Annotated in this window: 56 protein-coding genes and 1 other RNA gene (1 of these 57 only partly in view); 44 read left to right on the top strand and 13 right to left on the bottom strand. The window is 60.0% G+C overall.

From position 1 onward, the window contains the following. Nucleotides 1–77 precede the first annotated feature (77 nt). The 12 genes from Q668_RS05720 (at nt 78) to Q668_RS05775 (ending at nt 10448) form a co-directional block, all read left to right on the top strand. A complete protein-coding gene (locus Q668_RS05720) occupies nt 78–1628 on the top strand; it encodes a 2-isopropylmalate synthase (protein ID WP_022988659.1) in 1551 nt (516 codons plus the stop codon). Nucleotides 1629–1669: 41 nt separating this feature from the next. Beyond that, nucleotides 1670–2446 (top strand): hypothetical protein, encoded by a 777-nt coding sequence (locus tag Q668_RS05725; protein ID WP_022988660.1) that lies wholly within the window; start codon nt 1670–1672, stop codon nt 2444–2446. A 47-nt stretch (nt 2447–2493) separates the two neighbouring features. After that, on the top strand, nt 2494–2931 hold the full coding sequence (gene rimI / locus Q668_RS05730) for a ribosomal protein S18-alanine N-acetyltransferase (protein ID WP_227498300.1): 438 nt from the start codon (nt 2494–2496) through the stop codon (nt 2929–2931). Between the two features lie 61 nt (nt 2932–2992). After that, entirely contained in the window at nt 2993–4573 is a 1581-nt protein-coding gene (prfC, locus tag Q668_RS05735) for a peptide chain release factor 3 (protein WP_022988662.1), read from the top strand. 28 nt (nt 4574–4601) lie between these two features. Continuing rightward, nucleotides 4602–5393 carry a TatD family hydrolase gene (locus Q668_RS05740; RefSeq protein WP_022988663.1) on the top strand — a complete coding sequence of 264 codons (792 nt, stop codon included), beginning with the start codon at nt 4602–4604 and terminating at the stop codon, nt 5391–5393. A gap of 203 nt (nt 5394–5596) precedes the next feature. Continuing rightward, the gene (rplM, locus tag Q668_RS05745; RefSeq protein ID WP_022988664.1) at nt 5597–6025 is read left to right on the top strand and encodes a 50S ribosomal protein L13; all 429 of its coding nucleotides are present in this window, start codon (nt 5597–5599) and stop codon (nt 6023–6025) included. 12 nt (nt 6026–6037) lie between these two features. Then, entirely contained in the window at nt 6038–6430 is a 393-nt protein-coding gene (gene rpsI, locus Q668_RS05750; RefSeq protein ID WP_022988665.1) for a 30S ribosomal protein S9, read from the top strand. Between the two features lie 237 nt (nt 6431–6667). After that, nucleotides 6668–7264: a ubiquinol-cytochrome c reductase iron-sulfur subunit gene (gene petA / locus Q668_RS05755; protein ID WP_022988666.1), complete on the top strand. Its 597-nt coding sequence runs from the start codon at nt 6668–6670 to the stop codon at nt 7262–7264. Beyond that, complete coding sequence (locus Q668_RS05760; RefSeq protein ID WP_022988667.1) at nt 7264–8496, top strand: cytochrome b; 1233 nt, start codon at nt 7264–7266, stop codon at nt 8494–8496. Before petA ends, Q668_RS05760 begins: the two co-directional genes overlap by 1 nt. Next, on the top strand, nt 8496–9251 hold the full coding sequence (locus Q668_RS05765) for a cytochrome c1 (RefSeq protein ID WP_036219344.1): 756 nt from the start codon (nt 8496–8498) through the stop codon (nt 9249–9251). Before Q668_RS05760 ends, Q668_RS05765 begins: the two co-directional genes overlap by 1 nt. A gap of 106 nt (nt 9252–9357) precedes the next feature. Beyond that, nucleotides 9358–9987 carry a glutathione S-transferase N-terminal domain-containing protein gene (locus tag Q668_RS05770; protein ID WP_022988669.1) on the top strand — a complete coding sequence of 210 codons (630 nt, stop codon included), beginning with the start codon at nt 9358–9360 and terminating at the stop codon, nt 9985–9987. A gap of 56 nt (nt 9988–10043) precedes the next feature. Continuing rightward, nucleotides 10044–10448 (top strand): ClpXP protease specificity-enhancing factor, encoded by a 405-nt coding sequence (locus Q668_RS05775; protein ID WP_227498303.1) that lies wholly within the window; start codon nt 10044–10046, stop codon nt 10446–10448. Nucleotides 10449–10506: 58 nt separating this feature from the next. Here Q668_RS05775 and Q668_RS05780 read toward each other — a convergent pair whose 3' ends face one another. Genes Q668_RS05780 through Q668_RS05790 form a run of 3 tightly spaced genes read right to left on the bottom strand, consistent with a single transcriptional unit; the run spans nt 10507 to nt 13337 of the window. Continuing rightward, entirely contained in the window at nt 10507–11097 is a 591-nt protein-coding gene (locus tag Q668_RS05780; protein ID WP_022988671.1) for an SIS domain-containing protein, read from the bottom strand. Between the two features lie 9 nt (nt 11098–11106). Next, complete coding sequence (locus tag Q668_RS05785) at nt 11107–11472, bottom strand: YraN family protein (protein WP_022988672.1); 366 nt, start codon at nt 11470–11472, stop codon at nt 11107–11109. Between the two features lie 11 nt (nt 11473–11483). Continuing rightward, entirely contained in the window at nt 11484–13337 is a 1854-nt protein-coding gene (locus Q668_RS05790) for a penicillin-binding protein activator (RefSeq protein ID WP_022988673.1), read from the bottom strand. A gap of 144 nt (nt 13338–13481) precedes the next feature. Here Q668_RS05790 and rsmI point away from each other — a divergent pair, with 144 nt between their 5' ends. From rsmI to lpxC, 18 genes are all read left to right on the top strand, one after another. Next, nucleotides 13482–14354, top strand: a complete 873-nt coding sequence (rsmI, locus tag Q668_RS05795) for a 16S rRNA (cytidine(1402)-2'-O)-methyltransferase (protein ID WP_022988674.1) — start codon at nt 13482–13484, stop codon at nt 14352–14354. Between the two features lie 39 nt (nt 14355–14393). After that, nucleotides 14394–14744: RNase P RNA component class A (rnpB, locus tag Q668_RS16600), an RNA gene on the top strand. A 305-nt stretch (nt 14745–15049) separates the two neighbouring features. Continuing rightward, entirely contained in the window at nt 15050–15502 is a 453-nt protein-coding gene (gene mraZ / locus Q668_RS05800; protein ID WP_022988675.1) for a division/cell wall cluster transcriptional repressor MraZ, read from the top strand. Beyond that, complete coding sequence (rsmH, locus tag Q668_RS05805; RefSeq protein ID WP_022988676.1) at nt 15499–16455, top strand: 16S rRNA (cytosine(1402)-N(4))-methyltransferase RsmH; 957 nt, start codon at nt 15499–15501, stop codon at nt 16453–16455. The genes mraZ and rsmH overlap by 4 nt, the downstream gene beginning before the upstream one ends. A 26-nt stretch (nt 16456–16481) precedes the next feature. Further along, nucleotides 16482–16886 (top strand): cell division protein FtsL, encoded by a 405-nt coding sequence (gene ftsL, locus Q668_RS05810; protein WP_022988677.1) that lies wholly within the window; start codon nt 16482–16484, stop codon nt 16884–16886. A gap of 30 nt (nt 16887–16916) precedes the next feature. Next, a complete protein-coding gene (locus Q668_RS05815) occupies nt 16917–18653 on the top strand; it encodes a peptidoglycan D,D-transpeptidase FtsI family protein (protein WP_036219346.1) in 1737 nt (578 codons plus the stop codon). A 4-nt stretch (nt 18654–18657) separates the two neighbouring features. Further along, nucleotides 18658–20142, top strand: coding sequence for a UDP-N-acetylmuramoyl-L-alanyl-D-glutamate--2,6-diaminopimelate ligase (locus Q668_RS05820; RefSeq protein ID WP_022988679.1), 1485 nt, complete (start codon nt 18658–18660; stop codon nt 20140–20142). Beyond that, nucleotides 20139–21536 carry a UDP-N-acetylmuramoyl-tripeptide--D-alanyl-D-alanine ligase gene (locus tag Q668_RS05825; RefSeq protein ID WP_022988680.1) on the top strand — a complete coding sequence of 466 codons (1398 nt, stop codon included), beginning with the start codon at nt 20139–20141 and terminating at the stop codon, nt 21534–21536. The genes Q668_RS05820 and Q668_RS05825 overlap by 4 nt, the downstream gene beginning before the upstream one ends. Then, the gene (gene mraY / locus Q668_RS05830) at nt 21521–22606 is read left to right on the top strand and encodes a phospho-N-acetylmuramoyl-pentapeptide-transferase (RefSeq protein WP_022988681.1); all 1086 of its coding nucleotides are present in this window, start codon (nt 21521–21523) and stop codon (nt 22604–22606) included. Before Q668_RS05825 ends, mraY begins: the two co-directional genes overlap by 16 nt. Before the next feature lie 15 nt (nt 22607–22621). Beyond that, nucleotides 22622–23962 carry a UDP-N-acetylmuramoyl-L-alanine--D-glutamate ligase gene (gene murD, locus Q668_RS05835; RefSeq protein ID WP_036219337.1) on the top strand — a complete coding sequence of 447 codons (1341 nt, stop codon included), beginning with the start codon at nt 22622–22624 and terminating at the stop codon, nt 23960–23962. Nucleotides 23963–23973: 11 nt separating this feature from the next. Beyond that, entirely contained in the window at nt 23974–25161 is a 1188-nt protein-coding gene (gene ftsW / locus Q668_RS05840; RefSeq protein WP_227498301.1) for a putative lipid II flippase FtsW, read from the top strand. Further along, nucleotides 25154–26239, top strand: a complete 1086-nt coding sequence (murG, locus tag Q668_RS05845; RefSeq protein WP_022988684.1) for an undecaprenyldiphospho-muramoylpentapeptide beta-N-acetylglucosaminyltransferase — start codon at nt 25154–25156, stop codon at nt 26237–26239. Before ftsW ends, murG begins: the two co-directional genes overlap by 8 nt. Further along, a complete protein-coding gene (gene murC, locus Q668_RS05850; protein ID WP_022988685.1) occupies nt 26232–27677 on the top strand; it encodes a UDP-N-acetylmuramate--L-alanine ligase in 1446 nt (481 codons plus the stop codon). The genes murG and murC overlap by 8 nt, the downstream gene beginning before the upstream one ends. Next, entirely contained in the window at nt 27670–28647 is a 978-nt protein-coding gene (locus tag Q668_RS05855; RefSeq protein ID WP_022988686.1) for a D-alanine--D-alanine ligase, read from the top strand. The genes murC and Q668_RS05855 overlap by 8 nt, the downstream gene beginning before the upstream one ends. Further along, a complete protein-coding gene (locus Q668_RS05860; protein ID WP_022988687.1) occupies nt 28640–29479 on the top strand; it encodes a cell division protein FtsQ/DivIB in 840 nt (279 codons plus the stop codon). Before Q668_RS05855 ends, Q668_RS05860 begins: the two co-directional genes overlap by 8 nt. A 36-nt stretch (nt 29480–29515) precedes the next feature. Next, entirely contained in the window at nt 29516–30751 is a 1236-nt protein-coding gene (gene ftsA, locus Q668_RS05865) for a cell division protein FtsA (RefSeq protein WP_022988688.1), read from the top strand. A 100-nt stretch (nt 30752–30851) separates the two neighbouring features. After that, on the top strand, nt 30852–32009 hold the full coding sequence (gene ftsZ / locus Q668_RS05870; RefSeq protein ID WP_022988689.1) for a cell division protein FtsZ: 1158 nt from the start codon (nt 30852–30854) through the stop codon (nt 32007–32009). 215 nt (nt 32010–32224) lie between these two features. Continuing rightward, a complete protein-coding gene (lpxC, locus tag Q668_RS05875; protein ID WP_022988690.1) occupies nt 32225–33139 on the top strand; it encodes a UDP-3-O-acyl-N-acetylglucosamine deacetylase in 915 nt (304 codons plus the stop codon). Nucleotides 33140–33150: 11 nt separating this feature from the next. Here lpxC and Q668_RS05880 read toward each other — a convergent pair whose 3' ends face one another. Next, nucleotides 33151–33606: a DUF721 domain-containing protein gene (locus Q668_RS05880; RefSeq protein ID WP_022988691.1), complete on the bottom strand. Its 456-nt coding sequence runs from the start codon at nt 33604–33606 to the stop codon at nt 33151–33153. Nucleotides 33607–33837: 231 nt separating this feature from the next. On the opposite strand from Q668_RS05880, the gene Q668_RS05885 reads away from it, so the two are divergent. The 6 genes from Q668_RS05885 (at nt 33838) to ribA (ending at nt 41096) form a co-directional block, all read left to right on the top strand. Further along, nucleotides 33838–34776, top strand: coding sequence for a M23 family metallopeptidase (locus tag Q668_RS05885; RefSeq protein ID WP_022988692.1), 939 nt, complete (start codon nt 33838–33840; stop codon nt 34774–34776). Nucleotides 34777–34865: 89 nt separating this feature from the next. Then, nucleotides 34866–37613 carry a preprotein translocase subunit SecA gene (secA, locus tag Q668_RS05890; RefSeq protein ID WP_022988693.1) on the top strand — a complete coding sequence of 916 codons (2748 nt, stop codon included), beginning with the start codon at nt 34866–34868 and terminating at the stop codon, nt 37611–37613. Nucleotides 37614–37716: 103 nt separating this feature from the next. Further along, a complete protein-coding gene (gene argJ, locus Q668_RS05895) occupies nt 37717–38934 on the top strand; it encodes a bifunctional glutamate N-acetyltransferase/amino-acid acetyltransferase ArgJ (RefSeq protein WP_022988694.1) in 1218 nt (405 codons plus the stop codon). A 10-nt stretch (nt 38935–38944) separates the two neighbouring features. Continuing rightward, nucleotides 38945–39895 (top strand): Nudix family hydrolase, encoded by a 951-nt coding sequence (locus Q668_RS05900; protein ID WP_022988695.1) that lies wholly within the window; start codon nt 38945–38947, stop codon nt 39893–39895. 48 nt (nt 39896–39943) lie between these two features. After that, on the top strand, nt 39944–40432 hold the full coding sequence (moaC, locus tag Q668_RS05905) for a cyclic pyranopterin monophosphate synthase MoaC (RefSeq protein ID WP_022988696.1): 489 nt from the start codon (nt 39944–39946) through the stop codon (nt 40430–40432). 52 nt (nt 40433–40484) lie between these two features. Next, a complete protein-coding gene (gene ribA / locus Q668_RS05910; protein ID WP_022988697.1) occupies nt 40485–41096 on the top strand; it encodes a GTP cyclohydrolase II in 612 nt (203 codons plus the stop codon). A gap of 42 nt (nt 41097–41138) precedes the next feature. Here ribA and dxs read toward each other — a convergent pair whose 3' ends face one another. The 4 genes from dxs to Q668_RS05930 all read right to left on the bottom strand — a co-directional run bounded on the left by dxs (nt 41139) and on the right by Q668_RS05930 (nt 45175). Continuing rightward, on the bottom strand, nt 41139–43070 hold the full coding sequence (dxs, locus tag Q668_RS05915) for a 1-deoxy-D-xylulose-5-phosphate synthase (RefSeq protein WP_022988698.1): 1932 nt from the start codon (nt 43068–43070) through the stop codon (nt 41139–41141). Nucleotides 43071–43190: 120 nt separating this feature from the next. Further along, entirely contained in the window at nt 43191–44087 is an 897-nt protein-coding gene (gene ispA, locus Q668_RS05920; protein WP_022988699.1) for a (2E,6E)-farnesyl diphosphate synthase, read from the bottom strand. Next, the gene (locus Q668_RS05925; protein ID WP_022988700.1) at nt 44087–44344 is read right to left on the bottom strand and encodes an exodeoxyribonuclease VII small subunit; all 258 of its coding nucleotides are present in this window, start codon (nt 44342–44344) and stop codon (nt 44087–44089) included. The genes ispA and Q668_RS05925 overlap by 1 nt, the downstream gene beginning before the upstream one ends. Nucleotides 44345–44401: 57 nt before the next feature. Continuing rightward, complete coding sequence (locus Q668_RS05930; RefSeq protein ID WP_022988701.1) at nt 44402–45175, bottom strand: NRDE family protein; 774 nt, start codon at nt 45173–45175, stop codon at nt 44402–44404. 93 nt (nt 45176–45268) lie between these two features. Here Q668_RS05930 and Q668_RS05935 point away from each other — a divergent pair, with 93 nt between their 5' ends. The 4 genes from Q668_RS05935 (at nt 45269) to Q668_RS05950 (ending at nt 48420) form a co-directional block, all read left to right on the top strand. Beyond that, nucleotides 45269–46066, top strand: coding sequence for a sulfite exporter TauE/SafE family protein (locus Q668_RS05935; protein ID WP_022988702.1), 798 nt, complete (start codon nt 45269–45271; stop codon nt 46064–46066). 10 nt (nt 46067–46076) lie between these two features. After that, a complete protein-coding gene (lgt, locus tag Q668_RS05940) occupies nt 46077–46865 on the top strand; it encodes a prolipoprotein diacylglyceryl transferase (protein ID WP_022988703.1) in 789 nt (262 codons plus the stop codon). Further along, nucleotides 46862–47701, top strand: coding sequence for a thymidylate synthase (locus Q668_RS05945; protein ID WP_022988704.1), 840 nt, complete (start codon nt 46862–46864; stop codon nt 47699–47701). Before lgt ends, Q668_RS05945 begins: the two co-directional genes overlap by 4 nt. A 203-nt stretch (nt 47702–47904) precedes the next feature. After that, nucleotides 47905–48420 (top strand): dihydrofolate reductase, encoded by a 516-nt coding sequence (locus Q668_RS05950; RefSeq protein WP_036219340.1) that lies wholly within the window; start codon nt 47905–47907, stop codon nt 48418–48420. Nucleotides 48421–48439: 19 nt separating this feature from the next. Here the strand turns inward: Q668_RS05950 and Q668_RS05955 are convergent, their stop codons facing one another. Continuing rightward, nucleotides 48440–49966, bottom strand: a complete 1527-nt coding sequence (locus Q668_RS05955) for a DEAD/DEAH box helicase (RefSeq protein WP_022988706.1) — start codon at nt 49964–49966, stop codon at nt 48440–48442. Nucleotides 49967–50163: 197 nt separating this feature from the next. Here Q668_RS05955 and Q668_RS05960 point away from each other — a divergent pair, with 197 nt between their 5' ends. Then, nucleotides 50164–50952 (top strand): acyl-CoA thioesterase, encoded by a 789-nt coding sequence (locus Q668_RS05960; RefSeq protein ID WP_022988707.1) that lies wholly within the window; start codon nt 50164–50166, stop codon nt 50950–50952. Between the two features lie 14 nt (nt 50953–50966). Here the strand turns inward: Q668_RS05960 and Q668_RS05965 are convergent, their stop codons facing one another. The 3 genes from Q668_RS05965 to Q668_RS05975 form a co-directional block, all read right to left on the bottom strand. Next, a complete protein-coding gene (locus Q668_RS05965) occupies nt 50967–51866 on the bottom strand; it encodes a haloalkane dehalogenase (protein ID WP_022988708.1) in 900 nt (299 codons plus the stop codon). A 122-nt stretch (nt 51867–51988) separates the two neighbouring features. Then, a complete protein-coding gene (locus Q668_RS05970; RefSeq protein ID WP_022988709.1) occupies nt 51989–52237 on the bottom strand; it encodes a hypothetical protein in 249 nt (82 codons plus the stop codon). A gap of 97 nt (nt 52238–52334) precedes the next feature. Further along, on the bottom strand, nt 52335–52685 hold the full coding sequence (locus Q668_RS05975) for a hypothetical protein (RefSeq protein WP_022988710.1): 351 nt from the start codon (nt 52683–52685) through the stop codon (nt 52335–52337). Nucleotides 52686–52817: 132 nt separating this feature from the next. Here Q668_RS05975 and Q668_RS05980 point away from each other — a divergent pair, with 132 nt between their 5' ends. Continuing rightward, on the top strand, nt 52818–53909 hold the full coding sequence (locus Q668_RS05980) for an AI-2E family transporter (protein ID WP_022988711.1): 1092 nt from the start codon (nt 52818–52820) through the stop codon (nt 53907–53909). Nucleotides 53910–54003: 94 nt separating this feature from the next. Beyond that, nucleotides 54004–54408, top strand: a complete 405-nt coding sequence (locus tag Q668_RS05985) for a peptidoglycan-binding domain-containing protein (RefSeq protein ID WP_022988712.1) — start codon at nt 54004–54006, stop codon at nt 54406–54408. An 85-nt stretch (nt 54409–54493) separates the two neighbouring features. Here the strand turns inward: Q668_RS05985 and ilvD are convergent, their stop codons facing one another. Then, a complete protein-coding gene (gene ilvD, locus Q668_RS05990; protein ID WP_022988713.1) occupies nt 54494–56329 on the bottom strand; it encodes a dihydroxy-acid dehydratase in 1836 nt (611 codons plus the stop codon). A gap of 159 nt (nt 56330–56488) precedes the next feature. Between ilvD and Q668_RS05995 the strand changes: the two genes are divergently transcribed. Beyond that, a protein-coding gene (locus Q668_RS05995; protein ID WP_081697559.1) for an LON peptidase substrate-binding domain-containing protein crosses the window boundary here: on the top strand, nt 56489–57069 show its 5' portion. Its footprint extends 16 nt past the window's final position; only the first 581 of its 597 coding nucleotides appear in the window; it begins with the start codon at nt 56489–56491; its stop codon lies beyond the right edge, outside the window.

Genomic DNA, 57069 nt, shown 5'->3' on the forward strand with positions numbered 1-57069 from the left:
TTTTTCATTTCAGGCCCGGGAGAAGTGATATACTGCCTCCCATCAACCACATCCAAGTTTCTGACGGGAGCCCTTCGATGGCGGCAAGCGATCATCTGGTCATTTTCGATACCACTCTCCGGGATGGCGAGCAAAGCCCCGGCGCCACCATGAACAAGAACGAAAAGCTTCGTATTGCCAAAGTGCTGGAAAAGCTCCGGGTGGATGTGATCGAAGCGGGTTTCGCGATTGCCAGCCAGGGTGACTTCGAGGCGGTCAAGGCCATTGCCGAATCCATCAAGGATTCCACCGTTTGCAGCCTTGCCCGTGCCCTCGATAAAGACATTGATCGGGCAGCAGAGGCTATCCGCCCTGCGGCCAGTGGCCGTATCCACACCTTTATCGCAACCTCGCCTATCCACATGCAGCACAAACTGCAAATGCAGCCAGACGAAGTGGTAGAGCAGGCGGTAAGGGCAGTAAAGCGTGCCCGTAGCCATGTGGATGATGTGGAGTTCTCCTGCGAGGACGCTGGGCGTTCCGAGCTGGACTTCCTGTGTCGTATTATTGAAGCGGCCATCGATGCCGGTGCAACCACGATCAACATTCCGGACACCGTGGGCTATGCCATTCCGGAACAGTTTGGTGAAACCATTCGCCAGTTGCTCAACCGTATTCCTAACGCCGATAAAGCCATTTTCTCGGTGCACTGCCATAACGACCTGGGGCTTGCCGTAGCCAACTCCCTGGCAGCGGTCAGCAGCGGTGCACGCCAGGTTGAGTGCACCATCAACGGCCTGGGCGAGCGTGCCGGTAACGCCTCGCTCGAAGAAATCGTGATGGCGGTACGTACCCGGCAGGATCTGTTCCATATCGACACCCGGATCGATACCCAGCACATTGTTCCGGCGTCCCGCCTGGTATCCACCATTACCGGTTTCCCAGTTCAGCCGAACAAGGCAATTGTGGGTGCCAATGCCTTTGCCCATGAGTCCGGTATTCACCAGGACGGCGTGCTCAAGCATCGCGAGACCTACGAGATCATGCGTGCCCAGGACGTAGGCTGGCACACCAACAGCCTGGTGCTGGGAAAGCATTCGGGACGTAATGCTTTCCGTACCCGCTTGCTTGAGCTGGGTATCCAGTTCGAGACCGAAACCGAACTGAACGAAGCGTTCACCCGCTTCAAGGCGCTGGCCGACCTCAAGCACGAAATCTTCGATGAAGATCTTCAGGCAATTGCCAGCGACACCAAGCAGAAAGAAGAGATCGGTCGCTACGGACTGGTATGCATGCAGGTTTGCTCCGAGACCGGCGTGGTGCCCAAGGCAAAGCTTACCCTTACCGTAGATGGCGATGAACACACGGTCGAGGCGGAAGGTAGCGGTCCCGTGGATGCCACCTTCAAGGCGATCGAGTCCCTGGTGGATTCTGGCTGTAACCTGCAGCTGTATTCGGTCAACAACATTACCAGCGGTACCGATGCCCAGGGGGAGGTCACCGTGCGCCTTGAGCGGGGTGGTCGAATCGTTAATGGTGTGGGTTCCGATACCGATATCATCATCGCCTCTGCCAAGGCCTACATCGAAGCCCTGAACCTCATTGCCGCAGGCGGTATCCGGCAGCATCCCCAGGTGGCGGATGTCTGAATCGGGTATGAGTGCGCTATTCAGGTCCATCGGAGACTGATGTGATTCAGACCGAAGCCGAGCGCCAGTTCTATCTGGGCATGTCGGGCATACGAATGTGGTATGCCCGCGATACCCTTCCCGGTGCTGCGCCAAGTCCGGATTACGATTTCGGGGTGCAGGAGCCGGAAGCGGTTGCTGTGCCTGAAGTCCCGGTTATGCCGGCTGCTCCGCGTGCACGACGTGCTGACCCGGAGCAGGCTTCCCGTAACCGGGACAAGATTGCCCGCCTGCAGAGCTTGATGGAGCCGTCAGCGAAGGCTCCGGCGAGCGTGGGCGCCGAGTCGCCTGTCAGCCCGGCTGAGGCGCCAGCTCCCGGGGTAGAGGCTATCGAGCCTGAACCTGTGCCAGCAGAGCCGGTCACGGTCGCTGAGGATGTGCCACGGCTTAATCTGAAGGCCTGGACCGGGCGGCGGGTTACCCTGATTGCCGAATTGTCTGAAGACTCCAGCCTGGCGCTGCAGGAAACCCTCGCCCGGAATATTCTTCGTAGCCTTGGCGAGGATGCCTGCAAGGCTTCTGATTCCTTGCACTGGCCCTTGTTCAATAACCTCAAGGTGAGCCTCAACGGCGCTGAACACCTTGCTGTGGCCCTTGAAGCGCTGTTCGGAGGCCTGTCCGGGCAGAAGGTGGTTGTCCTGGGTAAGGCGGGTGACTGGTATAGCCAGGCGCTGGGGCGGGAGCCGGAGGTTGTTTTCGAGACGTCCCTGGCCACCCTTGCCACCGATCCGGAGCGCAAGCGCAAGTTGTGGCACCTGATCAAGCCCCTGAAAGCCTGAGCACTGCCGTGGGTAAGCCATCAGTCCTTCTTCGCCCTGACAGCGCAGTGATACGAACACTGGCGTCAGAAGACATGGCACAGGTGATGGAGCTGGAGCGCCTCGGGCATTCGCATCCATGGTCCGAAGCTATTTTCCGGGACTGCTTCAAAGACGGCTACCGGCTCTGGGCCCTGGAGCAGGATCACCAGGTTCTGGGGTTTGCCGTCATCAACTACCTGTTCGATGAAGCCCATTTGCTGAATATTTGTGTTCATCCGCAATTGCGCGGTCAGGGTGCCGGGCGCCGGTTACTGCAGCACGCGCTGGCAGAATCCGTCAAAGACGGCATGGTCTGCATGATCCTGGAAGTGCGGGACAGCAACCGGGCGGCGATAGAACTCTATGCCGGTGAAGGTTTCAGGGAAATAGGCCGCCGGCGAGGCTACTATCCCGACGGTCCCGGCCGTGAAGATGCCCGAGTCATGGCTTTACGGTTCACCTGAGCCCCCTCTGGCCCGTATAATAGCTCGTTTTTCAACCATACCATTCAGGTTTCCGATTTCTATGTCTAACCTTTCCCAGGAAGTGGCCAAGCGCCGCACCTTCGCGATTATCTCGCACCCGGACGCCGGTAAAACCACCATTACCGAGAAAGTCCTGCTGTTCGGCCAGGCTCTCCAGAAAGCAGGTACCGTAAAGGGTAAAAAATCCGGCCAGCATGCCAAGTCTGACTGGATGGAGATGGAGAAGGAGCGGGGCATCTCGGTAACCACCTCGGTGATGCAGTTTCCCTACGGTGGCAAGCTGGTGAACCTGCTGGACACCCCGGGCCACGAAGACTTTTCTGAGGACACTTACCGGACGCTGACCGCCGTAGACTCCTGCCTGATGGTTATCGACAGTGCCAAGGGCGTAGAGGAACGGACCATCAAGCTGATGGAAGTTACCCGGCTGCGTGATACGCCTATTCTCACGTTCATGAACAAGCTGGACCGGGATACCCGGGATCCGATCGAGCTGATGGACGAGGTGGAAGACGTTCTGAAAATCGCCTGCGCGCCCATCACCTGGCCGATCGGCATGGGCAAAGGCTTCAAGGGCGTTTACCACCTGCTGCGTGACGAGGTGATTCTGTACCAGTCTGGCCAGGGCCACACGATTCAGGAAAAGCGCATTATCAAAGGGTTGGATAGTCCGGAGCTGGATGAGGCTATCGGAAGCTATGCCAGTGACCTGCGGGACGAGATCGAACTGGTGAAAGGTGCTTCCCACGAGTTCGACCAGGAGGCATTCCTGGCCGGTGAACTGACTCCGGTCTTTTTCGGTACGGCGCTGGGTAACTTTGGTGTGGACCACATGCTGGACGGCCTGGTGGAGTGGGCACCGACCCCGCAACCCCGTGAGACCGATCAGAGAGTGGTTCAGCCCACGGAAAGCGGTTTCTCCGGCTTCGTGTTCAAGATCCAGGCCAACATGGACCCGCAGCATCGCGATCGCATTGCCTTCGTTCGCATTGTTTCCGGCAGCTACAATCAGGGTATGAAAGCCCGCCACGTGCGCATTGGCAAGGATGTAAGGTTCTCCGATGCGCTGACGTTTATGGCCGGCGACCGGGAGCATGCCGAAGAAGCCTTTGCCGGCGATATCATCGGCCTGCACAACCACGGCACTATCCAGCTGGGTGATACCTTCAGCGCCGGTGAAGACATGAAGTTTACCGGCATTCCGAACTTTGCGCCGGAGCTGTTCCGTCGGATTCGCCTGAAGGATCCGCTCAAGGCCAAGCAGCTGCAGAAAGGCTTGATCCAGTTGTCGGAAGAGGGTGCCGTACAGGTGTTCCGGCCGATGCGTAACAACGACCTGATCGTTGGGGCCGTTGGTGTGCTGCAGTTTGATGTGGTGGTAGCCCGCCTGAAGAGCGAGTACAAGGTTGAGGCTATTTACGAACCGATTAACGTGGCGACAGCCCGGTGGGTGACCTGCTCTGACGACCGCAAGCTGGACGAGTTCCAGCGCAAGAACCAGGACAACGTGGCCCTGGACGGCGCCGACCGCCTTGCCTATATCGCGCCGACCATGGTGAACCTGAACCTGGCCCAGGAGCGGTACCCGGACGTCGAGTTCCACAAAACCCGGGAGCATTGAGCCAATCGCTCCCGAAGCTGAGGTGACCATGAGGCTGGTAGATGCCCATTGCCATTTCGACTTTCCGCGTTTCGACGGGGTTCGGGAGCAGGAGCTGGCCGCAGCCGCAAAGGGCGGGGTCAGGGCCCTGGTGGTGCCGGGGGTGCGCAGGGCCGATTGGGATCGTGTTCAGGCGTTGGCGAACCCGGCGCGCGGGATCTGGTATTGCCTGGGTATTCATCCGTGGTTTGTGGAAGAACACACAGAGGCTGACCTCGAGTTGCTCGGGCAACGGTTGGGCAGTTACCCCGATGGCTGTATTGGCGTGGGTGAATGTGGGCTGGATGGCCTGAAGGGTAGCTTTGAAGAACAGCTGCCCTGGTTTCGCGCCCAGATACAGCTGGCCACCCGGCACGACTATCCCCTGGTGATCCACTCGGTGAAGGCCCACGACCAGGTCCATGCTGCCCTGCGGGCTGAGCGATGGCAGGGCAGGGCGCTGGTGCACGGTTTCTCTGGCAGTTACCAGCAGGCCGGTAAGTTGGTGGACCTGGGGTGTTATATCGGCGTCGGGGGTGTGATTACCCACGACCGGGCCCGGAAAACCCGGGATGCCATAGCCCGGCTGCCGGCAGAAGCCCTGGTGCTGGAAACCGACGCGCCGGATATGGCGCCGGCCGGCGTTGAGAAAGGAATGAATAGCCCGGCTTGCTTACCGGCGATACTGGATTGCCTGGCCCGGTTGCGGGGGCAGGATGCGGAGGCCCTGGCGGAAGTGTTGCTGGCGAATGTGAGTCGCCTTTACGGGCGTTCGGAAAGCGTCCTTGCTCCATCGGGATAGGGGTTTAACGAAACACAGATAGGCAGGGTTGGCATTCCTGGTGGGTTCGAGTATACTTCGCGCCCTGGCTTTTCAAGGCGATGTCACTATCTCAGCCCCGAATGGTGTCAACGTCAACATACAGGTATGAACCTCCTCCGGATGCCTTGCATTTACCGGTGGTGGTTTTTAACGTTTCTTATATAGCGTTCAAGGCGGAATCAATGAAGACTCTGAGTGCGAAACCAGAAACAGTAAAACGTGACTGGTACGTTGTAGACGCAGCCGGCAAGACGCTGGGTCGTCTGTCAACCGAAATCGCCCTTCGTCTGCGGGGCAAGCATAAGCCTGAGTATACCCCTCACGTGGACACTGGCGACTACATCATTGTTATCAATGCCAGCCAGGTGAAGGTTACCGGCAAAAAGGCATCAGCAAAGATGTATTACAGCCATACCGGCTTTCCGGGTGGAATCAAATCCATCAACTTCGAGAAGCTGGTTGACAAGGCTCCCGAGCAAATCATTCAGAAGGCCGTAAAAGGCATGCTTCCGAAAGGCCCGCTCGGCCGTGCCATGTTCAAGAAGCTGAAAGTGTACGCAGGCGCTGAGCATGCTCATGCCGCCCAGCAGCCCAAAGAACTCGACATCTAACGGAAGGCGAATATGTCTGTAGCACAAAATTACGGTACTGGTCGCCGCAAATCATCCACGGCTCGCGTCTTTATCAAGCCGGGTAGCGGTAACATCTCTATCAACGGTCGCACCATCGAAGATTTCTTCGGTCGTGAAACTCTTCGGATGATCGTTCGTCAGCCGCTGGTGGTTGCCGAGTCTGAAGATCGTTTCGATATCACTATCACTGTTAAGGGTGGTGGTATCAGTGGCCAGGCTGGCGCAATTCGCCACGGCCTGACCCGCGCCCTGATGGAATACGACGAAACTCTGCGCCCGTCCCTGCGCAAAGCGGGTTATGTCACCCGTGATGCACGTAAGGTTGAGCGTAAGAAAGTGGGTCTGCGTAAAGCGCGTAAGCGTCCGCAGTACTCCAAGCGTTAATTGGCAGTTCCTGCCGATGGAAAGCCCGGTCTTATGGCCGGGTTTTTTTATGCCCGGCTGACGGAAATATTTTTGATCTGGCGCAGGGATAAGGCAGGCCAGCCGCCATTCCGGCTTGTAAGCGGTGGGTAATTTCATTACCATTTCAGCGCTTACATTTTCGGGTTGTGAAGTCCTTTTCGAAGCGCAGAGTCGGGTTTTCCGCATCTGTGCCTCGCCTGATGGGAGAAAACCATAATGAGTAATGGCGACGTGAGCCAAGGCCGGCGCCGATTTCTGATCGGTGCCACGTCTGTGGTAGGTGGTGTCGGCGTCGTCGGTGCAGCCGTTCCTTTCGTAGCGTCCTGGAATCCCAGTGCGAAAGCGGAAGCAGCGGGTGCACCGGTAACCGTCAACATCGACAAGATTGATCCAGGCCAGCAGGTCACCGTGGAGTGGCGCGGAAAGCCGGTGTGGATTATCCGGCGTACCCCTGAGATGCTCGAGAATATCGAGAAACTCAGTCCACGATTGAAAGATCCCGAGTCTACAGCAACCAGCCAGCAGCCGGAGTATATCAGTGGGTCTACGCGCTCCCTGAAGCCGGAGTTTATTGTGCTTGTGGGAATCTGTACTCACCTGGGCTGTGTGCCGACCTACCGTCCGGAAGTGGCTCCGGCGGATCTGGGCGACGAGTGGCTGGGCGGCCTGTTCTGTCCGTGTCACGGTTCCAAGTTCGATTTGTCGGGCCGGGTATTCTCCGGGCAGCCGGCGCCTCTGAACCTGGAGGTTCCGCCTTACCGGTATGACAGCGACACGACCATGACCGTTGGTCTTGATCCGGAGGCAGCGTGATGCAGAAACTTCTGAATTGGGTAGATGAGCGTCTGCCGGTTGTCGACGCCTGGAACAAACACCTGGCGAAGTACTATGCGCCGAAGAACTTCAACATGTGGTACTTCTTCGGTTCCCTGGCCATGCTCGTACTGGTTAACCAGCTGGTTACCGGTATCTGGCTGACCATGAGCTACAACCCGTCTGCGGAAGGCGCCTTCGCTTCCGTTGAATACATCATGCGTGATGTGGAGTGGGGCTGGCTGTTGCGCTACCTGCACTCAACCGGTGCCTCTGCGTTCTTCGTGGTGGTCTACCTGCATATGTTCCGGGGTCTGATGTACGGCTCGTACCAGAAGCCGCGCGAGCTGATCTGGATCTTCGGTATGCTGATCTACCTGGTGCTGATGGCTGAAGCCTTCATGGGCTACCTGCTGCCCTGGGGTCAGATGTCATACTGGGGTGCCCAGGTTATCGTTAACCTGTTTGGTGCCATCCCGGTTATCGGTGAAGACCTGTCTCTGTGGATTCGTGGTGACTACCTGATCTCCGGTATTACCCTGAACCGCTTCTTCGCACTGCACGTGGTTGCCCTGCCGATCGTCCTGCTGGGCCTGGTTGTCCTGCACATCCTGGCGCTGCACGAAGTTGGCTCCAACAACCCTGACGGTATCGAGATCAAGAAGAACAAGGACGAAAACGGTATTCCGAAAGACGGTATCCCGTTCCACCCGTACTACACCGTGCATGACCTGCTGGGTGTGGCGGTATTCTTCTTCATCTTCTTCATTGTTGTGTTCTTCTTCCCGGAAATGGGCGGCCTGTTCCTCGAGAAGCCGAACTTCGAGCCGGCTAACAACCTGAAGACGCCTGCGCACATTGCGCCGGTATGGTACTTCACACCGTTCTACGCCATGCTGCGTGCGGTCACGGTTGACCTGTTCGGCCTGGATGCGAAGTTCTGGGGTGTTGTGGTAATGGGTGCGGCCATCGCTATCCTGTTCGTGCTGCCATGGCTCGACAGAAGCCCGGTTCGCTCTATTCGCTACAAGGGCTGGTTGAGCAAGATCGCACTGGCCATCTTTGCGGTGAGCTTCATCATCCTTGGCTACCTGGGTATTGTTCCGGCAACGGAAGGTCGTACTACGGCTGCGCAGATTCTGACCGCCCTGTACTTCCTGTACTTTATCCTCATGCCGTTCTACACACGCATGGAGAAAACCAAGCCAGTTCCAGAAAGGGTGACAGGATGATGAGAAAGCTTATTTTTGGTCTCGTTTTCGCCATCCTGCCGGCCATCGGCCTGGCAGCTGGTGTCGCGGTTCCTCTTGACCCGATGGAGCCGGATCATACCAACAAGGAATCCCTGCAGCGTGGTGCGGCACTGTTCACCAACTACTGCATGGGTTGCCACTCCATGGAATACGCCCGCTACAAGCGCGTGTCGGATGACCTGGAGATCCCTGCCCAGTTGTTCGAGGAGAACCTGATTTTCACCGGTGCCAAGATCGGTGAACTGATGAAGAACTCCATGAACAAGGACATGGCTGCTGACTGGTTTGGTGCTCCGCCGCCCGACCTGACGCTGGAAACCCGTGTGCGTGGCGAGTCCTGGGTATATTCCTACCTGCGTGGCTTCTACAAGGACGAGACCCGTCCGCTGGGCGTGAACAACGCTGTGTTCGACCTGGTGGGCATGCCCCACGTAATGGTTGGCCTGCAGGGTCTGTGTGCGGTCAAGCCGAACATCGGTGTAGACGCGTCGGTAGAGCCGCTCAGTGGCAACATCAACAACGGTGATGTCTGCCCCGAGTACGCCATCGAAGGCAGCATGTCCGGTGCTGAGTTCGACCAGGCTATGTGGGACCTGACCAACTTCATGTCTTACATGGGTGACCCGGTAAAAGTAGAGCGCGAGCGGTTGGGGATTTTTGTCCTGATCTTTGTGGTGATCTTCTTCATCTTCGCGTACCTGCTTAACCGCGAGTACTGGAAAGACGTACATTAAGATTTAGGGTATAATCCCGGATCCTGAATTCCAGCGGGCCCAGTCGGGTCCGCTGGTTTTTGCGTTTTCTGGATTGTTTCGGTTTGTAGAATCGTGAGGTAGCTATATGGGCGTTGTGACCAAGCGGTCATCAATGACATTCTTTTCAGATCCAGCCAGTCATTACAGCCATCGTGTGCGTATTGTCCTGGCCGAGAAGGGTGTTACCGTTGACATTGTGGATGTGGATCCGGATAACCCGCCGGCTGAGCTGGCAGACCTGAATCCGTACAACGCCTTGCCGACCCTGGTGGATCGTGACCTGGTTCTGTACGAGCCGAATATCATGATGGAATACCTGGATGAGCGTTTCCCGCATCCGCCGCTCCTTCCTGTGTATCCGGTTGCCCGGGCTAACAGCCGGCTGATGATTCACCGCATCCAGAAAGACTGGTGCAGGCTGGTGGATCAGATCCTGGCGCAGCCAACCGGCAAGGCGGCTGATGCAGCCCGTAAAGAGCTGAAAGAAAGCCTGCTGGCTACCGGCCCGCTGTTTGCCGAGATGCCGTTCTTCCTGTCTGAAGAGTTCACTATCGTGGATTGCTGTATCGCTCCGATCCTTTGGCGCCTGCCGGCGCTGGGCATCGAGATGAACGAGAAGCAGGCCAAGCCTCTTCAGAAATACATGGACAGCATCTTCGCCCGGGAAGGTTTCAAGGCCAGCCTTTCTGACCTGGAAGAAGATATTCGCAGCTGATTGTCAGCCCCCGGAGCCGGGGCAGGAGTGGTTGAGTGTCGGATATGAGTATTGCCATGACATCCAGCCGGCCTTATCTGGTCCGGTCGTTGAATGAGTGGATTCTGGATAACGACTGCACGCCCTACATTGTGGTTGATGCGGGTGTGCAGGGTGTTCAGGTGCCCACCGAGCATGTGGCCAACGGCCAGATCGTTCTGAACATCAGCCCCGGTGCAGTTCGGGGCCTGGTGATCGGAAACGGCGCGCTGGAGTTCAGCGCCCGCTTTGGCGGTGTGCCCATGCAGGTGTTTATTCCGCTGCAGGCGGTTATGGCCATCTATGCCAAGGAAAACGGTGAGGGAATGGTGTTCGGTAGCGAGCCCGGCTCTCCTGATCCTGAGGGCAACGATGATGCGGGCCAGTCCAGGCGGGCAGATGAGCGCCCGAGTGGCCGGCCTACACTGAAGGTGGTCAAGTAAGCCTGAAGATGGTTGTGCAATGATGCGAAAAGCCGGATGGAGACATCCGGCTTTTTTCTTAGCCGCCGAAAAGTTTATGGTCGATCAGGTCGCACAGGGCGTTGATAATCACCAGCAGCAGCGGCATGGCTTCGTGGGGCGCCAGGTCGTTCAGTGCGATTTCATGGTCTTCCGGGTGCATCAGGGAGGAAATGTCGGATTTTTCCCGGGCGCTGAGTACAACCACGCTCATTTCCCGGTCATGGGCCGCCTGGATAGCCTGGATCAGGTTGGCCTTATGGCCGTCATCGACCACCACAAACAGCAGGTCTCCGGGTTTGCCGACGGCTCTTACCTGCCTTGAGAAGGTGTCGTTGAACCGGTTATCCCTGCAGATCGCAGAGTAGGTAGTCGCATCCGCCCCCAGGTTGATCGCAGGAAGGGCCGGACGTTCCTGGTCGAAGCGTGATAGCAATGCGGTGCAGAAATACTGGGCCACCACGTTTGCGTTGCCGTTGGCGCAGGCGACAATCTTGCCATCCTGCAACAGGGTATTTACAAAGGCGTCCGCCACCTGTTCGATGGCCGGGGCTGCGTGGCTGGCGGCCTGGGCTGTGTGCTCCATGTGGCTGGCAAACCACTGGTTAATTTTCTGTTCGGTATCGTTCATGCTGTGGAATCAATCTGCCTGAATTGCGTTTCGGATCCATTGTACCCGGTATTTGCTGGTGGAACCTGGTGATATGCCAACCACATCAATGCGTGTGGGGCTGTCCCAGAGGCCATGACGGTGCAGGTAAAAAGCGGCGGCTTTAACGAGTCGTTTCTGCTTTTGCCAGGTGATGGAACTTGCCGGGTCGACCAGGCTGTCGGTTTTGCGAAAGCGGACTTCGAAAAATACCAGCACACCGTCATCCATGCCGATCAGGTCAATCTCGCCACCACGGTTGTAGACGTTGCGCTCGAGGATGCGTACGCCGCGACTCATCAGGTAGCGGGCAGCCACGCCTTCGTAGTGATTTCCGCGTTGTCTTGAGCCTTCCATGGCTTTCCTGTTCAGTTGAAGGTTTCGCCTTCGGTGCCCTGCGGTTCCTGCTCGGGTGTTTCCAGGAGTTCCGGCTGGCCGTTACGGATCTGTGCCCAGAGCTGTTTGCGGTGGATGGCACCGTCCGGGGTCATGCTGAGCTCGCCGGTCTGGCCGTCAATAGTGGCGTCGCTGACTTGCTGCAACAGGGGCAGGCGCTTGCTCAGTTGCCAGGCATCGGCCCCCATGGCGAACAGGCGGCCCAGCTGGCCGCGGGTGCCACTCAGGTATTGCTGTGCCTGTTCCCGAAGCGGGTTGTCTTCGGCCAGGACCCAGGGGATATCGGTAAAGTTCACTTTGTTAATGTCGCGATCCTTGCCCGGGTCCGGCTCACCGCCGTAGATGATGGACGGTGAGTAGACCGGAAGGTCGCCGCCATAGTAGAAGGCGAACAGGGGGTTGAACTGGCGGGCAATGGTCGGTGTGGCGACCAGTACAATGCCCTGGGCGTCTTGCCGGCGCCGTGGCTCAAATTCCACGTTCAGGCCAATGGTGCGTTCTACCGCAATGGCCCGATTGCGAGAGGTGGTAATGCCCAGCAGGTCAGCGGTGACCTGTCTGAAGTTGTCTTCCGGGAAAAAGCGTTCGATATTCAGGGCGCGAAGTCCGTGGGTCTGTGCCCGGGTTCTGAGAGCCGCTTCTACCCGGTCGCCCCATTCACCATGGGGGATCAGCACGAGTACCTGGCGGACGTTGTCTTCGGCGAGTTTGTCGGCAATCTGGCGCGCTTCGTCTTCTGCGGACAGGCCAAACTGGTAGAGGCCCGCAGGTTTGCGGCTATCGCCAGGCAGGTAGTTCAGCCCCAGTACCGGAACCGGCAGGGTGTTCATGCTGGAAAGTTCGGCCAGCCCTTCTTTTTCCAGGGGGCCGACGATCAGGTCTGCGTTGGTTTCGGAAAGCTGCTGGTAGAGTTCCCGGAAGGAGCCGGCGCTGGTATCCACAATGCGGATATCGGTCTTGCTGCGGTCGGCGCTGTCGTCGCTGTAGTAGGCGGCCAGGAAGCCATCCCGGATGGCTTTGCCGGCAGCGGCAAGCTGGCCTTCCAGGGGCAGGGCAAGAACCAGGTGTTCCGGCCGGGAGGTTGCCAGGTTGGCCAGAAGGGCAAGCTTTTCCGGAAGGATTTGCGCGGCGGGGTGGCCGGGCCAGTTATTCTGCCACTGGCGGATCAGGCGTCCCTGGTTATCCAGGTCAATGTCCGGGTCTTGCAGGGTGTTGGCGAGTTCCAGCCAGCCTTCGATTTCAAAGCCCATGGCGTTATCTGATGCCTGTCCGAGCTGGTCCGGGGAGGTGCTTTTCAGGTAATTCCAGATTTCGTTATGCAGCTGTTGCGGGTCAGAGCTGCTGTCGGTCTGGGCCAGCAGGATCAGTGTCAGTGCCGCCGGCAGAGGCTTGCCGGCGAGGGCTTGGGTGCGGGCCTGGAGCATAGCGGCACGGGCCATGGTTTCGTTCGGATAACCCAGGAAGTCATCGGTCTTGCTGTTGGCAGTCAGTTCGGCGGCCCAGTCGGTATCTTCCAGTTCCAGGGCGCTGGCCATGGCCTGCAGCCGGTACTGGTTTTCCAGTTCCGGAACCGGATTGGCCATCTGTTCACTGCGTAGCAGAAGGCGGGCGTCTTCATGGTTTCCGCTGTTCTGGTAGCGGCTGGCAATTCTCAGCAGGTAGCGCTGGGCAACCATCTGGTTACTTTCATCGCTCGCCATGGCAAGCGCCTGTTCCGGGGATTCGGCAATATGGCTGTCGAGATTGACGGTGGCGCAACCGCCGGTCAGTAGCAGAATGAGGGCTAGCAGGGCGAAAGCCGGTTTTTGGCTGCAGTGTCTGATCATGGCAGGCTCGGTCGTCTCCGGATTAATGGGCTTGTGATGCCGCTGTTTCGGTGGCAAGTTTACCAGCTCCCGGCATAATTCACATGACGTGACTGTCATCGGGCCGGTGCCCCGGCAGTCGTTGCCCCTTTAACGGAGTTTTCTATGTCCAGTTCAGAGCGTTCGACCGATCATTCCGGTGGCGTGCTTTCTATTGTCGCTACGCCTATCGGTAACCTTGATGATCTCTCTGAGCGGGCCCGGCAGGTGCTGGCAAGTGCGGACCTGGTTGCGGCCGAGGACACCCGGCACAGTGGGCGGTTACTCCAGCACCTGGGTATCAGCAGGCCAATGATGGCGCTGCATGATCACAATGAGCGTGGTCGGGTGGATCGGGTTCTTGAAGCACTGGGGCAGGGCCGGAGGGTTGCGCTTATTTCCGATGCCGGTACGCCCCTGATCTCAGACCCGGGCTATGTGGTGGTTCGGGAAGCCCGCTCCGCCGGCTACCGTGTAACGCCCGTTCCAGGACCTTGCGCCCTGATTGCCGGCTTGTCGGCCGCCGGTTTGCCTACAGACCGGTTCCTGTTTGCCGGGTTTTTGCCTGCCAAGCGGTCCGGGCGCCAGGCAGCTCTGGAACAGCTGCGAAAGGAGCCGGCCACGCTGGTGTTCTATGAGTCGCCGCACCGGATCTCGGACCTGATGCAGGATATGGTTGAGGTGTTTGGTGCCGGCCGGGAATGTGTGCTTGGGCGGGAGCTGACCAAGACCTTCGAAACTTTCTACTCTGGCAGCGCGGAAACCGTGCTGGGTGAACTGCAAGCCGACCCCCACGGGGCCAAGGGCGAGTTCGTGGTGATGGTGCGAGGCGCCGAGGTTGCTCCTGCGGATGCCGGGTCTTCGGTGGATACCGACAAACTGCTGGCGCTGCTGATTGCCGAGTTGCCGGTAAAGAAGGCGGCGAAGATTGCATCGGAGTTGACCGGGCTGGGCAAGAATGAGCTTTACCAGCGGGCGCTGGCGCTGAAACCTGATTAAAGCCTTGCATGGTGGTGCCGGCACAGGTATTGTCGGCGCCGAGCTCGCCAGACAGTCGCCGCCGGTTTTACCGGGGGAGGAAAGTCCGGGCTCCGCAGGGCAAGGTGCCAGGTAACGCCTGGGCGGCGCGAGCCGACGGAAAGTGCAACAGAAAGTAAACCGCCTAAGCGCCTTCGGGTGCCGGTAAGGGTGAAATGGTGCGGTAAGAGCGCACCGCGTGGCTGGCAACAGTCCACGGCGATGGTAAACCCCACCTGGAGCAAGACCAAATAGGAATCCGTTGGCGTGGCCCGCGCTGGATTCGGGTAGGTTGCTTGAGGCCTGTGGTGACGCAGGCCCTAGATGAATGACTGTCCAAGACAGAACCCGGCTTATCGGCGAGCTCGCTTATTTTCCCTCCTGGTTGTGATGTTGATCATTCTCTCAAAATGGCCTTTATAGCCAAAAAATCTTAAACCTGAAGTTGGCTCTTCGGAGTTATTTGCAGGTGTTTGTTTTTTCTCCTTTTCTTTACCTCTTTTTAATATCCTCGTGAGTTTCCGGTCCGTAACTCGTTGTCATTAAAGGGAGTTTTCGTGATGTGGCGCTGTTTGCGGCGCTTGCATTGTGTATTGCGTGTTTCTATAGTGTGCGGAAGTGGGAAAAAGTGGTTTACAGTGGTTTTTTGTGGATTTCGCACCTTGGATTCAGCGTGAATGAGCAACTTTCTTGGCAGTCATGCCATCAATATGGACGCGAAGGGACGCCTGGCGATCCCGACAAAGCTGCGCGAAGAACTCACGCAGCTTTGTGATGGCCGTATTGTGCTGACTGCCAATGCTGATGAAGAGCGCTGTTTGCTGCTGTACCCGGAGCCCGAGTGGGAGCAGCTGCGCCCGAAAATCGAAGCGCTGCCGAACATGAATAAGGCCGCTCGCCGGCTCCAGCGCCTGATTCTTGGTAATGCGGCGCCCATGGAGCTGGACAATGCCGGCCGGATTCTGGTGCCGCCAACCCTGAGAAGTTATGCGCACCTGGAGAAAAAGCTGATGCTGATTGGTCAGGGCAAAAAACTGGAGCTCTGGAGTGAGGAGCGCTGGTTCGCCTGGCTGGACGAGTCGTCCGGAGATGAAGATATGCCGCCGGAAATGGAGGCATTGTCGCTATGACGGATAACCCGCAGGAATCCGCAACAGCATTCAAGCACCGCTCGGTGCTGCTCGACGAGGCCGTGGATTACCTGGTTAACGACCGGGGCGGTTGCTATGTGGATGCAACCTTCGGTCGCGGAGGCCACAGTCGGTTGATCCTGGGGCAGCTGGGCGAGTCCGGCCGGTTGCTGGGTGTTGATAAAGATCCCGAGGCGATTCGCGTAGCCGAACAGCTGGCGGCGGATGATACGCGCTTCTCCTGGTTTCACGGTTCCTTTGCGCAGCTTGATCAAGCCCTGGTCAGTAAAGAGTGGGCCCGGGTAAGCGGTGTTTTGATGGACCTGGGGGTGTCGTCGCCCCAGCTGGATGACGCCAGCCGCGGGTTTTCGTTTATGCGTAACGGTCCGCTGGACATGCGCATGAACCCGGAGCAGGAACCAAGCGCAGCTCAGTGGCTGGCGAGCGCCGATGAAAAGGACATTGCAGACGTTATTTTTCGATACGGCGAAGAGCGTTTCTCTCGCCGTATTGCCCGTCTGATTGTGGCCCGTCGCCAGGAAGAGGCCATCGAAACCACGCGCCAGCTGGCGGAGCTGGTGGCGGAAGCGGTGCCCAAGAAAGAAAAGCACAAGCATCCGGCCACCCGGACGTTCCAGGCTATCCGGATTTTTATCAACCGGGAACTGGAAGACCTGGAAGCCGGCCTGAAATCGGCCGTCGACCGGCTGGCTCCGGGCGGCCGGCTGGTGGTGATCAGCTTTCATTCGCTGGAAGACCGGCTGGTTAAGCGATTCATGCGAGACCTGGCCAGGGGGCCGAAAATTCCCCGGGGTGTTCCGGTAACCGCGGAGCAGGAGCAGTCGGAATTTCGCCTGGTGGGTAAGGCCAGCAAGGCCAATGAGCAGGAAATTGAAGAAAATGTCCGGGCCCGCAGTGCAGTTATGCGGGTTCTGGAACGGGTAGCCAATTAAACGGATTTGAAAGGGAGCGCGACGCCATGGGTGCGGTAGCGATCGAACAACCAGTAAAGACAACCCGGATTACCCGGGAGCGTGTGCGCGATGGCATGGCTACGGCGGTGCGTCTGTCCCGCCAGGTATTCGAGGTAACCCGGGAGCCGAAGGTGGTGATTACCCTCGCCCTGGTGCTGGTGCTGACCGCCTCGGCTATTGGCGTAGTGATCAGCTCCCACCAGAACCGGGAACTGTTCAATACCCTGTCCGGTTTGCAGGAGCAGCGCGACGGCTATCAGCGGGAATGGAGTCAGTTGCTGCTGGAGCAGAGTGCGCTGAGTAATCATGGCCGGGTCGAGAAGCTGGCGGCCCAGCGTTTCAACATGGTGGTACCAGAGCGTCAGGACATTGTCCTGGTGCCGCTGATGTCTACCGTTGCAGCCAAATAATAGCAACAACAAACTTTTGGGGTGGCTGATTTGTCCAGTCAGGGAACGCAGGCGACAAGCTGGAAACAGCGGGTGCTGACAGGCCTGAAGGCCTGGCGCTTCGGTACTGTGCTGGGCGTTTTCCTACTGGTTATGGCCGGCATCAGCTGGCGTCTGGTAGACCTGCAGGTGGTCGACAACGAGTTCCTTAGAAAGCAGGGTGATGTGCGCACCATCCGGGTGGAGTCGATTGACGCCCACCGGGGTGTGGTGGCGGACCGTCACGGTGAGCCGCTGGCGGTGAGTACGCCAGTGCAGACCTTGTGGGCCAACCCCTCGGAAACCGATCCGGAAGATCCCGGCCTTGCCGCCCTGGCCAAGATTATCGGCATGTCTGAAGGGGGGCTGCGCCAGCGCCTGCGTGACTATGCCGGGCGCGAGTTCATCTATCTGCGCCGGAAAGTTCAGCCTGCTCTCGCCCGGGAAGCGTTAGAGCTGGGTATTGGCGGCATCTACTCCCGTCAGGAGTATCGTCGTTACTACCCTGCAGGCGAAGTGACGGCTCACATTGTCGGTTTCACCAATATTGATGAAGACGGCCAGGAAGGGATCGAGCTGGCGTATAACCAGTGGCTGACTGGTGAGCCGGGTCGCAAGCGGGTACTGAAGGACAATCGCGGCCGGGTTATCAAGGATCTCATGCTGATTCGGGATGCCCGGCCCGGCAAGGATATAGAGCTGAGCATTGACCTGCGCCTGCAGTATCTCGCCTATCGGGAACTCAAGGCCGTAGTGAGCGCTCATAAAGCACGGGGTGGCACCTTGGTGATGCTGGACGTGAATACCGGCGAGGTTCTGGCGATGGCGAACCAGGGCTCCTACAACCCGAACGACCGTTCCCAGCTGGATCCGGCCAATCTGCGAAACAAGGCCATTACCGATCTGTTTGAGCCGGGCTCCACCATGAAGCCTATCGCCGTTGCAGCGGCGCTGGAATCCGGCAAGTACAAACCGGAAACCCTGATTGATACCTCGCCGGGCTACCGGCGTTTTGGTCGTTTTACTATCCGGGATTTTCGTGATTACGGCGCTTTGAGCCTGAACGACATTATTGTTAAGTCCAGCAACGTGGGGGTCAGCGATATCGCCACAGACCTTGGCGGGGATGTGCTGAGAAACCTGTATGCGCGCCTCGGTATTGGCCAGGCCACCGGTATCGGTTTCCCGGGTGAGGCCGTTGGTGTGTTGCCGTCCCGCCCGAAATGGCGCCCGGTGGAAGAGGCCACGTTGTCGTATGGCTATGGCCTGAGCGTGAATGCGCTGCAGCTGGCCCAGGCCTATATGGTGCTGGCAAACGGCGGTATCCGTTATCCGGTCAGCCTGTTGAAGCAGGAACAGAAGCCCGAGGGGCACCGGGTGTTGTCTGAAGAGGTGACCCTGGCGGTCCGGAATATGTTGAGGGATGCCGTTGCCAAGGGTACCGGTGGTCGCGCCCAGCCTGGCCTTTATGCTGCGGGCGGCAAAACCGGCACCGTGCACCTGGTGGGTGCCCAGGGTTACGAAGACAGCCAGTACAAGGCCATCTTTGCCGGTATGGCACCCATAGACGATCCGCGAATCGTAACCGTTGTGGCCGTTGATGCGCCGCAGTCCGGGGGATACTACGGTGGTGAAGTGGCTGCCCCGGTATTTGCCCGGGTTATGGGAGACGCATTGCGACTGCTGAATGTGAAGCCTGAACTGGAAGTGTCCGACGCCAAGGCGACGGCATCCGGAGAGAGAGGTTAACGCCATGTGCATCACATCAATCAGCACTCTGCTTCAGGGCATTGTGGGCGTGCCATCGGTCTTTGACGTGACCATCCACGGCCTTCAGACGGACAGCCGGGCGGTACGATCCGGTGACGCCTTTATTGCCCTGGCGGGTTCTGCCACGTCAGCCGAACACTATGTGGATGATGCCATCGCTGCCGGTGCTACCGCAGTGTTGCTGGAAGCCAGTGAACATCGGGAATGTCATGAACGCTCTGGCGCCCTGATTGTTCCGGTGGTCGGCCTGCGGGCCCAGTTGGGCCGTATCGCCACCCGGTTCTTCGAGCATCCGTCCCGGCATTTGCGGCTGATCGGTGTCACCGGTACCAATGGCAAGACTTCCGTAACCCAATACATTGCCCAGTTGCTGAAAGACACCGGCACCGCGTGCGGTGTGCTGGGCACCCTGGGTTATGGCATGCCCGGCAACCTGATGCCGGCCACCCATACCACGCCGGACGTGGTTCAGGTGAATCGTGTGCTGCATCGTATCCGCACCGATGGCGGCCGGGCTGCGGTGATGGAAGTGTCTTCCCACGCCCTGGACCAGGGCCGGATCGACAAGCTGACCATGACCGGAGCCGTGTTTACCAACCTGACCCGGGACCACTTAGATTACCACGGCAGCATGGAAGCCTACGGTGAGGCCAAGGCCAGGCTGTTCCAGCGCGAGGAACTGCACTTCTCGGTGATCAATTTTGATGACCCTTTCGGGCGCCAGCTGTATGGCCAGCTTGAAGGGATGTGTGACCGGGTCCGCTACAGCCTGCACGAGGCCCAGACCGAATTGTGGCTGAAAGAATTCACGCCTGAAGCCTCCGGCTTCCGTGCCCTGGTGGATGGCCAGTGGGGCGAATTTGAACTTCAGGTACCGCTGCTTGGCAGCTTTAACGCCAGTAACGTGCTGGCGGCCCTGGCTACGGTACTCACCCTGGGTGTGCCGCTCGATCGTGCCGTCGAAGCCAGTTCGCACCTCACGCCGCCTCCGGGCCGGCTTGAGCGTTTCACCGGTGCTGATGGCAAGCATGTAGTTGTGGATTACGCACACACCCCGGATGCCCTGGCCAATGCCCTGGCGGCCTTGCGGCCCCATGCGGCAGGCAAGCTGATTTGTGTATTCGGCTGTGGCGGCGACCGGGATGCCGGCAAGCGCCCTGAAATGGCAGCAGAAGCCGAAAAGCGTGCAGATGTGGTGATCGTGACTGACGACAATCCGCGCTCTGAAGATCCGGCGAAGATTGCTGCCGATATTGTGCAGGGCTTTTCTGCAGGTGCCGCGTACCGGGTTATCCATGACCGGGCGGCGGCTATCTCCGAAGCTATTGCCGTGGCCGGTCCGGACGACCTGGTGCTGGTGGCCGGAAAGGGCCACGAGGCCTACCAGGAAGTGGCTGGCCAGAAGCTGCCATTCAGTGATGCCGAGCAGGTGCGCCACCACTTGAACCTCAATGGAGGTGTGGCATGATGCGCGCCTTTTCGCTGGCGGAAGCTCAGGGCTTCCTGCAGGCCAAACTGGCTGGCGCGCTGGTGGATGCGGATACGCTCCGCTTTGATGGTGTGTCGACCGATACCCGGGCAGTCAAGCCGGGCCAGTTGTTTGTGGCGCTGCGCGGCGACCGTTTCGATGGCCACAAGTTTCTGGAGCAGGCCCGGGCACAGGGTGCGGTGGCGGCAGTGGTCGATACCGCAGATGACACCGTTGCCATGCCGCAACTGGTAGTGGCCGATACCGTCAATGCTCTGGCGGGCTTGGCGGCAGCGAACCGTAACGAAAGCCGGGCAGAGCTGGTGGCGATTACCGGTAGCAGCGGCAAGACCACCGTCCGGCAGATGACCTCCGCCATTCTGGCGCAGATGGGAACTACCCTTGCGACAGAGGGCAACCTGAACAACCACATCGGGGCTCCGCTGACCCTGTTCCGGCTGGAGCCTGCGCATCGTTACGGTGCCATCGAGCTGGGTGCCAGCGGGCTGGGCGAGATTGCCCACACGGTGAACATTGTTCGCCCGCAGGTGGTCATTCTGACCAACGCCGGGCAGGCGCACCTGGAAGGTTTCGGCAGTTACCAGAATATCGTGCAGGCCAAGGGCGAGATTATTGATGGCGTGGCCGCCGATGGTGCGGTGGTGCTGAACCGGGACGACCCTGCCTTTGACCAGTGGTTACAGCGGGCCGGATCGAAGCGGGTCGTGAGTGTGTCCCGCATGGGGCACCCGCAAGCGGATTACCGCGCCAGGGTAGCAATCCAGGCAGACCAGTCCCAGGCGCTGGAGATTGACGGCCCTGACGGCTGGCATTGCCGCCTGGTACTGCCGCTGCCGGGTGAGCACAACATTACCAATGCACTGCTGGCGCTGGCGGCATGCCGGGAGCTGGGTGCGACCGAACAGCAGCTGGTGCACGGGCTGAGCGGTGTGCAACCGGTAAAAGGGCGGTTGCAGGTACTGAAGCTGACCGACGATTTCACGGTGATCGACGACAGCTATAACGCCAATCCCGCGTCCATGAAGGCGGCGCTGGATGTCTTGGCGGCCTGTCCGGGTACCCGGGTGGCCGTCTTCGGTGCCATGGCTGAGCTGGGGGCCGGCGCCGAGGCGCTGCACCGGGAAGTAGGCGCCCACGCCCGGGCGAAGGGTATTGAGCGCTTGCTGGCGGTCGGTGCCGGTAGCGAAGGCTACGCCCGGGGTTTCGGGACAAATGCAGAGCAGGTCCAGAGCCATGAACAGGCGATGGAGGCCATTATGAATGGCCGGCAGGGAAATACCACTGTGCTGGTGAAAGGTTCTCGCAGTTCCGCCATGGATCGCGTGGTGGAGGGAATTCAGAAAAAGGTGACTAACACATGCTGCTCTGGCTGACAGAGATACTCTCCCAATATTTTTCATCACTGACGGTGTTTCAGTACCTGACCCTGCGCGCCATTCTGGGTGTGCTGACGGCGCTGCTGATCTCGCTGTTGATTGGCCCGGTGATGATCCGAAAACTCAGCCAGTACCAGATTGGCCAGGCGGTTCGGGACGACGGCCCGCAAACCCACCTGAGCAAGGCTGGCACTCCCACCATGGGCGGCGCGCTGATTCTAGTGGCTATCGCGATTTCCACCCTGCTGTGGGCAGACCTGAGCAACCGCTATGTCTGGATTGTGCTGCTGGTCACCTTGTTGTTCGGTGCCATTGGCTGGGTAGACGACTACCGCAAGGTGGTGGAGCGTAATCCGCGCGGCCTGCCGGGCCGCTGGAAGTATTTCTGGCAGTCGGTGATTGGTGCCGCAGCGGCGGTAGGGCTGTATTTCAGCTCCTCGCTGCCCCAGGAAACGTCCCTGTACCTGCCGTTCCTGAAAGATGTGTCCATCACTCTGGGGCCGGTAATGTTCATTTTGCTGACCTACTTCGTGATTGTCGGCAGCAGTAACGCTGTGAACCTGACAGACGGCCTCGACGGCCTGGCGATTATGCCTACGGTGATGGTGGCCAGTGCCTTGGCCATCTTCGCGTATGTGTCCGGCCATGCCCAATTCGCCAACTACTTGCTGATTCCGCATCTGCCGGGGGCCGGCGAGTTGATTGTGTTCTGTTGTGCCCTGGTGGGCGCGGGCCTGGGTTTCCTCTGGTTCAACACCTACCCGGCCCAGGTATTTATGGGCGATGTAGGTGCGCTCGCCCTGGGGGCGGCCCTGGGTGTGGTGGCCGTAATCGTCCGCCAGGAAATCGTGCTGTTCATCATGGGTGGTGTGTTTGTGATGGAAACCATCTCGGTGATCCTGCAGGTGGCGTCGTTCCGCCTGACCGGCCGCCGGATTTTCCGGATGGCACCTTTGCATCATCATTTCGAGCTTAAGGGCTGGCCCGAGCCGCGAGTCATCGTGCGCTTCTGGGTCATTACCGTGGTCCTGGTCCTGGTTGGCCTGGCCAGTCTGAAAATCCGATAGGAAGTTGCTACGGCTATGAGTGTCATTGTTTCGGATCGTCGCACATTGGTAGTAGGGCTCGGTAAAACCGGGCTCTCCTGCGTGCGCTATCTGTCTGGAACAGGCAGGGACATTGCCGTGGCTGACAGCCGGAGTAACCCTCCGGGGCTGGATGAGCTGAAGGCCGGTTGGCCGGATGTGCCGGTGTACCTGGGCGATTTCGATGAAGAGCTGTTTGCCCGTTTTAACGAACTGGTGGTCAGCCCGGGCATCAGCGTTGCCGAGCCCGCCATTGCCGGTGCCGCGCAGAAAGGCGCCGTGATTCGTGGTGACATCGACCTGTTTGCGGAAGCTGCAGACGCACCGATCATCGCCATTACCGGTTCTAACGGTAAAACCACGGTGACTACCCTGGTTGGCGAAATGGCGAGGGACGCCGGCCGCAAGGTTCAGGTAGGCGGCAATATCGGTACCCCGGCCCTGGATCTGCTGGGTCAGGGCGCCGATCTGTATGTGTTGGAGCTGTCCAGCTTCCAGCTGGAAACCACGGCGGAACTGAATGCCCAGGCGGCCACTGTACTGAACGTCAGTGACGATCATATGGACCGCTACCCGGACAAGATGGCGTATTTCCAGGCCAAGCAGCGGATCTATCGCGGCTGCCGTAATGCCATTGTGAACCTGGACGATGCCCTGAGCACGCCGATGGCCCGGGATAACCTGAGATTTCTGTGTTTCGGTTTTAACCGGGTGAATCCGGAAACCTTCAGCACCCGGGATGACGAACGGGGCACTTGGATTACCTTCGGCTTCGACAACCTGCTGCTGGCCAGCGAACTCAAACTGATGGGCCTGCACAACATCAGCAATGTGATGGCTGCACTGGCCCTGGGCCACGCCGCCGGCCTGGCGATGGAACCGATGCTGCAGGTGGCACGTGAGTTCCCTGGTTTGCCTCATCGCTGCGAGTTTATCCGGCAACTGGGCGGCGTGGACTACATCAACGATTCCAAGGGTACCAACGTGGGTGCCACGGTTGCCGCCATTGAAAGCCTGGCCCCCGAGCAGGGCAAGGTGGTGCTGATTGCCGGCGGTGATGGCAAAGGTGCTGATTTCCAGCCGTTGGCGCAGCCAGTGGCACAGCATTGCCGGGCGGTGGTGCTGATTGGCCGTGATGCACCGGCGATTGCCGCCGCCTTGCCGGAAGACGTGGTAACGGTGATGGCGAGCAGTTTTGAGCGGGCGGTGTCTGGTGCCCGGGAAATTGCCCATGAGGGCGACCGAGTCTTGTTATCGCCGGCTTGCGCCAGCTTCGACATGTTCCGGGATTACAACGATCGGGGTGATCAGTTCCGCACCCTGGTGGAGGCGCTGTGATGCAGGCAGGTATGACCATACCGCAAACCAGGACCTGGGACGGCCAGTTGCAGCCGCTGCCGGTGTTGGTGGTGTCTGCGGTAGCCCTGCTGGTGGTGGGTGTGGTGATGATCTCCTCGGCCTCCATGGATATGGCCGAGGCCACCCTGGGCAATGGCTATCACTATGTGATCCGGCAGCTGCTGTATGCCGCCATGGGCTGCGTGGCCGCGCTGATTGCGGTGAATGTGCCAGTTAGCTGGTGGGAGCGCAGTGGCTGGCTGATGCTGGGTATTGGCCTGGCGGTGCTGGTGCTGGTGCTGACGCCGCTGGGCCGGACCGTTAACGGTTCTACCCGCTGGATCCCGATGCTGGTGTTCAACGTGCAGGTATCGGAAGTGGCCAAGCTGTGCCTGATTGCCTACCTGGCCGGCTACGTGGTGCGCCGCCGGGAAGAACTGCTGAATACCTGGCCCGGCTTTCTGAAGCCCCTGGTTGTACTGGGTGTGGCTTCGGTGCTGCTGGTTATCCAGCCCGACTTTGGCGCCACGGTGGTTCTGGTGACTGCGGCGGCGGGCATGATTTTTCTCAGTGGTGTGCGGCTGACCCGCTTTGCACCGTTGATCGCCATCCTGGCGGTACTGGGCACGGTGCTGGTGGTTACCCAGCCGTACCGGCTGAAGCGGGTAGTGAGTTACCTGGACCCCTGGAAGGACCAGTTTGATTCTGGCTATCAGCTCACCCAGTCACTGATTGCCTTCGGGCGCGGTGAGTGGTTCGGCGTTGGCCTGGGCAATTCGGTGCAGAAGCTGTTCTTCCTGCCGGAAGCCCACACAGACTTTATTTTCTCGATCATTGCCGAGGAGTTCGGGCTGGTCGGTGCATTGATTGTGCTGGGGCTGTTTACCGCCCTGGTGGTGAGCGGGTTTGTGATTGCCCGCCGGGCGGAAAAATCGGGCATGCCGTTCGGGGCCTGTTTCAGCTATGGCCTGACGCTGCTGATCGGTTTGCAGGCCGGCATCAACATGGCCGTTGCCACCGGCCTGCTGCCCACCAAGGGCCTGACCCTGCCGCTGGTGAGCTATGGCGGCTCCAGCCTGATGGTCACCTGCGTGGCGATCGGGGTGCTGGTACGGGTTGAAATGGAACGACTGGATCGGGTTCGTATGTCCGAACAGGAAAAGAAAAGCAAGGTACGGGGAGGGGCTGTGTATGACTGAACCTCGCCGTTTCCTGATGATGGCCGGTGGTACCGGCGGCCACGTATTCCCGGCCCTGGCAACGGCCCTGGCGCTGCAGGAGCGTGGCCATGAAGTTTACTGGCTCGGCGCCAGTGGCGGCATGGAAGAGCGGCTGGTGGGTAACACCGATATTCCGTTGTCCACCATTCATATCTCCGGCCTGCGGGGCAAGGGCAAGCTGGCGCTGCTGCTGGCGCCGTTCCGCCTGATGCGGGCTCTGGGCGAGGCCTGGACACTGCTGCGCCGGATCAATCCGGATTGCGTGGTGGGTATGGGCGGCTTTGTGACCGGCCCTGGTGGAGTAGCCGCCTGGATGCAGCGCCGGCCGCTGGTGGTGCATGAGCAGAACGCGGTTGCCGGTATGACCAACCGCTGGCTGACCCGCTTTGCCGAAACCGTGCTGGAAGCTTTTCCCGGCAGTTTCGGCGACAAGGTCATTACCCGCTGCACCGGTAACCCGGTGCGCAAGGATGTAGCCGAGCTACCGGAGCCGGCAGAGCGTTTTGCCGGCCGAACCGGGCCGGTACGCATCCTGGTAGTGGGCGGTAGCCTGGGCGCGCAGGTGTTCAACGAACAGTTGCCCAGGGCCCTGGCGCTGTTGCCGGAAGCCGACCGGCCGCAGGTGCGCCACCAGTGTGGCGAAAAGAATCTCGAAGCCGCGCAGCAGTCCTATGATACTGCCGGCGTGAAGGCAAGCGTAGAGCCCTTTATTGCGGATATGGCAGAAGCCTACGCCTGGGCAGACCTGGTGGTGTGCCGGGCGGGTGCCCTGACGGTGTCGGAGCTGTGTGCCGCCGGGGTAGGCGCGATCCTGGTGCCGTTCCCCCATGCGGTGGACGACCATCAGACCCGCAACGGCCAGCACATGGTCAAGGCCGGTGCCGCCATTCTGGTGCCGCAGCCAAGGTTTACCCCCGAGGCACTGGCCGACACCCTGAAAGGGTTGTCCGGTGACCGGGAAAAAATTCTGGGAATGGCGCAGGCCGCGCGCTCGCTGGCCCGTCCCGATGCAACGGAGAGAGTCGTGAATTACTGTCTGGAGGCCGCCAATGGCTGATGCAAACAATCCGCCGCTGGTGTACCAGGTGCCGGAAATGCGCCGAATTCGCCATATCCACTTTGTCGGCATCGGCGGTGCCGGCATGAGCGGTATTGCCGAAGTATTGAAGAACCAGGGCTACGACGTGTCCGGTTCCGACATCAAGGAAAGCCCGGTAACAGACCGGCTTCGGGCCATGGGTGTGGAAGTGCAGATCGGCCACCGCGCCGAGAACAGCGCCAGGGCAGATGTGGTAGTGGTGTCCACCGCCGTGGGCAGTGATAACGCGGAAGTGGCAGCGGCCCGCAGCCGCCGGGTGCCGATTGTGCCCCGGGCGGAAATGCTGGCGGAAATCATGCGCTATCGCCACGGCATTGCGGTAGCCGGCACCCACGGTAAGACCACTACAACCAGCCTGATTGCCTCGGTGCTGGGTGAGGCGGGGCTGGACCCGACCTTCGTGATTGGTGGCAAGCTCAACAGCGCCGGCACCAATGCCCAGCTGGGCGGTTCCCGCTACCTGGTGGCGGAAGCCGACGAAAGCGATGCCTCGTTCCTGCATCTCACACCGGTTATTTCCGTGGTCACCAACATCGAAGCGGACCACATGGACACCTACGGTGGCGATGTCGAGAAGCTGAAGCAGACATTCGTCGATTTCCTGCACAACCTGCCGTTTTACGGTGTGGCAGTGATGTGTGTAGACGACGACTATGTGCAGGAAATCATTCCCCGCATTTCCCGCGCCATCATCACCTACGGCATTGATAACCCCGACGCCGACTACCGCGCCGAGCAGATTACCTCGGACGGCCTGAAAACCCGCTTTGTGGTGCGTCGCCCCGGTGGCCGGCCAGACCTGACCGTGGAACTGAAAATGCCGGGCCGCCACAACGTACTGAACGCGTTGGCGACCATCGCGGTGGCAACGGATGAAGGTGTGGACGACCAGGCGATCTGTCGCGGGCTGGCCGGCTTTGCCGGTGTCGGTCGCCGGTTCCAGGTTTACGGCGAATATCAGATTCCGAAAGGTACTGTGACCCTGGTGGATGACTACGGCCATCACCCCACTGAAGTGGAAGCCGTCATCCGTGCCGCCCGGGATGCCTGGCCGGGCCGCCGTATTGTGATGCTGTATCAGCCGCACCGGTTTACCCGTACCCGGGACCTGTACGAAGACTTCGTACGGGTGCTGGCAGAAGTCGACGGCCTGCTGCTGATGGATGTGTATTCCGCCGGCGAACCCGCCATTCCGGGCGCTGACGGTCGGGCCCTGTGCCGGAGCATCCGTCAGCGGGGCAAGGTGGAACCGGTGTTTGTGGAAGACAACCGCGAGATTGAAAGTCTCCTGACCAACGTGTTGCAGGATGGCGACCTGCTGATTACCCAGGGGGCAGGAGACATTGGTGGAGTAGCGGCACGACTGGCCGCAGCAGGAGTAACAGCAAGTGAGTGATCTGACGCATACCGACGCACAGCCGTATCAGGCATCGCCCGGGCTGGTGAAAGCCCTGGGCCGGGTGGCGGTATTCATGGGCGGCGATTCGGCCGAGCGGGAAGTGTCGCTGAAGAGCGGCCAGGCCGTGCTGTCGGCCCTGCAATCTGCTGGTGTGGATGCCGTGGGTATGGATATCCGGGGCTGCCTGCTGGGTACCGTCGAGAATCCGGAGTTTGACCGGGTGTTTATTGCCCTGCACGGTCGTGGTGGTGAAGACGGCACCCTGCAGGCGATTCTGGGCCAGGCGGGTATTCCCTACACCGGCAGCGAAGTGCTGGCATCGTCACTGGCCATGGACAAACTGCGCACCAAGTATGTGTTCGAAGGCTGCGGCCTGCCGACACCGGCATTTCGGGCCATGAAATCGGTGGATGAAGCCGAAGCTATTGTGGCAGCTCTGGGCACACCCCTGAGCGTCAAGCCGGCCCACGAGGGCTCCAGCATTGGTATCCGCAAGGTGCGAAGCGCCAGCGAGCTGGCAGAAGCCTATGAAGCGGCTGCCGCCATGGACGACCTGGTGCTGGTGGAAAAATGGATCGAAGGGCCGGAGTTCACCGTCAGCCTGTTGCAGGACCGGGCCCTGCCGGCCATCGGTCTGAGCACCGACCACGATTTCTATGATTACGACGCCAAGTACCTGGCTGATGACACCCGCTACCGCATTCCCTGCGGACTGGCGCCGGATGATGAACTGCGGCTGCAGCACCTGGCCCTGGAAGCCTTCCGGGTACTGGGATGCCGCACCTGGGGCCGGGTAGACATCATGCAGGATGCCGATGGTGAGTTCTGGCTGCTGGAAGTAAACACCGTGCCGGGCATGACCGACCACAGCCTGGTGCCGATGGCGGCAAGGGCTGCGGGCATCAGCTTTGAAGAACTGGTGGTGCGCATTCTGAAGGACACCGTGCAGGAGGCTGCGAATGCTTGAAACACTGCAGATCCGGAGCCGGGCGGTACCGCCCGAGCAGCCCCGGCGCCGGGGGGCAACCTCCGTGGGCCCGGAGCGGGACCGGTTTGGAGTGTTGAAAGCCATTCTGGCGACTGTGCCCTGGATGCAGGTAGGGCTGGGAGCCCTGGTGGTTCTGCTGGCGGCCATGGTGCCCTGGGGCACCGACCGCCTGCTGACGGCCATGGATCAGCAGATTCTGGCGGTGGATGTGCGCGGCAACTTTATTGGTGAAAACCCGGTGGACGTAGAGCGGGCAGCCAGTGCCTGGGTCGGCAAGAGCTATTTTGCCACCGACCTGGCCGACATCAAGGCGGAGCTGGAGCGCCGGCCCTGGGTCGAGTCTGCTGCCGTCAGGCGGGTATGGCCCGGTCGCCTGGAAATCGACATCCGGGAGAAAAAGCCACTGGCCTACTGGACAGATGGCCGCCTGGTCAGCCGTGCCGGGGAACTGTTTGCCCCGGCCAATCCGGAAGTGGCGGGCAAGCTGCCCCGGCTGGCAGGGCCTGACGAGCGGGTACGAGACGTCATCGACATGGCGCGCACCATGAGCGAGCAATTACTGGGATACGGGCTGGGCTTTGCCGGCCTGACCCTTGAACAAAGGGGGGCCTGGACCCTTACCCTGGCCAACGGCATCGAAGTGGTGCTGGGCCGGGACCAGGTGGAACAGCGCTTCGAGCGTTTTATAACAGTTTACGAGAACCGGCTGGCTTCAAGAGTCAGCGAAGTCAGCCGGGTTGATGCCCGTTACTCGAACGGAGTCGCGGTGCAGTGGAAAGCGGATGTGGCACAGGCCACTCCGAAATCCTGATAACGATTATTACGAACCTGGGGTTTGGTGAAACACATGTCATCGGTTGAAACGGAAAACATGATTGTCGGCCTGGATATCGGAACCTCCAAGGTGGTTGCGATTGTCGGCAAGCGCAAGATGGATGGAACGATCGAAGTAGTGGGGATCGGTTCCCACCCGTCCCGCGGCCTCAAGCGTGGTGTGGTGGTGAATATCGAAACCACTGTTCAGGCTATCCAGCGCGCCGTGGAAGAAGCGGAGCTGATGGCGGGGTGCCGGATTCACTCGGTGTATGCCGGCATTGCCGGCAGCCATATCAAGAGCCTGAATTCCCACGGCATCGTGGCGATCCGGGACCGGGAAGTGACCCAGGCGGATATCGACCGGGTGATCGATGCTGCCCAGGCCGTGGCCATTCCGGCGGATCAGAAAATCCTGCATATCCTGCCGCAGGAATTTGTGATCGATAACCAGGAAGGCATCAAGGAACCCATGGGCATGTCCGGCGTGCGCCTCGAAGCCAAGGTGCACCTGGTGACCTGCGCGGTGAATGCTGCCCAGAATATTGAAAAGTGTGTGGAACGCTGCGGCCTGGAGGTGGACGACATCATCCTGGAACAGCTGGCCTCCAGCCACGCCATTCTCACCGAAGACGAGAAAGAACTGGGTGTATGCGTGGTGGATGTCGGTGGCGGTACCACCGATATCGCCGTGTTTACCGGCGGTGCCATTCGCCATACCGCGGTGATTCCCATCGCCGGCGACCAGGTGACCAACGACATCGCCATGGCATTGCGTACGCCCACCCAGAACGCAGAAGAGATCAAGATCAAATATGCCTGTGCGCTGACCCAGCTCGCAGGCGCCGACGAAACCATCAAGGTGCCCAGCGTGGGCGATCGCGCACCCCGCGATCTGTCCCGCCAGGCCCTGGCAGAAGTGGTGGAGCCCCGTTACGAGGAGCTGTTCACCCTGGTTCAGTCGGAGCTGCGCCGGTCCGGGTTTGAAGACCTGATTCCGGCCGGCATCGTGATTACCGGCGGTTCTTCCACCATGGAAGGGGTGGTGGAACTGGCCGAGGAAATCTTCCACATGCCGGTCAGGCTTGCCTGTCCGCAGAAAGTCTCCGGCATGACGGAAGTGGTCAACAACCCGATCTACGCCACGGGCGTGGGGTTGCTGATCCATGGCTTCCGGCAAATGGATCTTGGCCGGGCGCCGGCGCTCAAGGGTGAGGATGCACCCTCACTGGTTGAGCGGATGAAAGCCTGGTTTACCGGTCATTTCTGACGGTAGGCCGGGGGTAAGGCACGAAGGTTTCTCGAAAAGCAAAAAACGATCGAAATAGCCGGCCTGGACAGGCCGGAAACCGCACGAAGGAGTAGGGGATATGTTTGAACTCGTTGATAATGTTCAGCAAAACGCAGTAATCAAGGTTGTCGGTGTTGGCGGTGGTGGCGGTAACGCTGTTCGCCACATGCTTAACAGCGACATTGAAGGTGTGGAATTTATCTGCGCCAACACAGACGCCCAGGCCCTGAAAAACCTGGACGCCCGCCAGATCATCCAGCTCGGTGGCAACATCACCAAGGGCCTGGGTGCCGGCGCCAACCCGGAAGTCGGTCGCCAGTCTGCGCTGGAAGACCGTGACCGCATTGCCGAGGCCCTGAGCGGCTCAGACATGGTGTTCATCACCGCAGGTATGGGCGGTGGTACCGGTACCGGTGCTGCGCCGATCGTGGCAGAGGTTGCCCGTGAACTGGGTATCCTGACCGTTGCCGTGGTCACCAAGCCGTTCCAGTTCGAAGGCGGCAAGCGCATGAGCGTGGCTGAATCCGGCCTGAAGGAACTGGAAGAGAGCGTTGACTCCCTGATTACCATTCCGAACGAAAAACTGCTGGCGGTCATGGGCAAGAAAACCAGCCTGCTGGACGCCTTTGCCTCCGCCAACGACGTACTGCTTGGCGCTGTGCAGGGTATTGCCGACCTGATTACCCGTAACGGTATGATCAACGTCGACTTTGCCGACGTGAAAACCGTAATGTCCGAAATGGGCATGGCGATGATGGGTACCGGCCGCGCCACCGGCGAGAACCGAGCCCGTGAAGCAGCAGAAGCGGCCGTACGCAGCCCGCTGCTGGAAGATATCAACCTGCAGGGCGCCAAGGGCATCCTGGTTAATATCACTGCCGGTATGGACCTCAACCTGGGTGAGTTCTCCGAGGTGGGCGATATCGTTCGCGAATTCGCGTCTGACTCCGCCACCGTGGTGGTGGGCACCGTGATCGATCCGGAAATGACCGAAGAACTGAAGGTTACCGTGGTTGCGACCGGTCTGGGCGGTGAGCGCGAGAAGCCGACCAAGGTGGTGGATAACACCCGTACCCTGGATGGCAAGACCGACTACAACCAGCTGGACCGCCCGGCGGTGTTGCGTCGTCGCGCGGTAACCCAGGGCAATGTGGCACTGGACCAGAGCAAAGAAAGCGAAGAGCAGGGCGTGGACTATCTCGATATTCCCGCATTCCTTCGCCGGCAGGCTGATTGATAATCTGTCTCAAATATGACGGAGGTCCGGTTTCTGATGTTTCTCCAGGGAACCGAAAGCCTTAGTCAAACGTGAGCTGATTGACCATAGCCGATGACTATTGCAAAAGTTAAGTAAAGTCATGCTGGTTAAATGGTGCTCAGTCTTGAATTCTGATATTCTGCGGGCAGTTTTTTGCTCAGAATATCGAACTTTTGTGACGGAATAATGAACCGATGATCAGACAACGGACACTCAAAAACACCATCCGCGCGACTGGTGTAGGCCTGCACTCAGGGGAAAAGGTTTACCTGACGCTGAAGCCGGCACCTGTCGATGCAGGAATCATCTTCCGCCGTACTGACCTGGACCCGATGGTCGAGATCCGTGCCTGTGCGGAGAATGTGGGTGAGACCATGCTGTCCACGACGCTGGTAAAAGACGGTGTCCGTGTGGCGACGGTTGAGCATTTGCTCTCGGCCATGGCTGGTCTCGGAATCGACAACTGCTATGTCGAACTCAGTGCGGCAGAAGTGCCGATCATGGACGGTTCCGCCGGCCCGTTTGTATTCCTGCTGCAGTCTGCAGGGATCGCCGAGCAGGAAGCCGCCAAGCGCTTCATCCGCATCAAGCGTGAAGTCACCGTGGAAGAAGACGGTAAGAAAGCAACCTTCCTGCCGTTCGAAGGCTTCAAGGTCAGCTTCGGTATCGACTTCGATCATCCGGTGTTCAAGGGTCGCGCCCAGACCGCAACGGTAGACTTCTCTTCCACGTCTTTCGTGAAAGAAGTATCCCGTGCCCGTACTTTCGGCTTTATGCGGGATATCGAGAAGCTGCGGGCCATGAACCTGGCCCTCGGTGGTAGCGTCGACAACGCCATCGTGGTTGATGACTACAAGATCCTGAACGAAGACGGTCTGCGCTACGATGACGAGTTCGTCAAGCACAAGGTACTGGATGCCATCGGCGACCTTTACCTGTTGGGCAACAGCCTGATTGGTGAGTTCCGTGGTATCAAATCAGGTCACGACCTGAACAACAAGCTGCTGCGCAAGCTCAGGGCTGAAGAAGATGCATGGGAAGTGGTGACCTTCGATGACGAAGCCACTGCACCTATCTCTTATATGAAGCCTGTGCTGGCGGTGGGTTAAGGCCGGACGCCTTAATCCCGCACGTGGCTGGCGAGTTTTTCGAGAACCTCGCGCAAAGCTTTATCCTTCGTGTGCCCGGCTTCCTCTTTGAGGAACCGGGCATTTTCCTGGCTCAAAGGTATTTTTTCGACTTTCTTGCGCGCCCGATACCTGAGCGGGCTGACCTTGATGCGCACCTTCCAGACAAAACGGAACAGTTCGTTCTCCCGTAATGCCTCCATAATTTCGTGCTGGCGGAAGCGCAATCGCGTGGCCTTGCTGGCGTTATCTGTAGCCAGAACCAGCTCGCCATCCTGGCAGCTGACAAATCGGGTGCCTGTCCGAAGTTCTGCGGGTATGGCTTCGAGGACCTGTTGTTCCGCCTGTAAATGCAGTTCCGCCCGGGCCATCAGCTCCTTCAGGGTGGAAGCCGGCGCCGGGCCGCTGTTTGTGCGGAAGATCATTTTTTGATCGGATTTTTCATTCATTGACAGTTTTTGTCTCGACGAGCCCGTTTACGATTGGTTACACTTCGGCACGTTTTTTTGATGGTGCCAGCATTGCTCCCGTTTTACATTGTCGCGAGAGAGTGTGTCCAGCTGGCACTGCGTCTATTCAATACGTAGTTGTTGCAAGGATAGCAGACCCACTCGAAAATTTTCCGGGTCGCAGCACTACAGGGAACAGGTTGCGACTCTTCGATGACACCGAATGACGATATGAATGTAATTTTCGTTGGCAAACGCCATGGTCAGTCAAAGGCTGTCGCGTTGAATGGCGGTGTTCTGGCCGGGCTGATTTTCCTTGTGCTGGCGCTTATCCTGGCGGCCAGCTGGGCGGGTTATCGGGTAGCCGTTACCAAGGCAGCCGCTGAACAACCGACCGAATCCGAGTTGGTGGCTGAATGGCGTTCAAAGCTGGAGCAGCAGAAGGCCCAGCTTGCCCGTGTTCGGGAAGATGTACAACAGCAGGTCGACGCACTGACCCTTCGCCTGGGCCAGATCCAGGGCCGGATGCTGCGTCTGGATGCGCTCGGTCAGCGCTTTATGGAATCGGGCCTGGTGGCCAGTGACGAATTCAACTTCGACCAGCCGCCGGCGGTGGGTGGTCCGGAAGAACTGGGCCTTGCCGGTGATTCCTACAGTGCTCCGGAGCTGACCGAAATGATTTTCCAGCTGGAGCGTCAGCTGGAAGACCGCGAGAAACAACTGCGCCTGCTCGATAAGGTGTCGTCCCGGCAAAAGCTGGAAGATGAACGCTATGTGCAGGGCCGGCCGATCACCTGGGGCTGGTTGTCCTCCAAGTACGGTTACCGTTCCGATCCGTTTACCGGCAAGCGCACCTGGCACGGTGGCGTGGACCTGGCCGGCAAGGACGGCAGCGACATTATTGCCGTGGCCAGTGGTGTGGTCACCTGGGCCGGCGAGCGTTACGGCTATGGCAACCTGGTAGAAGTGGACCACGGCGATGGCCTGGTTACCCGCTACGCCCACGCCAAAACCGTCAAGGTCAAGATCGGCGATGTGGTCCAGAAAGGCCAGGTGGTTGCACTGATGGGCAGCACCGGTCGCTCTACCGGACCGCACGTACATTTCGAAGTTATCCGTAATGGAAAGACCGAAGATCCTGTCAAATATATCCAGCGGGCAAGCCGCTGATATCATTCCCGTGAACCCTGCCTTTTGTCCTGTCGCCAAATAAGGTTAGAATGCCGGCTTCCTCCGTTTAACTGAAGAAGCAGTGGTCTATGTTCTCAAAGCTTGCAACCAAGATGTTCGGCAGTAAAAACGCCAGAGAGATCAAGCGCATGCGCAAGGCGGTCTTGCGCATCAACGACCTTGAAGAACAATTTGGCGGTTTGTCGGATACAGAGCTGCAAGGCAAGACGGCGGAGTTCCGCCGGCGCCTTGAAGAAGGCGAAGCGCTGGATGCGCTGCTTCCCGAAGCCTTTGCCACCGTACGCGAAGCCAGCCGCCGGGTAATGGGCATGCGCCATTACGACGTGCAGCTGATCGGTGGTATGACCCTGCACGAAGGCCGCATCGCCGAGATGAAAACCGGTGAGGGTAAAACCCTGGTGGCTACCGCGTCAGTATACCTCAACGCATTGCCGGGCAAGGGCGTTCACGTTGTGACCGTGAACGATTACCTGGCCAGCCGTGATGCCGAGTGGATGGGCAAATTGTACCGGTTCCTTGGGCTCACCATCGGCGTAGTGGTTGCCGGCCAGCCGCCGGAAGAAAAGCGCGCGGCCTACCAGGCCGATATTACCTACGGTACCAACAACGAGTTCGGCTTCGATTACCTGCGCGACAACATGGCCTTCAGTATTGAAGACAAGGTCCAGCGCGGGCTGAACTATGCCATCGTGGATGAGGTGGATTCGATTCTGATCGATGAGGCCCGCACGCCGCTGATTATCTCCGGTGCCGCGGAAGACTCCTCGAAAATGTACCAGGCCATTAACAGCCTGGTGCCCAGCCTGGAGAAAGGCGAGGTGAGCGAGGAGGGTGAGTCCTCCGGTGACTTCACCATCGACGAAAAATCCCGCCAGGTTGAGCTGACTGAAGCCGGCCATGAAAAGGTCGAGGAGCTCCTGCTCAGCCGCGGTTTGCTGAACGAAGGGGAAAGCCTGTATTCCGCGGCCAACCTCAGCCTGCTGCACCATGTTCATTCGGCCCTGCGCGCCCACCACCTGTTCCAGAAAGATGTGGATTACATTGTCCAAGGCGGTCAGGTGGTCATTGTTGACGAACACACCGGCCGCACCATGCCGGGCCGCCGCTGGAGTGAAGGTCTGCACCAGGCCATCGAGGCGAAAGAGGGTCTGAAAATCCAGGCCGAGAGCCAGACCCTGGCCTCCACCACCTTCCAGAACTATTTCCGTTTATACGAGAAGCTTGCGGGCATGACCGGTACCGCCGATACCGAAGCCTTCGAGTTCCGCCAGATCTACGGCCTGGACGTGGTGGTGATTCCGCCCAACAAGCCGATCCAGCGGATTGACTACAACGACCTGGTGTACCTGACCCAGGAAGAGAAATTCCACGCCATTATCGACGAGATCAAGGATGTAACCTCCGAAGGTCGCCCGGTACTGGTGGGTACGGCCTCCATCGAGGCGTCTGAATTGCTGTCCATGCTGCTGAAAAAGGCACGGATCGACCATAAGATCCTGAACGCCAAGCAGCACGAATCCGAAGCCCAGATCATTGCCCAGGCGGGCCGCCCGGGTGCGGTGACCATCGCCACCAACATGGCGGGCCGTGGTACCGACATTGTGCTGGGTGGTAACTGGGAGCACGAAGTGGCCGGCCTGGACAACCCTTCCGAGGAGGAAGTTGCCCGCATCAAGGCCGAGTGGACTGAGCGTCACACCCAGGTGCTGGACGCCGGTGGTCTGCACATTGTCGGCACCGAGCGCCACGAATCCCGCCGTATCGACAATCAGTTGCGGGGCCGTGCCGGCCGTCAGGGCGATCCGGGTTCTTCCCGCTTCTTCCTGTCACTGGAAGATAACCTGATGCGGATCTTTGCCCCGGAGCGGGTGAAGAACCTGATGCAGGCTATGGGCATGAAGAAGGGCGAGGCCATCGAACACCGCATGGTCTCCAACGCCATCGAGAAGTCCCAGCGCAAGGTGGAAGGTCGCAACTTCGACATGCGTAAAACCCTGCTGGAATACGATGACGTGGCCAACGACCAGCGTACGGTGATCTATGATCAGCGTAACGAGGTGATGGCCTCCAACGATATTTCCGAGATGGTCGACACCATCCGGGCCGATGTGGTGGATGCCCTGATCAGCGAATTCATTCCGCCCCAGAGCATGCCGGAGCAGTGGGATGTGGCCGGCCTGGAAGCACAGCTGCAGTCCGAGATGGCCGTGGACCTTCCGGTGCAGAAGTGGCTGGAAGAAGACAACAAGCTGTACGAGGAGAACCTTCGCCAGAAGATCCTCGACGCGATTGTGGCCGAATACCGCTCCAAGGAAGAAGTCGCCGGCGCCGAAGCCATGCGCAAGTTCGAAAAACAGGTGTTCCTGCAGGTGCTCGACACCTTGTGGAAAGAACACTTGTCGAACATGGATCATCTGCGCCGTGGTATTCACCTGCGTGGCTACGCCCAGAAGAACCCGAAGCAGGAATACAAGCGTGAGGCTTTCAACCTGTTCGAGACCATGCTTGATACCATGAAGCGTGATGTTGCCCGGGTGCTGAGCCACGTTCGGGTGCAGAGCCGCGAGGAAATGGAAGAGATCGAGCGCCGTCGCAAGGAAGAGCTGGAGCGGGAAATGGCCCGTGCCAAGCTCCGCCATGACGAAACCAGCGCCGCCCGGGCAGCGGAAGGTGAAGGTGACGGCGAAGACGGCCAGCAAGGCCAGCAGACCACGCCGGATACCTTTGTGCGCCAGGAGCGAAAAGTGGGCCGAAACGAACCCTGCCCCTGCGGATCTGGCAAGAAATACAAACAGTGCTGCGGCAAGGTCAGCTAACCGACCAGCCCGGCACCGAAGCACCAGAACCCGCAAACCGCCAGAGTGCTGGCAGCTTGCGGGTTTTGTCGTTTATTGATCAGGATTATTCAAGGAGACAGGCATGGCGGTAGGTGCAGGAACCTTACCCGAGTTTTTCCCGGTGGCCGGGGTGAAGATTGGCATTGCCAGCGCCGGCATCAAAAAGCCCGGCCGCAAAGACGTTGTGGTGTTCGAGCTGGCACCCGGTGCCCGGGTGGCTGGTATTTTTACCACTAACCAGTTTTGCGCCGCGCCGGTAGTGCTGAGCCGGCGCCACCTGGAGCAGGGTGCTCCCCGTTACCTGCTGATCAACACCGGCAACGCCAATGCCGGTACCGGCGCCCGTGGTGTGGCCGATGCAGAACGTTGCTGCGCCGAGCTGGCCGGGCAGGCTGGTGTCCAGACGGCTGACGTTCTGCCGTTCTCGACCGGCGTCATCGGTGAGCCGCTGCCGGTGGACAAGATTGTTGCTGCGCTGCCGGAAGCCCTTTCGGGCATCCGTGAAGATCGCTGGGCGGAAGCTGCCAGTGGCATTATGACCACGGATACCCGGCCCAAGGGTGCCAGCTGCCAGGTGGACCTGGATGGCCACACGGTAACCGTCTCCGGCATCAGCAAGGGTGCCGGCATGATTCGCCCCAACATGGCGACCATGCTGGGCTTTATCGCTACCGACGCCAATATTGCACCGGACGTGCTTCAGGGCCTGGCCTCCGAGCTGGGCGAGAAGTCCTTCAACCGGATTACCATCGACAGTGACACCTCCACCAACGATGCCTGCATGCTGATGGCCACCGGCCAGTACTCCGGCCCGGAAATTACCGCAGACAGCCCGTTGCTGCCCAGGCTGAGGGAAGTCCTGCAGCAGGTCTACCTGGACCTGGCCCATGCCATTGTTCGTGACGGCGAAGGCGCCACCAAGTTTGTCACCATTGACGTAACCGGCGCCGGTAACCAGCAGGAAGCCCTGGGCGTAGCCTATACCGTGGCCCATTCGCCGCTGGTAAAGACCGCCCTGTTTGCGTCAGACCCGAACTGGGGCCGGATCCTGGCAGCCGTGGGCCGGGCCGGTGTACCGAATCTCGACCTGGAAGCGCTGGAAATCTATCTGGGCGATGTCTGCCTGGTGCGCAATGGCGGCAGGGCGGATGATTATTCCGAAGCCCGCGGCCAGGCAGTAATGGACCAGGAAGAAATTACCATCGCCATTGACCTGAAGCGGGGCGATGTCCACGAAACCGTGTGGACCTGCGACTTCTCCCACGATTATGTGACCATCAATGCCGAATACCGCACCTGAGCCCGCGGCCATGGCAGTAAAGAAACTGATCCATGTGGCGGTAGCGGTAATCGTGCGTGATGGTCGGATACTGATCGCCCGGCGGCCGGAGCACGTACATCAGGGAGGATTGCTGGAATTTCCCGGCGGCAAGGTAGAGCCGGGAGAAACCGTACAGCAGGCCCTGGTGCGTGAAATCGCCGAAGAAACCGGGCTTCGGGTGCCGGCTGAAACGCTGGAGCCGGTGATTGGTATTCGCCATGACTACGGCGACAAGCAAGTGTTCCTGGATGTCTGGCAGACCGCATCGGCGGAAGGCGAAGCCGAGGGCAGGGAAGGTCAGCCGGTGTTCTGGCTGACCCCGGAAGAGCTGCGGGATGAAGACTTTCCTGCGGCGAACCGGCCGATCATCCGGGCCCTGAGACTGCCCCGGACTTTGCACATTACCGGTTCCCTGGCTGGGCCAGGTGAGGCTGAAGGCCGGCTCGACCAGGCCCTGCAGCGGGTTACCGGTGGCCTGGTAGTGTTACGGGCGCCGGGGCTGGCTCCGGAGCAGTACCGGCAACTGGCCTCGATGGCGCTGGCGCGCTGCTCCGGCTCATCGGTCGGGGTAATGCTCCATGGCGGACCAGCCCTGCTTTCGGAATTTACGGAGGCCGACGGCCTGCATTTGCCCTGGCGTGAAGCTGAAAGGCTTTCAGGGCGTCCTGCAGCGGGTAATGCCTGGCTGGGTGTGTCTTGCCATAGCGCGGAGCAGTTGCGCCATGCGGAGCGCCTGGGAGCGGATTACGCGGTGCTGGGGCCGGTGTTGCCCACGGCCAGCCACCCGGGAGAACCAACCCTGGGCTGGGAGGGCTTTGAGCAACTGGTCGCTGCAGCCAGGCTGCCGGTCTACGCACTGGGCGGTATGCAGCCCGGCCACATAGCAAAGGCCAGGGCCCTTGGCGGCCAGGGGATTGCCGGCATCGGTTTCTGGTGGTAACCGGGCCTTGCTGAAATAACCCATTGAATTACTGAGGCTGAAACAATCGTGAGCAAGCTGACGCATCTTGATGATAAAGGCGAAGCCCGGATGGTCGATGTAACCGACAAGGCTGTTACCGAGCGCGAGGCCCGGGCCGAGGCGACCATCCGCATGCAGCCGGAAACCCTGCGTATGATCGTGGATGGCGAGCATCCGAAGGGTGACGTACTGGCCACTGCGCGAATTGCCGGCATTATGGCAGCCAAGAGGACCCACGACCTGATTCCCCTTTGCCATGCCCTGAACCTTACCTCGGTGAAGGTGGAGCTGACCCCGGGGGAAGATGGCGCCTCGGTCCATATCCTGACCCGATGCAAGCTCTCCGGCCAGACCGGTGTCGAGATGGAAGCACTGACGGCAGCCAGCATCGCGGCCCTCACCCTGTACGATATGTGCAAGGCGGTGGACAAGGGTATGGTGGTTGATAACGTCCGTTTGCTGGAGAAAAAAGGTGGTCGTTCCGGTCACTGGGTTGCCGGCACTACGCCGGCCTAGTACCACCGTGATAGAATGCCCGCCCCATTTGTCAGAACCACGAGGAATTACAGTGGCTGTTCGTTACATTGAGACCTGCCGTTTGCCCACCCCGTTCGGTGTTTTCGACATGCACGGCTTTGAAGAGCCGGATACCGGCAAGGAGCATGTAGCGCTGACGTTGGGTGATATCAGCTCAGACGAGCCACTGCTGGCCCGTACCCACTCGGAGTGTCTGACCGGTGACGCCCTGTACAGCATGCGCTGTGATTGCGGCTACCAGCTGGAAGAAGCGCTGCGCAGTATTGCCCGGGAAGGCCGTGGCATTCTGTTGTACCTGCGTCAGGAAGGCCGGGGTATCGGCCTGCTGAACAAGATCCGGGCCTACCGGTTGCAGGATGAGGGCGCAGATACGGTCGAGGCGAACGAGCGGCTGGGCTTCGGGGCAGACCTGAGGGATTACAGCATGTGCAAAGACATGCTGGAGCATCTGGGCATTACCAGCCTGAGGCTGATGACCAATAATCCGCGGAAAGTGAAGGCGCTGGAATCTTACGGCATCCGGATTGCCGAGCGGGTGCCTTTGCATGTGGGCCGTAACCCCCATAACGAGCATTACCTGAATACCAAGCAAAGCAAGCTGGGCCACTGGCTTGAGACCCACCAGGACGACGACCTGGCCTGAATAATTGATTGCTGCGGGCAACCCGGGTTGCCCGCGTATCGGTTACTTGGCGGCGGTCAGCCCCGGGTAACCCAGTTGCTCCAGGCGCCGGGCGATGGCCTCGCGAATGCCTGCGGCATTCAGTCCGCACTCTTCCAGCAGTTGCTCGTGCTTGCCGTGCTCCACGAACCGATCAGGTAGACCCAGCTGCAGCACCGGCATGGTAACCAGGCTGGCGTTCAGGAATTCGGTCACCGCACTGCCGGCACCACCGGCTACCACGTTCTCTTCCAGGGTCACCAGCAGGTCATGCTGTTCGGCCAGTTCCAGCACCAGGGCTTCGTCCAGCGGTTTCACAAAGCGCATGTCGGCCACGGTGGCATCCAGGGCTTCGGCCGCTTCCAGTGCCGGTGTCAGCAGGGTGCCGAAATTGAGAATGGCCACCCGGCTGCCGTCCCGAACCCGACGGCCCTTGCCGATGGGCAGCGCCTGCAGCTGTTGCTGGATGTCGGCGCCCGGGCCGGTGCCCCGGGGATAACGCACCGCTGCCGGGCCCTGGAATTCCAGGCCGGTGTGCAGCAGCTGGCGGGTTTCGTTTTCATCCGACGGCGTCATGATCACCATGTTCGGGATGCAGCGCAGGTAGCTGATATCGAAGGCGCCGGCGTGGGTGGGGCCGTCTTCGCCCACCAGGCCTGCCCGGTCGATGGCAAACAGCACATCCAGGTTCTGGATGGCCACATCGTGCACCAGCTGATCGTAGCCCCGCTGCAGGAAGGTGGAGTAAATGGCCACCACCGGCTTGGCGCCATCACAGGCCATACCGGCCGCCAGGGTTACGGCGTGCTGTTCGGCAATGGCCACATCGAAATAGCGCTCCGGGAAGCGTTCGGAGAAGGCCAGCAGGTCTGACCCTTCACACATGGCCGGGGTAATGCCGACAACCCGCTCGTCCTGTTCTGCCGCATCACACAGCCACTGGCCGAAGACGTTGGCGTACTTGGGTTTGGGGGAGGCGGGTTTTACCGGCTCCGGTTTGCTGGCCGGCACCGGTTCGATCTTGTTGATGGCGTGGTAGCCGATCGGATCGGCCTCGGCCGGGGCAAAGCCCTTACCCTTGGTGGTCACCACGTGCAGGAACTGCGGGCCTTCCAGCTCGCGGATATTTTCCAGCGTTTCCACCAGCAGCGGCAGGTCATGGCCATCGATGGGGCCGATGTAGTTGAAGCCCAGCTCTTCAAACAGGGTGCCAGGTGCGATCATGCCCTTGAAGTGCTCTTCGGTCTTCTTCGCCAGCGCCATCAGGTGTGGCGTGCCCTTAAGCACTTTCTTGCTGCTGTCGCGAACCTGGTTGTAGGTACGGCTGGCCAGCAGCTTGGCAAAGTAGTTGGACAGGCCACCCACGTTGCGGGAGATGGACATGTCGTTGTCGTTCAGGATTACCAGCATGTCGGCATGCAGGTGGCCTGCGTGGTTCAGGGCCTCGAAGGCCATGCCTGCGGTCATGGCGCCATCGCCGATCACGGCAATGCTCTTACGCCCGGTGTTTTGCATGCGGGCGGCAATGGCCATGCCCAGGGCGGCACTGATAGACGTGCTGGAGTGGCCCACACCGAAGGTGTCGTATTCACTTTCGGCCCGCTTCGGGAACCCGGCCAGGCCATCCTTGCGGCGGATGCTGCCCATCTGCTCGCGGCGGCCGGTCAGGATCTTGTGGGGGTAGGCCTGGTGGCCCACATCCCATACCAGCCGGTCTTCAGGCGTGTTGAAGACAAAATGCAGAGCCAGGGTCAGTTCCAGAACCCCCAGGCCGGCACCGAAATGCCCACCGGTCTGGCCCACCGACCAGAGCAGGAATGCTCGCAGCTCCCGGGCCAGTTGGGGCAGATCTTCCGGCGGAAGTTCACGCAGCTGGGCCGGAACTTCAATCCGGTCCAGTAGCGGAGTGTTGGGCCGCTGTGACGGGATTTCCCTGAAAATATATGTGTCCTGCATCAGCTCGGGTCTTTGTCGGAAAGATGAATTCTCTGGCGGGCATTATAAGGGAACAGGACAGGCTGTTTCATACTTCCCAGGCCAGTTGTTACAAAAAGGTATGTTGCGGCGATAATCCGGTCAGTGGTTCCGGCTGACCACATAGTCTGCCATGGCCCGCAACGGAGCGGCTTCTTCGCCAAACCCGTCCAGCGCCTGCTTGGATTGGAGCAGCAATGCACCGAGCCGCTCCCGGGCACCATCCAGCCCCAGCAGGGCCGGGTAGGTGGGCTTGGCCTTGGCGGCGTCGGAGCCCTGGCGCTTGCCGATGATTTCAGTGTCGCCCTCGATGTCCAGCAGGTCGTCCTGCACCTGGAATGCCAGGCCAAGGGCGCTGGCGTAATCCGACAAGGCACTCAGTTGCTGCTCGCTGACCCCCGGAGCGGTCAGGGCGCCCAGTCGCACGCTGGCTTCAATCAGCGCGCCGGTCTTGTGCCGGTGCATGGTTTCCAGCTGTTCGATGTTCAGCGCAAGGCCGACCGATTCCAGGTCAATGGCCTGGCCACCCACCATGCCCTGATGGCCACTGGCCCGGGCCAGCTCGGCAATCATGCGAACCCGCTGGGTATCGGACAGTTGCGGGGCATCAGCGAGCAGCGTGAACGCCAGGGTCTGCAGGGCATCGCCGGCCAGGATCGCGGTAGCTTCGTCGAAGGCAATATGGGCTGTAGGCCGGCCCCGGCGCAGGTCGTCGTCATCCATGGCGGGCAGGTCGTCGTGCACCAGCGAATAGGCGTGGATCAGTTCCAGTGAACAGGCCGGTGCCACGGCGGCATCTTCCGGGCTACCCACTGCCCTGGCGGCGGCCAGGCACAGCGCCGGGCGAATCCGTTTGCCGCCTCCCAGCACGCTGTAGCGCATGGCTTCCTGCAGGCGGTCTGACACCGAGGCCTGCTGGATGCCCTGGGCGAGTTCGTGGTCAATACGGGTGCGGCAGTGTTCCAGGTAGGCGAGGGCCGGGGAAGTGCTGTCGGTCATCAGTTGCTGTCATCCGCGGAAAAGGGCCGGGTTTCCAGCGAACCATCGCTGTTCTGGACGAGTTGTTCCACCCGTTGCTCGGCGGATTTCAGGGCGCTCTGGCATTCCCGGGTGAGTTTGACGCCCCGCTCGAACGCGGCCAGGGACTGCTCCAGCGACAGCTCGCCTTGCTCCAGGTCGCGAACCAGCTTTTCCAGTTCGTCCAGGGATTTTTCAAAGTCGGCAATGGATGTGCTGTTGTTGCTCTCGCCGGCCATGGGGCCCTCCGGGTCCGGTGTGTCAGAAATTGGGCGGATTATATCAGAGTCCCCGGGCTACCGCTGCCAGCTGAACTGACGTCGCTCAAGGGCGGCGCCGAACGGCCCCCAGGATTGTTCCGTTACGTGGATTTCGCCTTCCCGGGAGACCGTCACCACCGTGGTAGCCCGGGTGCCATAGTGCTCACCGGTAACGAAGGGCGCCGACAGAAACCGCTCGGTTTCGATGCCCACGCCGGTATCCGGCAGTTCGTGGTCCGGGGCCGGGCTGTTGTCCTGCAGCAGGGGAATCAGTTGCTGATGGAGTGCGCCGGCATCGCCGCCGGCCTGCTCGACACAGTGGCCCACGGCGGTGCGCAGGCGCAGCAGCTTCGGCCAGGGCGTCTGCAACAGGTGATTGCTCAGGCCGTACATGCCCCGGAATACCTGCCGGCCGGGATGGGCGTCCCGGTTACTGTAATACCAGCCGCCGGAGCCGGCCAGCGACACCAGGTTAAACCCGGCGTAGCGGCCGGGTTCGGAATTCAGCTGGTGTTGCAATTCCTCCCGTGGCCGGGCCAGTGCCAGCAGTGGAAGCTCACCCCGGCTGTGGCGACCGCTTTCGGTACTGCCTTCGCGCACGTTGGTAACCGCAGCCACCTGGCCGTCCGGAGAGATAGCCAGCCAGGTACCGCCGGATTCCAGGTCCCTGCCTGCCAGCACTTTTTGCCCGCGGGAATCCTGCCACCAATCCATGCCGGCAGTGGGGCGCCGGAAAAATTCATCCCGGTTGGCCGCCACCACCAGCGGGAAGCGGGGATTCTGGCCAACGGCGAAGGCAATCAGGCACATGGTTCAGGCGTTTCCTTTGGTTCGGGAGGCTGCAGATACAGTCAACTATGCGTATCATACCAGCCTGAAATCCTACCGGGACCCTTGAGACTCATGACCCTGTTCGGCGTATTTATTCTGTACCTGCTGCTCGGCGCCCTGGCCGGCACCATGGCGGGCCTGTTCGGCATTGGTGGCGGCCTGGTGATCGTGCCTGTGCTGATCTTCAGCTTCGGTTTTGTGGGCGTGAGCCCTGAAATCGCTGCGCATCTGGCCATCGGCACGTCCCTGGCCACCATCGTGTTCACCTCGATCAGCTCCATCCGAACCCACCACCAGCACCAGGCGGTGCGCTGGGAACTGTTCCGGCCCCTGACGGTTGGTATCGTCGGCGGTGCAGTGGTCGGGGCCTGGACGGCGTCATTGCTGAGCGGGCCGGCCCTGGAAACCATTATCGGTGCCTTCGCTATCCTGGTGGCCCTGAAAATGATCCTGGAAGTGAACCCCAAACCGGGCCGGGATGTGCCGGGAACAACCGGCCTTGGCGTAGCCGGCGGCTTTATCGGCTGGGCCTCCGCCATTTTCGGGATTGGCGGCGGCACCATATCGGTGCCTTACCTGACCTGGTGTAACGTGAAAATGCAGCAGGCAGTGGGAACCTCCGCCGCCCTTGGCCTGCCCATCGCCCTGGCCGGAGCCACTGCCAACATCTGGACCGGCTGGGGACACCCGGGTTTGCCGGAAATGAGTCTTGGCTTCATATATTTGCCGGCCCTGATCGGTATTGTGGTTACCAGCGTGTTCTTTGCCCGCATCGGCGCAAAGCTGGCGCACAAACTCGACGGCCGCCTGCTGAAGCGAATCTTCGCCATCGTCCTGATCATCGTCGGCCTCCGATTCCTGCTGAGCTGAGAGACATTCCATGCTGCAACACCCGCAATTTGACCCGGTGGCCATCGCCATCGGCCCACTGAAAATTCACTGGTATGGCCTGACCTACCTGCTCGGCTTCGCCGCCGGCTGGTGGCTGGGCCGCCTGCGCACCCGCAAGCCCTGGTCGCCCCTGCACGAAGAACAGGTGGGCGACATGCTGTTCTACCTGGCGCTAGGGGTCATCCTCGGTGGCCGCTTCGGCTACGTGGTGTTCTACAACTTCGACACCTTCCTGGCAGACCCGCTGTGGCTGCTCAGGGTCTGGGAAGGCGGCATGTCGTTCCACGGCGGATTGCTGGGCGTGATGCTGGCTATGTGGTGGTTCGGCCGCAAAACCGGGGCCGGCTTCTGGAAAATCGCCGACTTCGTGGCACCCCTGGTGCCGGTGGGGCTGGGTGCCGGGCGCATCGGCAACTTCATCAACGGCGAACTCTGGGGCAAGCCCACCGACGTGTCCTGGGGTATGGTTTTCCCCCAGGCACCGGACAGCCTGGCGCGGCACCCGTCCCAGCTCTACCAGTTCGCCCTGGAAGGCGTGGTGCTGTTCGCGTTGCTGTGGTGGTTCTCCTCAAAACCCCGCCCGAAAATGGCCGTCTCCGGCCTGTTCCTGGTGGGCTACGGCAGCTTCCGCTTCCTGACCGAATTCGTGCGCCAGCCAGACCCGCAACTGGGCTACCTGGCCTTTGACTGGCTCACCATGGGGCAGGTGCTCTCCACCCCCATGATCGCCGCCGGCGCCGCCCTGATGATCCTTGCTTACCGGAGAAACGCCCAATGAAAGCCTACCTCGACCTGATGCAAGACGTAGTCGACAACGGATTCGACAAAGGCGACCGCACCGGCGTAGGTACCCGCTCGGTATTCGGCCGGCAAATCCGCTTCAACCTGCAGGACGGCTTCCCGCTGGTCACCACCAAGAAAGTGCACCTGCGCAGCATCATCTACGAATTACTGTGGTTCCTGAAAGGCTCCACCGACAACACCTGGCTGGCGGAACGCAAAGTCAGCATCTGGAACGAATGGGCCCTCGAAAACGGCGACCTGGGCCCCATCTACGGTAAACAATGGCGCAGCTGGCAATGCCACGACGGCCGCGTCATCGACCAGATCAGCGAAGTCATCGACCAGATCCGCACCAAACCCAACTCCCGGCGCCTGATCGTCTCCGCCTGGAACCCGGCAGAATTGCCGGACGAGTCCGTTAGCCCTCAGGACAACGTGCGTGAAGGCCGCATGGCACTGGCGCCTTGCCACTGCCTGTTCCAGTTCTACGTGGCCGACGGCAAGCTGTCTTGTCAGCTTTACCAGCGCAGCGCTGACCTGTTCCTCGGTGTTCCGTTCAACATCGCCAGCTACGCGCTGCTGACCCACATGATCGCCCAGCAATGTGATCTGGAAGTGGGAGAATTCGTCCACACCTTCGGTGACTGCCACCTGTACAGCAACCACCTGACCGACGACATCGTGTTCGAACAACTGAAACGCGAGCCGAGGCCGCTGCCCAAACTGATCATTAAGCGCAAGCCGGAATCCATCTTTGATTACGAACTGGAGGATTTCGAATTCGAGGGCTATGACCCACACCCGGGTATAAAAGCGCCGATAGCTATCTGAGATCCAAAGACGGCGTACGCCAAAGTTGGAGCGCGGGGGGTTGGGGACGGCTTGCCAAAAATGTGCGGAGCCATGGATGGCGGAGCAGAAGCGCCACATGGATGTGCCGTAAGGAGCGGTTTTTGGCAAGCCGTCCCCAATCCCCCGCACTCCGAAGCAGGCGGTAACGGGCGGCAAGGCACAAGTAAGAGAGGTACAGAAACGTGAGAAAGGCACTGATAGTCGCTATGGCCAGAAATCGGGTCATCGGGAGGAACAACCAGCTCCCCTGGTATCTGCCGGGGGATTTGAAGTACTTCAAGCAGGCTACCATGGGTAAGCCCATCATCATGGGGCGGAAAACCTGGGATTCTATCGGCCGGCCACTGCCCGGACGGATGAACGTGGTGATTTCCCGGAACGCAGACTGGCAGGCACCCGCAGGCACCGTTGCTGCGTCATCACTGGAAGCGGCACTGGTCAAAGCGGAAGCGCAGGCTGAGCTGGAAGGCGGAGACGAAGTAATGATCATCGGCGGCGGTCAGATCTACGCTGAAGCCCTGCCAATGGTCGACCGGATGTACATCACCCAGGTGCACGCCGAGGTAGACGGAGATGCGTATTTTCCGGAAGTGAACTGGGACGAGTGGGAAGAAATCGGACGCGAAGACTTCTCCGCGTCAGACAACAATCCTTACGACTACAGTTTCGTAGTCTACCAGCGTAGCCGGTCAGCTTGACCGGCTAGCTGAACAGGCCTCAGCGCGGGGCGCGCTTGGGGCCCTTGGCTGCGGGCTTGCCGCCCTTGCCGGCGGGTTTGCCAGCTTTCGGGCCGCTCTTGCGGAAGCCCGGCTTGCCATCCTTACTGAACTTCTTGCCCGGGGCACCCTTACGGAAACCACCTTTGCCCGGAGGCGGGCCTTTGCGATCACGGCGGGGTGCGGCAGAAATCTCCGGCAGGGCTTCCGGCTGCTCCAGCGGCAGGGAATCCGGCTGGGAGGCTTCCAGCAGGCAGGCCAGGGCGCCGGCTACGGCCGCCATGTCCATGTCGTTACGCTCGGCAATCTCGTCCAGCAGGGCGATAGCCTTGCCAGAACGGGGATCGTTGGTGAAGCCCAGCAGCTGCTCTTCAAACTGTTCTACCCGCATTTTCTGCAGGGCAGCCGGTGACGGCAGCTGGTACGGTTCCATCGGAGAGTTGGTGGCCCGCTCCAGAGTACGCAGCCAGCTGCGCTCACGCGGAGTGACCAGCAGGATAGCCTTGCCGGTACGGCCGGCACGACCGGTACGACCAACACGGTGAATATACGCTTCAGTGTCGTAGGGCACATCGTAGTTGATGACGTGGGTAATCCGGGGCACGTCCAGGCCGCGAGCCGCTACGTCGGTGGCAATGATGATGTCTTTCTTGCCACGCTTGAGATCTTCAACGGTCTGCTCGCGCTGGCGCTGGTTCAGGTCACCGCTCAGGGGTGCCACAGCGTGGCCACGGGCTGACAGCTTTTCAGCCAGCAGGGTGGTTTCAGCCTTGGTGCGCACAAAGATAATGGAGGCGTCGAACGGCTCCACTTCCAGGATGCGGGTCAGGGCATCCAGCTTGCGCTCGGCGTACACCGGCAGAACGAACTGGGAGATGCGCTCAACCGTGCGGGTCTCGCTCTCGATTTTTACTTCAGTCGCGTTCTTCAGGTAGGTCTGCGCAACTTTCTTGATCTGCGGCGGCATGGTGGCCGAGAACAGGGCGCGCTGACAGGTATCCGGGGTTTTCGACAGAATCGCTTCTACGTCATCGATAAAGCCCATGCGCAGCATTTCGTCGGCTTCATCCAGCACCAGTGCCTTCAGGCTGCCCAGTTTCAGGGTGCCTTTGCGCAGGTGGTCGAGCATCCGGCCCGGGGTGCCCACAATAACCTGGGCGCCACGCTTGAGGCCGCGAATCTGCGGAGCAAAGTCCTGGCCGCCGTAAATGGGCAGTACATGGAAGTTGCGGAACTTGCTGGCGTAGGTCGTGAAGGCCTCTGCCACCTGGATGGCCAGCTCTCGTGTCGGAGCCAGTACCAGGATCTGGGGTTCAGCAATGTTGGCGTCGATGCGGCTCAGCAGCGGCAGGGCAAAGGCTGCGGTCTTGCCGGTACCGGTCTGGGCAACGCCCAACAGGTGGTTACCGGCCAGGAGGGCAGGGATGGATTGCGCCTGGATGGGTGACGGAGTTTCATAGCCAACAGCGGAAACGGCTTCCAGTACAGCTGGATCCAGCCCCAGTTCGGCAAAAGACAATTCTGACATGAATGTACTCGGTATTCGGAGGGTATTGCACCGCAGGGCAGTGCGTGATTTTGAAACATTATAGTCGTTTTGTCGCTGCTTTAATATGAATAATGCCGGTTTGGTGGTAGGTAGTTGCCGGGGCAAGGTTATTGCGGGCGTGTTGCGATTGGTGCAGTCTATGAGGTTTGCATACTAACCAACTGGAAAATAAGCCTATGACCTTTGATCAGCTGCTGGCCGAAGTACGCCAGGATGGCACAGTGACCCTTCCTTCTGACTGGGCTCAGGGGCGCGCCACGTTTGGCGGCCTGGTTGCGGCTCTCGCATTTGATGTGATGGCAGCAAAGGTGGCGGAAGGCCGGGCTATGAGGGCCCTGCAGGTATCTTTTGTCGGGCCGGTGGAGCCCGGCGTGCCGGCGCAGTTTGAGGCCGAACTTTTGCGCGAAGGCAAGGCCGTTTCGCAAGTACAGGGGCGGATTCTGCAGAATGGCGAACCTCGCCTGGTCTGCCTGGCCAGCTTCGGCGGAGACCGGGAATCGGCCATTCAGGTGGAGCCGCTTCCGGCGCCCGAAGCCAGGCCGGTCGACCAGTGTCAGGGGCTGCCCTACATCAAGGGTATGACTCCGGAGTTCACCCAGCACATCGAGATGCGCTGGGCGTTCGGCAATTTGCCGTTTTCCGGTAAGGGTGGCCGTGAAATGGGCGGCTGGATGCAGTTCCGGGAAACTCCGGAAGTGTTCACTGATGCCCATATTGTTGCGCTGGTAGATGCCTGGCCGCCGGCGGTACTGCCGCACCTGAAAGATCGTGTGCCGGCCAGTTCCCTGAGCTGGGCACTGGAAATTGTGCATCCCCGGCCGGTGATCGAGCCCGGTGACTGGCTGCTGTACCGGGCCACCATTGACCAGGCCGGGGCGGGCTACGGCCACACCCATGCCGGTATCTGGACTTCCAGCGGTGAGCTGGTGGCGCTGAGCCGGCAAACGGTTACTGTGTTCGGATAAGCCTGGAACGGGCGTCAGGCGGCCATCTCGGCCTTCAGTGCGTCCAGTATCACCCGGGCAAACTGGCGGGGTGAATCTTCCTGCAGGAAGTGACCGCCACTGAGGGTAATGTGGGGCTGGCCGAAAGCGCCGGGAATGCGGCGCTGCATCAGCCGGTCTCCGCCCCGGGTAATCGGGTCACTGCTGCTGAAGCAGGTAATGAACGGTTTGCGCCATTTTTCCAGTATCCGCCAGGCTTCCCGGTTGGCGGCGCTGGATGGATCCGAGGGCGAGGTGGGCACCAGTTTCGGAAAGGCCCGTGCCCCGGCTTTGTGGCGGGCGTCCGGAAAGGGGGCTTCGTAGGCGGCCAGTTCGCCGCTGGACAGGGTTCTCTCGGTACCCAGCTGGATGATCCGTGCTACGGGAAACCAGGGGCTGTGGCTGGCAAAGGCTTTCCACAGGCGAAAAACAGACGGTACCGGTGAGTCTCCGGTGGGCAGCATTCCGTTACCGACAATAATGCGGCTGAAGCGCCGGTGGTTTTCTGCAGCCAGTCGCAAGCCCAGCAGTGAGCCCCAGTTCTGGCATACCAGCGTGATATTCCACAGGTCCAGCTCTTCGGCCCACCGGGTCAGCCAGTTTACGTGGTTGTCCGAGGTGTAGTCTGCGGTGTCGACAGGTTTGTCCGATTTTCCGAAACCGACGAGGTCCGGCGCCAGTACCCGGTGCCCGGCATCGGCGACCACGGGGATCATGTGCCGGTACAGGTACGACCAGGAAGGCTCACCGTGCAGCATCACTACCGGTGCCGCATTTTTCGGGCCTTCATCCACGAAGTGCATTCGCAGGCCCGGTTCGACATCCAGATAGTTGGGGGAAAAAGGGTAATCCGGGAGGCCTGCGAAGCGGGCTTCGTCAGTTCTCAGAATACGCATGCCATCGACTGTCCTGACTGATAGGTTGCGCGATTGTCGCGGTGACAATGTTCAGCCTTCAGGATAATGCAGATGGAATGTTGCTGTGTTTGAGTTCGGTAACAGAGCGTTGCGGCTTTGAATCAGGACGCAATATCGAACAGGCGCTCGGGGTTGTCGACTTGCGCGAGGGCTTCGTCACAACAGTTGACGGCACCGCAGTCGTCGGCCGAGCACAGGCCGATGGTGTCGCAGCAGATGTCCTGGTGGTTGTCGCCCTGGTTCCGGAAAATCCGGGCCCGGGACAGGATCGAGCGGCAATGGCCGCACAGCAGCGTGGGTACTGCGCTTCTTTCTGCCAGAAAGGCATTGAAGTGTTGATGTTGAGTCATAAGAAATCCTCCTGATCTACCTACCATAGGGACGCTTTGTGACAATTCAAAGTCTGCCAGCGGGCGTTCCACAGTTCGGGTTCAGCAGTTATACGTATCAGGCGTCAGGATCGACTACCGGGCGGCGGTTGGAACGTTTGTCGTCCCAGTCCAGGTCTTTCGGGTCGTACCAGCCCAGCCGGTCGGTTACCTTGCGCCGGGTGAACTCGGAAAGCGTGGGCCAGAGTTCCTGGAAGTCTTCCAGCCCTCTTTCCCGTTGCCGTAACTGCTTGCTGGTCAGCCGGCTGATGGTGCGGGGCAGGTGCAGGGCTTCGCCGAGTTGCCCGGGCACCAATACCTCTTGCCCCATCACTTTCCGGCGATGGGTGCGGGCGGCCAGCACCTTCTGCAGTTCGGTGGCAGCCTCAAGGGCGGTTTCGATGGTAAAGCTATCGGGATCCAACAACATGGCCTGTTTATTTGCTGTTCGATAACCTGCCACTATAACGTGAATCCGGCTACAGTGGCCACGCTCTCGTGGTAGTCTGCGGGGCTGGAAAGCCGGTTCGCCGGGAACGTCATTGCTTCAGGAATGTTTGATATGTACGCAAAACTCGAGACACGGACCTTTCTGGCCATGCTGGTGGGGGTGTCGTTTGCTTTTATCTGGCTGATGAAGCCGTTTTTCGGGCCGATTTTCTGGGCCGTGGCCATTGCCCTGATTTTTCACCCGGTCCAGCAACTGCTGGTCAGGCGCCTGGGCGAGCGCCCCAACATTAATGCCCTGATCACCCTGATGATCTGCATGATTATCGTGGTGATTCCGGTGCTGTTTCTCGGGACCGCCCTGATTGCCGAGGGCGTTGGCATCTATCAGAAAATCCAGGAAGGGGAAATCCGGCCCGGGGAATACATTGACCAGGTGAACCAGTCCTTTCCGGCCATTCAGGCTTTCCTGGCCCAGTTTGACATCAACTTCGGTGAACTTCGGGATCGCGCGGTGAACGCCATTCTGGGCGGCAGCCAGTTCCTGGCCAAGCAGGCCCTCGGCATTGGCCAGAACACCTTCCAGTTTTTTCTGGGGCTGGCGCTGATGGTTTACATGGCATTTTTCCTGCTGCGGGACGGCCATAAACTGGTGGAGTTGCTGATCAAGGCGTTGCCGCTAGGGGATGAGCGTGAGCGGCTGCTGTTTGCCAAGTTTGCCGAGGTTACCCGGGCTACCGTGAAGGGCAACCTGCTGATTGCCATTATCCAGGGTGCGCTCGGGGGGCTGATCTTCTGGGCCCTGGGTATTACCGGCGCCTTGCTGTGGGGGGTGGTGATGGCGATTGTCTCGCTGCTGCCGGCCGTGGGGGCGGCGATTGTCTGGGTGCCGGCAGCGGTCTACCTGGCTGCCGTTGGCGATATCATCCCGGCCATCATCCTGACGGCGTTTGGCACCATTGTTATCGGCCTGGCCGACAACCTGCTGCGCCCGATACTGGTGGGCCGGGACACCAAGATGCCGGATTACCTGGTGCTTCTGTCCACCCTCGGTGGCATCGTGCTGTTCGGCATCAATGGCTTTGTTATGGGGCCACTGGTGGCAGCGCTGTTTATGGCGTTCTGGGGGATTTTTATCCGGGAGTTCGGCGAAGAGGCGCATGCTTCCCGGCCAGAATGTGAACCAGGTAGCAAGGATGAGGGTTAGCTTGTGCTAGGGTCGGGTTAATGCCCTCGACCGTGGAGATGGGCGCCGCATTACCCTAATAACAAGATATTCAAGCGATATCAGGAGTAAGCCGGTGTTTACCACGAAAACTGCCAGCCATCCATTGCACAAACTGGTCCTCGCTGCGGGAGCCGTTGCGCTCCTTGGCACTGCCTCTTTGTCCCACGCCAATGATGTTGTCGCACTAAAGCACGCTTTATATGGCGCCGGGTACGATATAAACAATGTGAACCCCAAACTGGATGAACATACCCGGGACGAGTTAACCCAATATCAGGAAGATCAGGGGCTGGAAGCCAGCGGTACCCTGAATGAAGAAACCAAGAAGGCGCTCGGGATGGTGGTCGTTGCAGAGGCTGCTCCCGAATCCGGGGCGCCCGCTCAGGCAGCTGCGAAGCCGGAAAGTGAGCCGCAGCCTGAAGCTGCCGAGCAAGCTGAAGAAAAGGATGACGAAGACGAAGCCTGGTCGCTCTGGTAATCCCGGCCCGGCCGCTTTGGCCAATGTCATAAAAAAGCCCGCAGGCTTGGCAGCTTGCGGGCTTTTTGTTTAAGGCCTGTTGGGATCAGTCCAGCTTGGACAGGTCCCGGACCGCGCCTTTATCTGCGCTGGTGGCCAGCAGGGCGTAGGCCTTCAGGGCCGCCGACACCTTTCGGGGACGGGAGTTTTCCGGTTTCCAGCCCTTGGCATCCCGCGCTTCGCGGCGCTTCTGCAGCTCGTCGTTGCTGACCTGCACATTGATGCTGCGGTTCGGGATGTCGATCAGGATGGTGTCGCCTTCCTCGATCAGGCCGATAGCGCCGCCGGCAGCCGCTTCCGGAGACGCATGGCCGATGGACAGGCCCGAAGTACCGCCAGAGAAGCGGCCGTCAGTCAGCAGGGCGCATTCCTTGCCCAGTCCCTTGGATTTCAGGTAACTGGTGGGGTAGAGCATTTCCTGCATGCCGGGGCCACCTTTCGGGCCTTCGTAGCGAATGATGACGACGTCGCCTGCCTTCACTTCGTCATTCAGGATACCGGCCACGGCCGTGTCCTGGCTCTCGAAGACCTTGGCCTTGCCTTCGAATACGAAGATGCTTTCGTCTACACCGGCGGTTTTTACCACGCAGCCGTCGACCGCAATGTTGCCGAACAGTACGGCCAGGCCGCCTTCGGACGAGTAGGCGTTTTCGACAGAACGGATACAGCCGTTCTCACGGTCACCGTCCAGGCTCGGCCAGCGGGTGCTCTGGCTGAATGCGGTCTGGGTGGGAATGCCGGCCGGGCCGGCCTTATAGAATTCCACCACTTCAGCGGTGGGGGAGCGCATGATGTCCCACACTTCCAGGGCTTCTTTCATGGTCTTGCTGTGTACGGTGGGCAGATCGGTGTTGATCAGGCCGCCGCGTTCCAGTTCACCCAGAATGCCCATGATGCCGCCGGCGCGGTGCACATCTTCCATGTGGTACAGGGGCGAGTTCGGGGCCACCTTGCACAGCTGCGGTACCTTGCGGGACAGCCGGTCGATATCGGCCAGGGTGAAGTCCACCTGGCCTTCCTGGGCTGCTGCCAGCAGGTGCAGGATGGTGTTGGTGGAGCCGCCCATGGCAATGTCCATGGTCATGGCATTCTGGAAGGCTTCCATGGAGGCAATGCTGCGGGGCAGCACGCTGGCATCGTTCTGCTCGTAATAGCGCTTGGCATTTTCCACAATCTGGCGGCCGGCGTTCAGGAACAGCTGCTCGCGGTCGGAATGGGTTGCCAGCAGCGAGCCGTTGCCCGGAAGGGCCAGGCCGATGGCCTCGGTCAGGCAGTTCATGGAGTTGGCGGTGAACATGCCGGAGCAGGAGCCACAGGTGGGGCACGCGCTGCGTTCGTATTCTTCCACCATCTCGTCGGTGGCGGTCGGATCAGCCGCGATCACCATGGCATCTACCAGGTCCAGCTTGTTCTCGGACAGCTTGGTTTTACCGGCTTCCATGGGACCGCCGGAAACGAAGATCGTCGGAATGTTCAGGCGCAGCGCGGCCATCAGCATGCCCGGGGTGATCTTGTCGCAGTTGGAAATGCACACCAGTGCATCGGCACAGTGGGCGTTGGCCATGTACTCTACGGAGTCGGCAATGATCTCCCGGGAGGGCAGGGAATACAGCATGCCGTCGTGGCCCATGGCGATACCGTCGTCTACGGCGATGGTGTTGAATTCCTTCGCCACACCACCGGCGGCTTCGATTTCGCGACAGACCAGCTGGCCCAGGTCTTTCAGGTGCACGTGGCCGGGCACAAACTGGGTGAACGAGTTGGCAACGGCGATAATCGGTTTGCCGAAATCGTCATTTTTCATACCGGTGGCGCGCCAGAGCGCACGGGCTCCAGCCATGTTGCGGCCGGCGGTTGAGGTGTGGGAACGATACTGGGGCATGGTGTGCTGCTCTCTCCCTTAATTTTGAACGGACTAAGCGAAACCGAGAGGATAACAGATTCCGTGCCCCTCGCATGGCTGTTTTCCGGATCGGTGTTTACAATAAACCTTCAGCCCGCAGGCTGAATTCCATAAAACCAACCAAGAGCCATTCCCACAGTGACTGACTCACTTTCCAGCGTGCCGCTGTTTCCGCTCAATTCCATTATCCTGCCCAAGGGGCGTATTCCCCTGCAGCTGTTCGAGCCCCGCTACATAGATATGCTGACCCGCTGCCTGAAAGAGCAGCAGGGCTTTGTGGTAGTGCTTTTACAGGATGGCGACGAGGTTGGCCGCAAGGCCCTGTTCCACGATCAGGGCACCTATGTGCGGATTATCGACTTTCAGCAGCTGGAGAACGGCTTGCTGGGTATCACCGTTGAAGGCGACACCAAGGTGCGGGTAGTCCGCAACTGGCAGCAGGAAGACGGTTTGCACATGGGGGACGCCGAGCCGTTGGAGCCGGAGCAGCAGGTTGATATTCCGGACCGGCACTATGAATTGCCGGCGGTTCTGCAGGCCCTGTTCCGGCATCCGGTGGTGAAGGATCTGGGCATGGATGTCGATTTCGAAGATGCCCGTGAGGTGGGCTGGCGGCTTACCGAGCTGTTGCCCCTGGACAAGTCCGAGAAGCAGCAGCTGGCGGAGTGCCAGGATCCGGTCGAACGCCTGGACCGATTGCAAGCCCTGCTGGACATCCT

It is taken from the genome of Marinobacter sp. ES-1 (assembly GCF_000475255.1).
Taxonomy (GTDB): domain Bacteria; phylum Pseudomonadota; class Gammaproteobacteria; order Pseudomonadales; family Oleiphilaceae; genus Marinobacter; species Marinobacter vinifirmus.

Coding starts and splice junctions, on each gene's coding strand:
- Q668_RS05720 (WP_022988659.1), top strand. CDS start 78: ATGGCGGCAAGCGATCATCTGGTCATTTTCGATACCACTCTCCGGGAT.
- prfC (WP_022988662.1), top strand. CDS start 2,993: ATGTCTAACCTTTCCCAGGAAGTGGCCAAGCGCCGCACCTTCGCGATT.
- Q668_RS05740 (WP_022988663.1), top strand. CDS start 4,602: ATGAGGCTGGTAGATGCCCATTGCCATTTCGACTTTCCGCGTTTCGAC.
- rplM (WP_022988664.1), top strand. CDS start 5,597: ATGAAGACTCTGAGTGCGAAACCAGAAACAGTAAAACGTGACTGGTAC.
- rpsI (WP_022988665.1), top strand. CDS start 6,038: ATGTCTGTAGCACAAAATTACGGTACTGGTCGCCGCAAATCATCCACG.
- petA (WP_022988666.1), top strand. CDS start 6,668: ATGAGTAATGGCGACGTGAGCCAAGGCCGGCGCCGATTTCTGATCGGT.
- Q668_RS05760 (WP_022988667.1), top strand. CDS start 7,264: ATGCAGAAACTTCTGAATTGGGTAGATGAGCGTCTGCCGGTTGTCGAC.
- Q668_RS05765 (WP_036219344.1), top strand. CDS start 8,496: ATGAGAAAGCTTATTTTTGGTCTCGTTTTCGCCATCCTGCCGGCCATC.
- Q668_RS05770 (WP_022988669.1), top strand. CDS start 9,358: ATGGGCGTTGTGACCAAGCGGTCATCAATGACATTCTTTTCAGATCCA.
- Q668_RS05775 (WP_227498303.1), top strand. CDS start 10,044: ATGACATCCAGCCGGCCTTATCTGGTCCGGTCGTTGAATGAGTGGATT.
- Q668_RS05780 (WP_022988671.1), bottom strand. CDS start 11,097: ATGAACGATACCGAACAGAAAATTAACCAGTGGTTTGCCAGCCACATG.
- Q668_RS05785 (WP_022988672.1), bottom strand. CDS start 11,472: ATGGAAGGCTCAAGACAACGCGGAAATCACTACGAAGGCGTGGCTGCC.
- Q668_RS05790 (WP_022988673.1), bottom strand. CDS start 13,337: ATGATCAGACACTGCAGCCAAAAACCGGCTTTCGCCCTGCTAGCCCTC.
- rsmI (WP_022988674.1), top strand. CDS start 13,482: ATGTCCAGTTCAGAGCGTTCGACCGATCATTCCGGTGGCGTGCTTTCT.
- mraZ (WP_022988675.1), top strand. CDS start 15,050: ATGAGCAACTTTCTTGGCAGTCATGCCATCAATATGGACGCGAAGGGA.
- rsmH (WP_022988676.1), top strand. CDS start 15,499: ATGACGGATAACCCGCAGGAATCCGCAACAGCATTCAAGCACCGCTCG.
- ftsL (WP_022988677.1), top strand. CDS start 16,482: ATGGGTGCGGTAGCGATCGAACAACCAGTAAAGACAACCCGGATTACC.
- Q668_RS05820 (WP_022988679.1), top strand. CDS start 18,658: ATGTGCATCACATCAATCAGCACTCTGCTTCAGGGCATTGTGGGCGTG.
- Q668_RS05825 (WP_022988680.1), top strand. CDS start 20,139: ATGATGCGCGCCTTTTCGCTGGCGGAAGCTCAGGGCTTCCTGCAGGCC.
- mraY (WP_022988681.1), top strand. CDS start 21,521: ATGCTGCTCTGGCTGACAGAGATACTCTCCCAATATTTTTCATCACTG.
- murD (WP_036219337.1), top strand. CDS start 22,622: ATGAGTGTCATTGTTTCGGATCGTCGCACATTGGTAGTAGGGCTCGGT.
- ftsW (WP_227498301.1), top strand. CDS start 23,974: ATGACCATACCGCAAACCAGGACCTGGGACGGCCAGTTGCAGCCGCTG.
- murG (WP_022988684.1), top strand. CDS start 25,154: ATGACTGAACCTCGCCGTTTCCTGATGATGGCCGGTGGTACCGGCGGC.
- murC (WP_022988685.1), top strand. CDS start 26,232: ATGGCTGATGCAAACAATCCGCCGCTGGTGTACCAGGTGCCGGAAATG.
- Q668_RS05860 (WP_022988687.1), top strand. CDS start 28,640: ATGCTTGAAACACTGCAGATCCGGAGCCGGGCGGTACCGCCCGAGCAG.
- ftsA (WP_022988688.1), top strand. CDS start 29,516: ATGTCATCGGTTGAAACGGAAAACATGATTGTCGGCCTGGATATCGGA.
- ftsZ (WP_022988689.1), top strand. CDS start 30,852: ATGTTTGAACTCGTTGATAATGTTCAGCAAAACGCAGTAATCAAGGTT.
- lpxC (WP_022988690.1), top strand. CDS start 32,225: ATGATCAGACAACGGACACTCAAAAACACCATCCGCGCGACTGGTGTA.
- Q668_RS05880 (WP_022988691.1), bottom strand. CDS start 33,606: ATGAATGAAAAATCCGATCAAAAAATGATCTTCCGCACAAACAGCGGC.
- Q668_RS05885 (WP_022988692.1), top strand. CDS start 33,838: ATGAATGTAATTTTCGTTGGCAAACGCCATGGTCAGTCAAAGGCTGTC.
- secA (WP_022988693.1), top strand. CDS start 34,866: ATGTTCTCAAAGCTTGCAACCAAGATGTTCGGCAGTAAAAACGCCAGA.
- argJ (WP_022988694.1), top strand. CDS start 37,717: ATGGCGGTAGGTGCAGGAACCTTACCCGAGTTTTTCCCGGTGGCCGGG.
- Q668_RS05900 (WP_022988695.1), top strand. CDS start 38,945: ATGGCAGTAAAGAAACTGATCCATGTGGCGGTAGCGGTAATCGTGCGT.
- dxs (WP_022988698.1), bottom strand. CDS start 43,070: ATGCAGGACACATATATTTTCAGGGAAATCCCGTCACAGCGGCCCAAC.
- ispA (WP_022988699.1), bottom strand. CDS start 44,087: ATGACCGACAGCACTTCCCCGGCCCTCGCCTACCTGGAACACTGCCGC.
- Q668_RS05925 (WP_022988700.1), bottom strand. CDS start 44,344: ATGGCCGGCGAGAGCAACAACAGCACATCCATTGCCGACTTTGAAAAA.
- Q668_RS05930 (WP_022988701.1), bottom strand. CDS start 45,175: ATGTGCCTGATTGCCTTCGCCGTTGGCCAGAATCCCCGCTTCCCGCTG.
- Q668_RS05935 (WP_022988702.1), top strand. CDS start 45,269: ATGACCCTGTTCGGCGTATTTATTCTGTACCTGCTGCTCGGCGCCCTG.
- lgt (WP_022988703.1), top strand. CDS start 46,077: ATGCTGCAACACCCGCAATTTGACCCGGTGGCCATCGCCATCGGCCCA.
- Q668_RS05945 (WP_022988704.1), top strand. CDS start 46,862: ATGAAAGCCTACCTCGACCTGATGCAAGACGTAGTCGACAACGGATTC.
- Q668_RS05955 (WP_022988706.1), bottom strand. CDS start 49,966: ATGTCAGAATTGTCTTTTGCCGAACTGGGGCTGGATCCAGCTGTACTG.
- Q668_RS05960 (WP_022988707.1), top strand. CDS start 50,164: ATGACCTTTGATCAGCTGCTGGCCGAAGTACGCCAGGATGGCACAGTG.
- Q668_RS05965 (WP_022988708.1), bottom strand. CDS start 51,866: ATGCGTATTCTGAGAACTGACGAAGCCCGCTTCGCAGGCCTCCCGGAT.
- Q668_RS05970 (WP_022988709.1), bottom strand. CDS start 52,237: ATGACTCAACATCAACACTTCAATGCCTTTCTGGCAGAAAGAAGCGCA.
- Q668_RS05975 (WP_022988710.1), bottom strand. CDS start 52,685: ATGTTGTTGGATCCCGATAGCTTTACCATCGAAACCGCCCTTGAGGCT.
- Q668_RS05980 (WP_022988711.1), top strand. CDS start 52,818: ATGTACGCAAAACTCGAGACACGGACCTTTCTGGCCATGCTGGTGGGG.
- ilvD (WP_022988713.1), bottom strand. CDS start 56,329: ATGCCCCAGTATCGTTCCCACACCTCAACCGCCGGCCGCAACATGGCT.